The organism is Gemmatimonas sp. (assembly GCF_031426495.1).
Classification (GTDB): Bacteria; Gemmatimonadota; Gemmatimonadetes; order Gemmatimonadales; family Gemmatimonadaceae; genus Gemmatimonas.
In genome coordinates, this window is sequence record NZ_JANPLK010000084.1 from 57,672 (window position 1) to 115,342 (window position 57,671).

Annotated in this window: 55 protein-coding genes (2 of these 55 cut by a window edge); 27 read left to right on the plus strand and 28 right to left on the minus strand. The window is 65.1% G+C overall.

The features are described 5' to 3' along the window. The 3 genes in view from RMP10_RS22285 to RMP10_RS22295 are tightly spaced (at most 60 nt apart) and all read left to right on the plus strand, a layout consistent with a single transcriptional unit that may run on beyond the window. Positions 1-220 carry the final stretch of an SDR family NAD(P)-dependent oxidoreductase gene (locus RMP10_RS22285; RefSeq protein WP_310572274.1) on the plus strand. 1,370 nt of this gene lie to the left of the window's left edge, so only the last 220 of its 1,590 coding nucleotides appear in the window; its start codon lies beyond the left edge, outside the window; its stop codon occupies positions 218-220. A gap of 60 nt (positions 221-280) precedes the next feature. Beyond that, on the plus strand, positions 281-1,447 hold the full coding sequence (locus RMP10_RS22290; protein WP_310572275.1) for a serine hydrolase domain-containing protein: 1,167 nt from the start codon (positions 281-283) through the stop codon (positions 1,445-1,447). Between the two features lie 25 nt (positions 1,448-1,472). Then, positions 1,473-2,057 carry a pyridoxamine 5'-phosphate oxidase family protein gene (locus RMP10_RS22295; protein WP_310572276.1) on the plus strand — a complete coding sequence of 195 codons (585 nt, stop codon included), beginning with the start codon at positions 1,473-1,475 and terminating at the stop codon, positions 2,055-2,057. Here the strand turns inward: RMP10_RS22295 and RMP10_RS22300 are convergent. Further along, on the minus strand, positions 1,990-3,471 hold the full coding sequence (locus RMP10_RS22300) for an ankyrin repeat domain-containing protein (protein WP_310572277.1): 1,482 nt from the start codon (positions 3,469-3,471) through the stop codon (positions 1,990-1,992). The two genes, RMP10_RS22295 and RMP10_RS22300, sit on opposite strands and share 68 nt — an antisense overlap. An 84-nt stretch (positions 3,472-3,555) precedes the next feature. On the opposite strand from RMP10_RS22300, the gene RMP10_RS22305 reads away from it, so the two are divergent. Then, complete coding sequence (locus RMP10_RS22305) at positions 3,556-4,158, plus strand: DUF2911 domain-containing protein (protein WP_309671563.1); 603 nt, start codon at positions 3,556-3,558, stop codon at positions 4,156-4,158. Between the two features lie 6 nt (positions 4,159-4,164). Here RMP10_RS22305 and RMP10_RS22310 read toward each other — a convergent pair whose 3' ends face one another. The 5 genes from RMP10_RS22310 to RMP10_RS22330 all read right to left on the minus strand — a co-directional run bounded on the left by RMP10_RS22310 (position 4,165) and on the right by RMP10_RS22330 (position 10,437). After that, entirely contained in the window at positions 4,165-5,541 is a 1,377-nt protein-coding gene (locus RMP10_RS22310) for a cytochrome c (protein WP_310572278.1), read from the minus strand. A 120-nt stretch (positions 5,542-5,661) separates the two neighbouring features. After that, positions 5,662-6,978: a sialidase family protein gene (locus RMP10_RS22315; RefSeq protein WP_310572279.1), complete on the minus strand. Its 1,317-nt coding sequence runs from the start codon at positions 6,976-6,978 to the stop codon at positions 5,662-5,664. A 36-nt stretch (positions 6,979-7,014) separates the two neighbouring features. Continuing rightward, a complete protein-coding gene (locus RMP10_RS22320; RefSeq protein ID WP_310572280.1) occupies positions 7,015-7,536 on the minus strand; it encodes a TlpA disulfide reductase family protein in 522 nt (173 codons plus the stop codon). Positions 7,537-7,546: 10 nt separating this feature from the next. Continuing rightward, positions 7,547-9,841, minus strand: a complete 2,295-nt coding sequence (locus RMP10_RS22325; protein ID WP_310572281.1) for a TonB-dependent receptor — start codon at positions 9,839-9,841, stop codon at positions 7,547-7,549. A gap of 188 nt (positions 9,842-10,029) precedes the next feature. Further along, positions 10,030-10,437: a hypothetical protein gene (locus RMP10_RS22330; protein ID WP_310572282.1), complete on the minus strand. Its 408-nt coding sequence runs from the start codon at positions 10,435-10,437 to the stop codon at positions 10,030-10,032. Between the two features lie 89 nt (positions 10,438-10,526). Here RMP10_RS22330 and RMP10_RS22335 point away from each other — a divergent pair, with 89 nt between their 5' ends. From RMP10_RS22335 to cysM, 6 genes are all read left to right on the plus strand, one after another. Beyond that, the gene (locus tag RMP10_RS22335; protein ID WP_310572283.1) at positions 10,527-11,258 is read left to right on the plus strand and encodes an AAA family ATPase; all 732 of its coding nucleotides are present in this window, start codon (positions 10,527-10,529) and stop codon (positions 11,256-11,258) included. Between the two features lie 21 nt (positions 11,259-11,279). After that, entirely contained in the window at positions 11,280-12,554 is a 1,275-nt protein-coding gene (gene soxC, locus RMP10_RS22340) for a sulfite dehydrogenase (RefSeq protein WP_310572284.1), read from the plus strand. Further along, positions 12,554-13,195 carry a cytochrome c gene (locus RMP10_RS22345; protein WP_310572285.1) on the plus strand — a complete coding sequence of 214 codons (642 nt, stop codon included), beginning with the start codon at positions 12,554-12,556 and terminating at the stop codon, positions 13,193-13,195. Before soxC ends, RMP10_RS22345 begins: the two co-directional genes overlap by 1 nt. Positions 13,196-13,272: 77 nt before the next feature. Then, positions 13,273-14,502 (plus strand): divalent metal cation transporter, encoded by a 1,230-nt coding sequence (locus RMP10_RS22350; RefSeq protein WP_310572286.1) that lies wholly within the window; start codon positions 13,273-13,275, stop codon positions 14,500-14,502. A gap of 31 nt (positions 14,503-14,533) precedes the next feature. Beyond that, positions 14,534-15,310 carry a DUF481 domain-containing protein gene (locus tag RMP10_RS22355; RefSeq protein WP_310572287.1) on the plus strand — a complete coding sequence of 259 codons (777 nt, stop codon included), beginning with the start codon at positions 14,534-14,536 and terminating at the stop codon, positions 15,308-15,310. Beyond that, positions 15,307-16,212, plus strand: coding sequence for a cysteine synthase CysM (gene cysM / locus RMP10_RS22360; RefSeq protein WP_345785842.1), 906 nt, complete (start codon positions 15,307-15,309; stop codon positions 16,210-16,212). The genes RMP10_RS22355 and cysM overlap by 4 nt, the downstream gene beginning before the upstream one ends. A gap of 1 nt (position 16,213) precedes the next feature. On the opposite strand, the gene RMP10_RS22365 is transcribed toward cysM, so the two are convergent. After that, entirely contained in the window at positions 16,214-17,446 is a 1,233-nt protein-coding gene (locus RMP10_RS22365) for a PQQ-dependent sugar dehydrogenase (RefSeq protein ID WP_310572289.1), read from the minus strand. An 87-nt stretch (positions 17,447-17,533) separates the two neighbouring features. Between RMP10_RS22365 and RMP10_RS22370 the strand changes: the two genes are divergently transcribed. From RMP10_RS22370 to RMP10_RS22390, 5 genes are all read left to right on the plus strand, one after another. After that, positions 17,534-17,893 carry an antibiotic biosynthesis monooxygenase gene (locus RMP10_RS22370; RefSeq protein WP_309671552.1) on the plus strand — a complete coding sequence of 120 codons (360 nt, stop codon included), beginning with the start codon at positions 17,534-17,536 and terminating at the stop codon, positions 17,891-17,893. 11 nt (positions 17,894-17,904) lie between these two features. After that, positions 17,905-18,441 carry a nuclear transport factor 2 family protein gene (locus RMP10_RS22375; RefSeq protein ID WP_310572290.1) on the plus strand — a complete coding sequence of 179 codons (537 nt, stop codon included), beginning with the start codon at positions 17,905-17,907 and terminating at the stop codon, positions 18,439-18,441. Positions 18,442-18,448: 7 nt separating this feature from the next. Continuing rightward, positions 18,449-19,555: an alpha/beta fold hydrolase gene (locus RMP10_RS22380; RefSeq protein ID WP_310572291.1), complete on the plus strand. Its 1,107-nt coding sequence runs from the start codon at positions 18,449-18,451 to the stop codon at positions 19,553-19,555. Further along, positions 19,555-20,541 carry a serine/threonine-protein kinase gene (locus RMP10_RS22385; protein ID WP_310572292.1) on the plus strand — a complete coding sequence of 329 codons (987 nt, stop codon included), beginning with the start codon at positions 19,555-19,557 and terminating at the stop codon, positions 20,539-20,541. The genes RMP10_RS22380 and RMP10_RS22385 overlap by 1 nt, the downstream gene beginning before the upstream one ends. An 82-nt stretch (positions 20,542-20,623) precedes the next feature. Further along, positions 20,624-21,958, plus strand: coding sequence for a hypothetical protein (locus RMP10_RS22390; RefSeq protein WP_310572293.1), 1,335 nt, complete (start codon positions 20,624-20,626; stop codon positions 21,956-21,958). A 10-nt stretch (positions 21,959-21,968) separates the two neighbouring features. Here RMP10_RS22390 and RMP10_RS22395 read toward each other — a convergent pair whose 3' ends face one another. After that, the gene (locus RMP10_RS22395; protein WP_310572294.1) at positions 21,969-22,622 is read right to left on the minus strand and encodes a DUF4159 domain-containing protein; all 654 of its coding nucleotides are present in this window, start codon (positions 22,620-22,622) and stop codon (positions 21,969-21,971) included. Between the two features lie 18 nt (positions 22,623-22,640). Further along, positions 22,641-23,594 carry a protochlorophyllide reductase gene (locus RMP10_RS22400; protein ID WP_310572295.1) on the minus strand — a complete coding sequence of 318 codons (954 nt, stop codon included), beginning with the start codon at positions 23,592-23,594 and terminating at the stop codon, positions 22,641-22,643. 116 nt (positions 23,595-23,710) lie between these two features. Here RMP10_RS22400 and RMP10_RS22405 point away from each other — a divergent pair, with 116 nt between their 5' ends. Continuing rightward, positions 23,711-24,775: a hypothetical protein gene (locus RMP10_RS22405; protein ID WP_310572296.1), complete on the plus strand. Its 1,065-nt coding sequence runs from the start codon at positions 23,711-23,713 to the stop codon at positions 24,773-24,775. A 2-nt stretch (positions 24,776-24,777) separates the two neighbouring features. On the opposite strand, the gene RMP10_RS22410 is transcribed toward RMP10_RS22405, so the two are convergent. Then, the gene (locus tag RMP10_RS22410) at positions 24,778-26,055 is read right to left on the minus strand and encodes an alpha-hydroxy acid oxidase (RefSeq protein WP_310572297.1); all 1,278 of its coding nucleotides are present in this window, start codon (positions 26,053-26,055) and stop codon (positions 24,778-24,780) included. A 114-nt stretch (positions 26,056-26,169) separates the two neighbouring features. On the opposite strand from RMP10_RS22410, the gene RMP10_RS22415 reads away from it, so the two are divergent. From RMP10_RS22415 to RMP10_RS22435, 5 genes are all read left to right on the plus strand, one after another. Beyond that, entirely contained in the window at positions 26,170-28,467 is a 2,298-nt protein-coding gene (locus tag RMP10_RS22415) for a DUF5916 domain-containing protein (RefSeq protein WP_310572298.1), read from the plus strand. Positions 28,468-28,615: 148 nt separating this feature from the next. After that, positions 28,616-29,182 carry an ECF-type sigma factor gene (locus RMP10_RS22420; RefSeq protein WP_310572299.1) on the plus strand — a complete coding sequence of 189 codons (567 nt, stop codon included), beginning with the start codon at positions 28,616-28,618 and terminating at the stop codon, positions 29,180-29,182. Between the two features lie 17 nt (positions 29,183-29,199). Next, complete coding sequence (locus RMP10_RS22425; RefSeq protein WP_310572300.1) at positions 29,200-31,734, plus strand: serine/threonine-protein kinase; 2,535 nt, start codon at positions 29,200-29,202, stop codon at positions 31,732-31,734. Positions 31,735-31,847: 113 nt separating this feature from the next. Continuing rightward, positions 31,848-33,518: an Ig-like domain-containing protein gene (locus tag RMP10_RS22430; protein ID WP_310572301.1), complete on the plus strand. Its 1,671-nt coding sequence runs from the start codon at positions 31,848-31,850 to the stop codon at positions 33,516-33,518. A 78-nt stretch (positions 33,519-33,596) separates the two neighbouring features. Continuing rightward, a complete protein-coding gene (locus RMP10_RS22435; protein ID WP_310572302.1) occupies positions 33,597-34,157 on the plus strand; it encodes a nitroreductase in 561 nt (186 codons plus the stop codon). A gap of 286 nt (positions 34,158-34,443) precedes the next feature. Here the strand turns inward: RMP10_RS22435 and RMP10_RS22440 are convergent, their stop codons facing one another. The 18 genes from RMP10_RS22440 to RMP10_RS22525 all read right to left on the minus strand — a co-directional run bounded on the left by RMP10_RS22440 (position 34,444) and on the right by RMP10_RS22525 (position 52,976). After that, entirely contained in the window at positions 34,444-35,841 is a 1,398-nt protein-coding gene (locus RMP10_RS22440) for an NADH-quinone oxidoreductase subunit N (RefSeq protein WP_310572303.1), read from the minus strand. An 8-nt stretch (positions 35,842-35,849) separates the two neighbouring features. Beyond that, positions 35,850-37,436 carry an NADH-quinone oxidoreductase subunit M gene (locus RMP10_RS22445; protein ID WP_310572304.1) on the minus strand — a complete coding sequence of 529 codons (1,587 nt, stop codon included), beginning with the start codon at positions 37,434-37,436 and terminating at the stop codon, positions 35,850-35,852. Further along, positions 37,429-39,330: an NADH-quinone oxidoreductase subunit L gene (gene nuoL / locus RMP10_RS22450; RefSeq protein ID WP_310572305.1), complete on the minus strand. Its 1,902-nt coding sequence runs from the start codon at positions 39,328-39,330 to the stop codon at positions 37,429-37,431. Before nuoL ends, RMP10_RS22445 begins: the two co-directional genes overlap by 8 nt. A 5-nt stretch (positions 39,331-39,335) precedes the next feature. Beyond that, positions 39,336-39,638 carry an NADH-quinone oxidoreductase subunit NuoK gene (gene nuoK, locus RMP10_RS22455; protein WP_310572306.1) on the minus strand — a complete coding sequence of 101 codons (303 nt, stop codon included), beginning with the start codon at positions 39,636-39,638 and terminating at the stop codon, positions 39,336-39,338. After that, complete coding sequence (locus RMP10_RS22460; RefSeq protein ID WP_309671533.1) at positions 39,631-40,149, minus strand: NADH-quinone oxidoreductase subunit J; 519 nt, start codon at positions 40,147-40,149, stop codon at positions 39,631-39,633. The genes nuoK and RMP10_RS22460 overlap by 8 nt, the downstream gene beginning before the upstream one ends. Beyond that, the gene (locus tag RMP10_RS22465) at positions 40,146-40,802 is read right to left on the minus strand and encodes a 4Fe-4S binding protein (RefSeq protein ID WP_309671532.1); all 657 of its coding nucleotides are present in this window, start codon (positions 40,800-40,802) and stop codon (positions 40,146-40,148) included. Before RMP10_RS22465 ends, RMP10_RS22460 begins: the two co-directional genes overlap by 4 nt. Beyond that, the gene (locus tag RMP10_RS22470; RefSeq protein ID WP_310572307.1) at positions 40,799-41,953 is read right to left on the minus strand and encodes a complex I subunit 1 family protein; all 1,155 of its coding nucleotides are present in this window, start codon (positions 41,951-41,953) and stop codon (positions 40,799-40,801) included. The genes RMP10_RS22465 and RMP10_RS22470 overlap by 4 nt, the downstream gene beginning before the upstream one ends. After that, the gene (locus tag RMP10_RS22475; RefSeq protein WP_310572308.1) at positions 41,950-43,431 is read right to left on the minus strand and encodes a 2Fe-2S iron-sulfur cluster-binding protein; all 1,482 of its coding nucleotides are present in this window, start codon (positions 43,429-43,431) and stop codon (positions 41,950-41,952) included. The genes RMP10_RS22470 and RMP10_RS22475 overlap by 4 nt, the downstream gene beginning before the upstream one ends. Then, the gene (nuoF, locus tag RMP10_RS22480; protein WP_310572309.1) at positions 43,428-44,771 is read right to left on the minus strand and encodes an NADH-quinone oxidoreductase subunit NuoF; all 1,344 of its coding nucleotides are present in this window, start codon (positions 44,769-44,771) and stop codon (positions 43,428-43,430) included. The genes RMP10_RS22475 and nuoF overlap by 4 nt, the downstream gene beginning before the upstream one ends. Next, a complete protein-coding gene (nuoE, locus tag RMP10_RS22485) occupies positions 44,768-45,253 on the minus strand; it encodes an NADH-quinone oxidoreductase subunit NuoE (protein ID WP_310572310.1) in 486 nt (161 codons plus the stop codon). The genes nuoF and nuoE overlap by 4 nt, the downstream gene beginning before the upstream one ends. Then, positions 45,250-46,467: an NADH dehydrogenase (quinone) subunit D gene (nuoD, locus tag RMP10_RS22490; protein ID WP_310572311.1), complete on the minus strand. Its 1,218-nt coding sequence runs from the start codon at positions 46,465-46,467 to the stop codon at positions 45,250-45,252. The genes nuoE and nuoD overlap by 4 nt, the downstream gene beginning before the upstream one ends. Further along, positions 46,457-46,957: an NADH-quinone oxidoreductase subunit C gene (locus RMP10_RS22495; RefSeq protein WP_310572312.1), complete on the minus strand. Its 501-nt coding sequence runs from the start codon at positions 46,955-46,957 to the stop codon at positions 46,457-46,459. The genes nuoD and RMP10_RS22495 overlap by 11 nt, the downstream gene beginning before the upstream one ends. A 2-nt stretch (positions 46,958-46,959) precedes the next feature. Next, positions 46,960-47,511, minus strand: coding sequence for an NADH-quinone oxidoreductase subunit B (locus tag RMP10_RS22500; RefSeq protein WP_309671525.1), 552 nt, complete (start codon positions 47,509-47,511; stop codon positions 46,960-46,962). Between the two features lie 2 nt (positions 47,512-47,513). Further along, positions 47,514-47,867 carry an NADH-quinone oxidoreductase subunit A gene (locus tag RMP10_RS22505; RefSeq protein ID WP_309671524.1) on the minus strand — a complete coding sequence of 118 codons (354 nt, stop codon included), beginning with the start codon at positions 47,865-47,867 and terminating at the stop codon, positions 47,514-47,516. Between the two features lie 79 nt (positions 47,868-47,946). Continuing rightward, positions 47,947-49,833, minus strand: coding sequence for a PAS domain S-box protein (locus RMP10_RS22510; RefSeq protein ID WP_310572313.1), 1,887 nt, complete (start codon positions 49,831-49,833; stop codon positions 47,947-47,949). A gap of 84 nt (positions 49,834-49,917) precedes the next feature. Further along, the gene (locus RMP10_RS22515; RefSeq protein ID WP_310572314.1) at positions 49,918-52,308 is read right to left on the minus strand and encodes a heavy metal translocating P-type ATPase; all 2,391 of its coding nucleotides are present in this window, start codon (positions 52,306-52,308) and stop codon (positions 49,918-49,920) included. A gap of 28 nt (positions 52,309-52,336) precedes the next feature. After that, entirely contained in the window at positions 52,337-52,753 is a 417-nt protein-coding gene (locus RMP10_RS22520; protein ID WP_310572315.1) for a cupredoxin domain-containing protein, read from the minus strand. Positions 52,754-52,766: 13 nt separating this feature from the next. Then, positions 52,767-52,976, minus strand: coding sequence for a cation transporter (locus RMP10_RS22525; RefSeq protein WP_310572316.1), 210 nt, complete (start codon positions 52,974-52,976; stop codon positions 52,767-52,769). Positions 52,977-53,255: 279 nt separating this feature from the next. Between RMP10_RS22525 and RMP10_RS22530 the strand changes: the two genes are divergently transcribed. From RMP10_RS22530 to RMP10_RS22555, 6 genes are all read left to right on the plus strand, one after another. Continuing rightward, on the plus strand, positions 53,256-54,419 hold the full coding sequence (locus RMP10_RS22530; RefSeq protein ID WP_310572317.1) for a VCBS repeat-containing protein: 1,164 nt from the start codon (positions 53,256-53,258) through the stop codon (positions 54,417-54,419). Positions 54,420-54,430: 11 nt separating this feature from the next. Next, on the plus strand, positions 54,431-54,811 hold the full coding sequence (locus RMP10_RS22535) for a DUF1801 domain-containing protein (protein WP_310572318.1): 381 nt from the start codon (positions 54,431-54,433) through the stop codon (positions 54,809-54,811). Next, entirely contained in the window at positions 54,811-55,770 is a 960-nt protein-coding gene (locus tag RMP10_RS22540; protein ID WP_310572319.1) for a sigma-70 family RNA polymerase sigma factor, read from the plus strand. The genes RMP10_RS22535 and RMP10_RS22540 overlap by 1 nt, the downstream gene beginning before the upstream one ends. Before the next feature lie 73 nt (positions 55,771-55,843). Further along, positions 55,844-56,251 carry a VOC family protein gene (locus RMP10_RS22545; protein ID WP_309671515.1) on the plus strand — a complete coding sequence of 136 codons (408 nt, stop codon included), beginning with the start codon at positions 55,844-55,846 and terminating at the stop codon, positions 56,249-56,251. A gap of 116 nt (positions 56,252-56,367) precedes the next feature. Next, complete coding sequence (locus tag RMP10_RS22550) at positions 56,368-57,372, plus strand: SDR family oxidoreductase (RefSeq protein WP_310572320.1); 1,005 nt, start codon at positions 56,368-56,370, stop codon at positions 57,370-57,372. After that, positions 57,369-57,671, plus strand: partial view of a glycosyltransferase family 2 protein gene (locus RMP10_RS22555; protein WP_310572321.1) — the beginning only. Its footprint extends 525 nt past the window's final position; the window shows 303 of its 828 coding nt (coding positions 1-303); the start codon lies at positions 57,369-57,371; its stop codon lies off the right edge, out of view. The genes RMP10_RS22550 and RMP10_RS22555 overlap by 4 nt, the downstream gene beginning before the upstream one ends.

Here is a 57,671-nt window from a genome sequence, read left to right on the forward strand (position 1 = left end):
ACAGGACGGCATCCACATGAACAGCGTGGATACCGGCTGGGTGACCGACGAAGACGTAGCCGAAATCGCCGCGCGAAAAGTGGAGAACCATCGGTTTTATCCGCCGCTCGATATCGTGGATGGCGCGGCGCGGATCGTCGATCCGATCATCGCTGGTGTGTCGAGCGGCGAGCACGTGTGGGGCCAGTTCCTCAAGGACTACGCGCCGACCGACTGGTAGGCGCCGCCGCGCCGCGCGGCGGGAGCGAAACTCGACTCGAGGCTGTCGCGTACATTAGGCATGCGCCTGTCATCCGTCCGTGCACTCGGCACCCGTCTCGCGTTCGCCTATTTCATGATGCTTCCTGCTGCCGGTTGCCGATCATCTCTCGGGGCTCAGGCGATGCCGACGGCGAGCTCGATCGATTCGCTCGCCCGCACGCTGATGCAGCGGGAGCGAGTGCAGGGACTTGCGCTCGCCGTCATCGATGCGGGGGCGGTCACGCACGTGGCGGCGTTTGGACGGCGTTCGGAGGCCGGTGCGCCACTGACCACGGGCACGGTGATGTACGGCGCCTCGTTGACCAAGGCGGCCGTGGCCTACCTCGTGATGCAGCTGGTGGACGAGGGACGTCTCACCCTTGATGCCCCGGTGCGGACACTGTTGCCGAAGCTTCTACCCGAATATCCCGACTACGCGGACCTCGCAACCGACACGCGCTGGGGTGACATCACGCCGCGCATGATCCTGAATCACACCACCGGCTTTGCGAACTTCCGGTGGTTGGAGCCCGACAAGCGCCTGCGCCTTCACCACGCGCCAGGAACGCGATACGGCTACTCCGGCGAGGGCTTTTATATCCTGCAGTTGATTCTTGAAGAGGGGCTCGGACTCGACTTGACGGCAGCGATGCAGCATCGCGTATTCGAGCGGTTCGGCATGACGCACACCAGCATGCAGTGGCGCCCAGACTTCCAGGAGAACCTTGCGGATGGGTTCCGCGCCGATGGGTCCATCGAGCCGCATGATGAACGCAGTCGCGCGAGCGCGGCTGGCTCGATGGATACCAGCATCGAGGATCAGGCGACGCTGTGGGCCGGCATTGTGCGTGGAGATGGACTGTCGGCCGCGTCACGCGCGGAGCTGGTTCGGCCGCAGTTCCCGATCACGTCACGCCATCAGTTCCCGACGCTTGATACCACGGCCGGGAGCGAGCATGCCGCGGCGGCGCTATCGGCGGGAGTCGGCGTCGTGACATTCACCAGCGCGAGCGGTCCGGCCTGGTTCAAGGGTGGGCACAACGATTCCACTGGCAATATGGTGATCTGCCTCGAGCGCCAGCGCCGATGCGTTGTGCTGCTCGCCAATGATGTACGGGCGGAGCGAATTTATCCGGCGCTGGTGCGCGGTATTCTCGGAGAGATTTCGATGCCGTGGTCATGGGAATACGATTGGCTCGCACGATGAGCGCCTGACGGCCACATTGCATGGCGTGAATCACCACCTCGTAATTTCCGTCGCGCTTTCCGTCGTGCTGGCCGCGGCACCCGCCGCGCTGTGGGCACAGGCCGCCCCCGCCGCCCCCACGCCCGCCGCGCTGGAGGCCGCCGCGCGGACGATCGTGCGCAGCGTACCGTACCCGACGTTCATCACGACCGATGCCAAGGGGCATCCGCAGGCGCGCACCGTGCAGCCGATGGCCCCCGATAGCGGCTGGGCGGTGTGGTTCGCGACCAATCCGCGCACCCGCAAGGTCAGGGAAATCGCCCGGCACCCGCACGTCGTGCTGCACTACTTCGATCCCGTCACGCAGAGCTATGTCGCCCTGGCCGGACGGGCGCGTGTCGTGCGCGATCGCCCCACCAAAGACGCCCATTGGAATTCGGCGTGGAGCAGCTTTTACCCCGATCGCGATACCAGCGTCGTGCTCATCGTCGTGCAGGCGGAGCGCCTGGAGATCGTGAGTGCCAAGCTCGGCGTGGAGGGCGACAAGGCCACGTGGCGGCCGCCTACGCTGCGCCTGCGGCCGGCGCGGGCAGTCCCGGCTCGGGCAGTCCCGGCGCGGCCTCCGAAGTAAAGCCGCGACGCTGCAGCACGACGGCTACCCCCGGACTCGCCATGCTTTCAGGGGACTCGTCCCACCGGTTAAACGCCTCCGCGCGTGTGGCACCGGCCTCGAGCAGCATGTTGGTGATCGCGATGTAGTCGGCGTCGGTGCCTTCCCGCGAGTGCATCGAACCGTGCGAGGCCCAGGCGATGGGTGAACTGCCGTATTCACGATCGCGCACGTTCACGGGCGCCCCGTGGTCCAGCAGTAGACGCACGAGCGCCGGTCGACCGTGCCAAGCGGCCCAATGCAGCGCGGTGCCGCCCCATTCGCCCTCGTCGGTTACGGGCCAGCCGAGGCGCAGCATGAGGCCTACGCTGGCTTCGCGGTTGCGGTCTACCGCTGCGTGCAATGCCTGTCGGTCGGCGAGGGCGAGACGAGCGATCAGGTCGGGGTTGGCGCCGAGGAGCGCGCGGACCTCGCCTTCATTGGCCACCGCGCAGGCGCCGAGAAGGCGGTCGTTGTCGTCGAGTCGCGCAGTGTCGGCGCCGCTGGCGGCCAAAAAGTCGGCAACCTCGGTATTGCCCGTGCGTACGGCCAGCGCGTACGGCGTTCGACCGTCAGCACGCGGTGCGTCAATCACCGCACGATGCTCGATGAACAGACGCACGGCGCCAACGGAGCGGCCCACGGCAAGTCGATGCAGCGGCATTTCGCCAACGCCCGGTCGCTGCTCGCCCGTGGCCTGGTCGCGCGACGTGACGAGGCTGGGCACATTGGGGTCGGCACCATGCTCGAGCAGCCACCGCATGCCACGCGTGACGATGTCGATGCGTGCATGCGGTTCGCTGTATGCCGAGAGGAAGTAGAGCGGCGTGTTGCCCCACTCGGCGTGCGCGTCACTGAGGTTTGCCCCGTGGGCCAGTAGCAGGTCGAGGCAGTCGCGGTGATCATGCTCGGCGGCGTGAAACACACTTTCGCCATCGTTGGGATCGGCTCCGCGCTCCAATAGCAGGCGGGCGGCCGGCACATTGTTCGACACGCAGGCGAAGTACAGCGCCGAAATGCGCGCCCTCGGATCGTGTGGCATCTGGACAAACGCATTGGCGCCGGCACCGGCGTCGAGCAATACGCGCACCACGTCGGCGCGCGCGCTGTCAGAGACGCCCAGCATCGTTTTCAGTTGGCCGGTGGCCGCGAAGATGATCGGCTCGATACCATCCGGCTGCGTCGGCGTCGTGGCGGCACCGTGGTCCGCGGCGAGGAAAGCACGCAATGCCTCGACATTGCCGACCGCCGCCGCGGTGTGCGCGCTGAACGTCGCAATCTCGGGGTGCGCGTCGAGCAGCGCTTTCGCGCGCTCATGCTGATCCTCGCGCAGCGCGACGAAGAAGGCCGCCGCCAACGCGGACGGTGATGCCGATGGTGATGCTTCGATGGGCACGGATTTCCTCGAACGGATGCGCGGTGGGCCGAAAATGTATAGAGTTGAGCAGCACGCTGCTCCCTCCTTCCTCCCGGCCCACCCATGAAACTCCTGCTTCCGGCGCTCGCGCTGTCCGCGCTCTTCAGTGCGCCACTCGCGTCTCCGCTCTCCGCGCAAGCCGGTGCCCGTCGCGCCGCCCCCAGCACGCGCGCTATTTCCGAAGTGTCACTCACGCTGGTCGATACCGCGGCGCAACGCGCGGCCGGTAAGGCGGCCGTGATGCGCATCGATTACGGACAGCCGCACCTGCGCGGCCGTCGTATCAACACCGACAGCCTTGTGCCGTTCGGCACGGTGTGGCGTCTCGGTGCGAACGGCGCCACCCTGTTCACGACCGATGTTGATCTGACGATCGGTGGCAAGGATGTGCCGAAGGGACGTTACATCGCACAGCTGCTGCCCGTACGTACGGGCTGGACCTTGATCCTGCAGGCTGAGACTACGGGTGCGGCGTCGGTGAATCCAACGGCGTATGATGCGAAGAAAGACGTCGCGCGCATCGATCTGCGTCAGAGCGCGATCGCAACGCCGCTGGAGAGCCTGTCCATCTGGCTGGTGCCGTCGACCGCACCCGGTGCACAGCGCGGTGAGCTGCGCATCGGGTGGGACACGGTCATGCTGACCACCGAGTGGGTGGTGCGGTAAGCGCGATTACTTCGACGCGGGCTTCAGACGTCGGCTGGGCACGGTGTACATGTAGCCGGTGTACTGCATCTCTTCCCACGTCTGATCGCCCCACTTCACATCTTTGTTGGCGTCAGGATTGTGCTTATTCGTGGCGGAGTTGTCGTACCACGCTGTCGAAACGAGCTTGCCGCCGGCCGGGATGTCGATGGGGTTCTTGAAGAAGTAGTACGTCTGCCAGTTGAAGTCGTAACGCGGCACATCCAGCACAAGCTGCGATGTGCCGTCCGGCTTTTCGAGCGTGTACTTCCATCTCGTACCTCGCAGATGCGTGTGCGGCAGCAGCCCCCAGAGCTTGATCGGTTCCGTGGGCTCGAGGTCGGCCGTGACGGCGATGTCCTTCTGGCCGGCAGGTAGCGTGAAGGCGCCGTTGATGTACGCGCCCATGCGCATCTCCTCGTCCGGCATTCCCGGGGCAAAGCGGAAGCCGACGCTGGTGCGATCCTTCATCTCGTGTCCGTGCGCGGTGTAGTGCATCTGGAACGTGAGCACGGTGCCGGCGCGCACGCGTAGCGCGGTGCCGGCAGGGAGCGTCATGACATTCGTGCCGGGTGCCGTGCTGCCGATGAGCACTCCCAGCTGGCGCGGCGGGCCGTGACGCAAATCCTGGCGCGGCGGATCCTCCGGCGAATCGTACTGCGGCTTCCGCACGAAGAGCGGGCGCGGTGCCGGCGTACCCGCCGGACGCGGCGCCGCGGGAGCTGCGTTCGGATTCGCCGGCACCTTCGCGTACACCAGCACGTGGTGCACGACTTCGCGGGCGCCCGGCATGAACTCGATCGCCGACACCCACTTGTCTTCGGTGAAGTTGGTGGGGATCTCGAAGTACTGGTACTCGACGGTGCCTGACGCCGGCACGGTAAAATCCTCCGGCATCGTGACGATCGCGTCGGGGGTGCCGATTTCCCATCCGGTGGCGTAGATCGGCTTCGCCGGCGCCTTCTTCTCGTCGCCCTTCTTCGCACCGGCGTCGATCCAACGCATCACCGTCGACTTCTCGAGGTCGGACAACCGGCGATCGTTGCTGAACGTGCCGTGTGGTCCTTCGGCGTGCCACGGCGGCATGAAGCCCGACCGCACGGCGTCGCGAATGTCGTCGACATTCGCCTTGGCGCTGTCGTAGTCCACGAGCGAAAACGGACCGAGTCCGCCGGGGCGATGGCAGGTCGTGCAGTTCTTGTACAGGATCGGGGCCACGTCTTTGGTGAACGTAGGGGCCGTGTCCTGCGCGATCAGGGGCTCGCGATAGCGTGCGGTGGCGATGCAGACGAGGGCCACGCCCGCCAGCGCGCTGAAACGGGCGAGACGGCCGCGGGCGCGGCCAACGAGATCACGTGGTGCCATGAGCGGTACTCTCCGGAAGGCAAGCCGATGCTCAGATGACGTGGGCTGTCACCTGTGCTCGGCAGAAGCTACCCGAATTCGCGCTGCGCGACAGCGAGCTCAACCATGACCGGCGTCCGCTCAGCGCACCACCGCTACCGCCACCGTACTCCCCCTCTCAAGCTGACGCACCCACGTGATCACGGCACCGCCCGACGACGCGGCCAGCGACGGATACCACTGCCCCGGTCCGGCGTCGGGGGCGGCCACCGGCGTGAAGCTGACAGCGCCACTCGCGCTTACTGTCGCGCGGGCGAGTCCCAGACGGCGGGTGCCGTCGACCACCTCATCCCACGCCACCAGCGATGTGCCGTTGGGCAGCATCACGATTTGCGGGTGCGACGCCGGTCCGCGCGTGGGCACGCGCGTGCGCGCACTGAACGCCTTGCCGTCGCGTGACACGGCGTAGTAGATCGACAATGCCATCGCGTCCTTCGCCGTGGCGTTCCTGCCCTCGCTGGCCGTGGGCCACACCACATGTGCACGCTTGGTGGCGTCGATGGCGAGCGCGGGTCCGTTGTCGGGGCAGCCATCGAGCTTCCAGTGATCGTCGCTCACCCGCACTGGGGTCGCGAAGGTACGACCACGATTGGTCGACAGGGTAAACGCGATGTCGCGCTCACCACTCGGATATACGTGACGCCATGCCGCGTACACGGCATCGCCCGACACGGCCATCGCCGTCTTGCAGCAATAGCACACGCTGCGGGCAACGGAGAGCGCACGGGTGCTTCCCAACGAGATGAACATGAGCTGCGAAAGCGCCGCGCGCTCGGTGGGATCGCCCTTGGGCATCGCCATCGGCGCCGCGGTCGCACCAGTCGAGCCACTCGCTGCGGCCGTGCTATGCTGATGCGCGGCATCGGCCGCGATGAGGTCGCGATGGTCGAGCCACAGCACCGAAATGCGACCGGTGGCGTCTACGGCCACCGACTGCCAGCCGCGCGAGCCCTCGCGGTCGCTGCCGGGCACGGGCGTACTCGCCGAGAACGTGCGGCCGCCGTCGAGCGACCGCGCACTGAGCAGCTTCCACGTCGTGCCGGCCTTCGCGGTCCACACGATCACAATCTCTGGCGTGGTACCACGACGCGGCACCAGCGCCACCCGCGGCGGCTCTTCTCCGCTTACCCGCGCTTCGCCGGCCACGCGATTCACTTGCACGGGCAGGCCGAAGGTCGTGCCACCATTGGTGCTGGTGGCGACGAAGATGTCCATTGATGAAATCGTCGCGGCCGAAAACGCGACGGCCACGAACACCCCGTGGGCGGCAACCGTGGGGTTGGCGCCGGTGCGTTCGGCAACCGCGAGCGTCGCGATGGGCGACTGCGCCGACAACGCGGTGCTGGAGAGCAGTACCGCACCCATCAGGGTGACGTGAACGGTTCGAAGCGCGCGCATGGCCCGTGGAGCAAGAGGTCGGGTGATGAGCGGCATCTACGACGCCAACGCGCGCCTTACGGCGGCGGCCAGAGTCGTATCGCCACGTCGGAACGCGCCGATCATGCGAAAGCGAATCACACCGGCGCGATCGATCACGAACGTCTCCGGCACGCCGACGGTGAGAAACTTGAGGGAGAACTGATGGTCCGGATCGAGCCAGATCGGGTAGGTCATCCCCTGTTCCGTGGCGAAGTCGCGCACGTCGCCACCCATGCCGGCGGCGTCGATACTCACGCCGATCGTCTTAAGTCCCTGCGCGCCGTACTCGCGATGCAGCGCTTCCAGTTGTGGGATCTCCTCCCGACAGGGAATGCACCACGTGGCCCACACGTTTAGCACCACGACGCTGCCGGAGAGCGAGGCCAGGGCAACCGGCTCGCCCTCCAGCGTCATCGCGGTGAAGGCCGGCGCCGGGGCGCCGAGTGCGGGCGCCCTCGGGGTGGCACTGCGTTCGCACGCCGAGAGCGATACACCGGCCAAGAGCGCAAACAGTCCCGCGCGTACGAAGCTCGTCATGAGGTCAGGATCAGAAAGTGTATTTCAGGCTGCTCGAATACGTGCGCTGCGGGAACGGATGAAACAGGAAGTACTTCCGATTCAGCAGGTTGTCCGCGCCGAGCGACGCCGACACGTGACTGCCGAAACGATAGTTCACGTGCGCGTCGGCCACGAACCAGGCGCTGAATCCCTGATACACGTTGGGGTTCAGGTCGGCATTGTCGAGCGTGGTCCACACGGCGTCACTGTAGCGCCCGCCCAGCGAGATGGCGAGTTTCGGCACGGGGCGATAGGTCGCCACAAAGTTAGCGCGCCACTCGGGAATGTTCGGGAGCTGCTTCCCGATGGCCGCGTTGGCCGGCGCCGTGGCGCTGGCGCGCCCTGAGGTCTTCAGCGTGCGGGCATCCAGGTACGTCGCGCTGCCCGACAGTTCGAGACCCGGGATCAGGACGTCGTGCTCGGACACCACCAGCTCGGCGCCGCGCGCCCGCACGTGATCGACATTGGAGATGAACGAGTAGAACGTCTGTGATCCCGGCACCAGCGGCTGGAACTGCGAGATGATGGCGTCGCGCACATCATCGTGGAATAGCGCGAGCTGCACGCGACTGCGTGCGAACGCGCGCTCGATCCGCACTTCACTGGCCAGCACGTTGTCCGGCTTGAGATTCGGATCGGGTGACGTGAATGTCACGCCGGTGGTCACCAGCTGATACAGCTCGGCCGCCGTCGCAAACCGATACGCCTTGGCGACCGACGCGGTGAGCGTCCAAGCGGGTGACACATTCCACGCCAGCGAGGCCTTGGGCGAGAAGCGCGAGGCATCGACCTCGGGCTGCGTCACACGCGTGCTGCCGTTCACGTTCAAGCCGTCGAAGGCGTGCCATTGCTCGTAGCGTCCACCGACGGTGAGCCGCAGTTGCTGGGTGATGCGCCACTGATCCTGCACCCACAGCGCGGCCGTACGCGTCTTGCCATCACTCTGCGATGCCACGGTGGTGGTCACCGGGTCAGACACCCGCCAATTCGCGGTGTTGTACGTGGGGTTGGAGAGCGTGTACTGATCCACGTGCGCCCCGAACGTCACCGTGTGGGCAGCGAGTGCACCGCCCCTGTGCCAGGCGGCCTTCACGTCGGCGGTGCGCCAACCGGTGCCCGAGAGTACGGCCACGCGACCGGCGTCGCCGAACGTCGGCGCCGCGGACGACGCCGACGTGGAGAAGCGCTGGCGGTCGGTGTCCATGGTGTAGCTCGTGCCCACCACCTCGAAGTCCCAATTCTTTCTGGTGTCGGTGCGCAGCGAAATGCTCTGTGCGTTGTGCTGCTGCAGCAGTCCGTAGTTGCCGCTCGCAAAGCCGGCCAGCCCGGCGTAGCTCGAGGCACCGGCGCGCGTGAGATACGACTCCACGCCCGCGTTGGCATCGTTCTGCCAGAAACCATACGTGTAGGCGGCGCGCACCGTGGGCGTGAGGTCGTATGCGAGTTTGATCTTCGCATTCGTCATCTGCGTGTGCAGCAAGCCCGTCGCGCCCAACACATTGGCGGCGCCGTTGAGTTTGTTGGTGGCCGCGAATCCACCGGTCGTATTCGCCGGAAACGTGGCGCCGGTGACATACGTGAGCGGCTGCCCTTTGCTGTCCTGGTAGTTGCCGCTGAGCGACACGGTCAGCTTGCCGAAGCGGTTTGCCACACGGGCCGACGTCTGCGACGTGCCGTACGTGGTGGTGGTGCCGTACAGATCGAACGGCATCAGCGATTGCGATTGCGAGATGGAGCCCTCGAACTTCTCGGGCAGTCGCGTGGTGATCTCCATGACCGCGCCCATCGAGTTCCCGGGATACGCCGCCGAGAACGGGCCGTACATCATGTCCACGCGTTCGATCTCTTCAGGCGCCACCAGACCCCACCGTGGACCGCCGATGGTGTTGTTGTTGGCGATCAATGCCGACAGTGGCACACCGTCGGCGAACACGAGGCTGCGCGCGCTCGAGCTGACGCCCCACACACGGGTGCCCATCACGGCCTGCGTGTCCCCGTTGTTGCGCTTCCGGATGAACACGCTGGGCAGGTATTTCACCGCGTCCGGGGCGTCCATCAGGTTCACGGTTTCTTCGACGCGCTTGGCGGTCACACTGGCGCTCACCGGCATGGTAAGACGGGTGAGCGCGGGGCGCGTGTCGCGATCGGCCGTCACGCGGAGGCCGCCGAGAGTGGTCACGGTGTCGCGACCGGTGGAATCTTTACCGATGGGCTTGGTGGGCTGCGTCTGCGCACGGGCGGTGCCGGCGACCAGGAGGGCGCCGAGCAGGGTCACGAGCTTCATAAACGTGGTCGGGATAGGAGTACGGGCGCTCTCCCCCCGCTCACACCGGCCCCGCGCAACGCCGGATGGCGCAACGCAGGGGCGGGAGCAGTCAGGAAATACGCGAGAGGGGCGACGCGCACGTGAAATGCTTCACGCGGCGTCGATGTCGGCAGGGACCAGCAGGTGCGGCGAGGCCGGAAAGGGCCCTAGGCGCGCACCGTGGGTGGTGGGCCGTTCGCAAACGGCAGCGCGTGGGCCGGGCGCAGTGGCACGCGCGAGAGCACGACGGCGGCCTGCACGCTCGCCAGGTGCGAGAGGAACGCCTCGATCGTGACATCCACGCGGGCCGCGACTGTCGCCGTCATGGTAGAGCACTGGCCGAGGCAGGTGCAGCACGGGTGTGAGTCGTGCTCGGGCTCGGCGGTCTCTGCGGAAGCGGACGCGACATGATCGCGGTGCGTCATGTGCTCCACCGGAGCCGTCGTGGCGGCGGTCACGGCAGGCATCCCCGAATGCATCGCGCAGGCAAAGAATCCGGCTGGCTCGATCAGCGCAGTCGAGAACCAGACCGCCCAGAGGCTGATCAGGACCCGGTACCAGATGGGATGCCGCATGCGTAATTAACGGTAGTTCACGCTGGCGAACTGGGGAAGAGTGGGTGGATGGCCCCGTTCATTCCATAACGTTGGAGTCGCTCACGACTATGCGTGGTACACCAGGCAGTCCCTTCCTGACGCATCTCGAGCTGCGCGAGGAGCGCATCCAGCCTGGTGTGCATCCGTTCGAGATCCCGCTGCTGCAACACCCTCTGTCGCTCGAGTTTACCACGCCGGTGACGTTCCTGGTTGGTGAGAACGGGTCAGGGAAATCCACGCTGCTGGAGGCGCTGGCATGGAGCGTAGGCTTTGGCGCGCAGGGCGGCAATCGGGATCATCAGTTCGCCGAGGAGGCGGATGGGTACGAGCTGGGTCGAGCCCTTCGCTTAGGCTGGCGGCAGCGCACGACCGAAGGGTTCTTCATGCGCGCCGAAACCTTCTTCAACTTCGCGAGCACACTGGAGTCGTTGGACAGCAACTTTGCGCGCTACGGCGGCGAGTCGTTGCACCGCAAGTCGCATGGGGAAGCGTTTCTGTCGCTGTTCGAACATCGCTTCGACGACGGACTGTTCCTGCTCGACGAACCCGAGGCTGCGTTGTCGCCGCAACGCCAACTGGCGTTTCTGCAGATCCTCCATCAGCTCACCGTCACGCGCGAAGCACAGTTCGTGATCGCGACGCATTCGCCGATGCTACTCGCCTTTCCCGGCGCCACCGTGTTCAGTCTCGACGATGGTTCGATCGAGCAGGTCGATTATCGCGACACCGACCATTTCCGCGTAACGCGGGATTTCCTGGCCGCGCCGGAGCGTTTCTTCCGCTATCTGTTTGAGGACTGAATCGGGCGGTAGTATTGCCCGATGACTGATCTCTCTCGTCGTGATCTGCTGGCTGGCGCCGCTGGATTCCTCGGCGGTGCCGCCCTTGCTGGACTTCCGCTCGCCGTCGAAGGTCAAGGCGGCGCGCCCTCGATCCCGCCGGCGCCGCTCGTGCCACCCCCACCGCGTCCGGTGGCGCCGCTCGACGCCACGAAGATGCCCGGCGCGCCGACAGCAGCGCTGGGGGCGCGATCCGAGTACTTCGCCCCCACACGCATCCCCAACGGCACGCCCGTGGGGAGTTCGCGAACGCCGCTGCAGGATCTCACCGGCACCATGACGCCGAGCGATCTGCACTTCGAGCGACACCACGCCGGGATTCCCACGATCGACCCCGAGCGGCACACGCTCACGATACACGGGCTGGTGGATCGTCCGATGTCGTTCACCGTGGCGGACATCAAGCGCTTCCCGCAGATCACGCGCACCTATTTCATCGAGTGCTCGGGCAACGGCGGTGCTGGCTATCGCGACCCGAAGCCGGACACCACGCCGCAGCCGCTGGCTGGCCTGTTCAGCACGTCGGAGTGGACGGGCGTCCCGCTGGCCACATTGTTTCGCGAAGTCGGCGTGAAGCCCGATGCCACCTGGTTTCTGGCCGAAGGCGGCGACTCCTGCAAGCTGGCGCGCTCGATTCCGATCGCCAAAGCGTGGGATGACGCCATGATCGTGTGGGCGCAGAATGGCGAACCGATGCGTCCGGCGCAGGGCTACCCGATGCGCTTGCTGCTACCGGGTTTCGAAGGGAACAGCAACGTGAAATGGCTCCGGCGGCTCGAACTGGGCACGCAGCCCTGGATGACGCGCTGGGAGACATCGAAGTACACCGATCCGATGCCTGACGGCACGGCGCGCATCTTCACGTTCGAGATCGATGCCAAGTCGGTGATCACGTCACCCTGTTATCCAAACATGATCACCGCGCGCGGCTGGCACAGTGTGAACGGGCTCGCCTGGAGCGGGCGCGGTCGCATCACGCGGGTGGAGGTGAGCATCGACGGCGGCACATCATGGCACGACGCCGACCTGCTGAACACGCCGCAGCCCAAGTCGACGGTGCGCTTTCAGTACATGTGGAACTGGCAAGGCAGCGAGGCAACGCTGTTGAGTCGCGCCACCGACAGTGCCGGCTACGTGCAGCCGACACGCACCGCGATGGTCGCCGAGCGCGGCGAGTACACCGACTATCACTACAATCAGATCATCGGCTGGAAGGTCGATCGGACTGGTGCCGTCACCTTCCACGGGGAGACCTGATGATGCGTATTGCATCAGCACTGGCGACGGTGGCCTGTCTCGCGGCCTGTCGCGCCGGATCGAACGCCTCCAGCGACGCTACCAATGCGTCCTTCGCGTCATACGATGCCGGCGCGGTGCCGGGCGGGCCGGGCGCGAAGGCGTCGTACGGGCTGGGTCACGCCGCCGCCGATTCGGCGATCGCGGCCATGAATCAGGATATCGGCCAGGATGGCGCGGAGCTTCCCGCCGGGAGCGGGACGGTAGCCCGCGGCGTCGTCGTGTACGCGGCACAGTGTTCGCAGTGTCATGGGGCCAAGGGAGAAGGTCTACCAACCTTTCCCAAGTTGGTGGGGCGCGATTCGGCCGGCGCTCCAAAGCCGGAGTTCCAGTTTGCCACCACGAACAAGACCAAGACGATCGGCAACTACTGGCCGCATGCGACCACGCTGTTCGACTACATCAAACGCGCGATGCCCTTTGCCACGCCAGGCTCGATGACCGACGACGACGTGTATGCCGTCACCGCGTACCTGCTGTCGGCGAATGCCATCATTCCCGACACGACCACGCTCGATGCCGCGAGGCTTCGCGCCGTCCGCATGCCGGCGCGCGATCATTTCGTACCGGATAACCGCAAACCGGCTGCCACCGCCAGATAGTGAAACCTCGCGTCACGCGCGCTCCCGCCCACGCCGTTTCTCATCACAAGCGGGGGATCACCGCGCGCTTTGCCGCGATGCGACTGGCCGGGGCCAGTGCGTTGGCCTCGGTGCTGGCGGTGCTGGGGCCGGGCTTGCTGGCGGGGCTCAGCGATGACGATCCGGCGGGCATCACGACGTACTCGATCCTGGGCACGGAGCATGGCTATCGGCTGCTCTGGATCATTCCCGCGTCCACGATCCTGCTGGTGCAGTTCCATCTGGTGGCGGTCCGCATCGGTGCAGCCACGGGGAAAGGCTTCGTGGCGGTGGTGCGGGAGCGCTGGGGCCGTCACTGGGGCTATGCGGCGGTGCTCGGCCTTCTGTTCGCCAACTTCGGCACGATCTGCGCCGAGTACGCCGGCGTGGCCGCCGCCGGTTCGCTGATTGGACTTCCCCCGTGGCTGAGCGCGATCGCGGCCGGGACGCTGATCACGTTGGTGGTCGTGCTCGGATCCTTCGCCCGCGTGGAGAAAGTGCTGCTGGCGATATCGGCCACCCTCGCCCTGTACATCGTAGACGGCATCCTGGCGGGGCCGGTGTGGTCCGAGGTCGCGTACGGATCGGTCGTGCCTCGTATGCCGCTGAATCAAGCGGGATGGATCGCGTTGGCGGCGTCGTTGGGCACCACGCTGGCGCCATGGGGACTGGCGTTCATCCAGTCGTACGCGGTGGACAAGAAGATCACCATGACCTCGCTGCGATGGGAACGGGTGGACGTCGTGGTGGGATCGCTGCTCACCGGCATCGTCGGGCTCGCCATCGCCGTGGCGTGCGCCGCCACGCTACACCAGGCCGGCGTGCACATCGTGGATGCCGGCGACGCGGCGGCGGCCCTGCGTCCGCTGGCTGGATCGTTTGCGACGCTCTTTTTCGGCGTCGGGCTGCTGGGGTCGTCCCTGTTGGCGGCGGCCATCGTGCCGATTGCGACGTCCTACTCGATCGCCGAAGGGGTCGGCGAGCCAGCCTCGCTGGATCTGGACTCCAAGCATTTCCATTGGTTCTATGCCGCCTTCGTCGGGCTCACGGTCGCCGGCGTCAGTGTGGTCGCCATACCGGGTCTTCCGCTCATTCCGCTGATCTACAGCAGTCAGGTGTTGAACGCGGCGATGTTGCCGCTGCACATCGCCGCCTTGCTGCTGTTGGCGGGGAATGCTGACATTATGGGAGACGCGCGTTCGTCATCCGGCGCCCGCCTGCTGGGCTGGATCAGTTTCGCGCTCGTGCTGGCCTGTCTCGCCGGCATGGTGTGGAGTTGGATCAGCTAGCCAGTCTCCATACCACCTTGTCCATCGTCTCATGTCCACATCACATCGTGTCGTCCGCGCGGCAGCCGTCATGGCTGGCCTGTCGTTGTTCGCGATGAGCGCGGCGGCGCAGGAGGCGCCAAAGCGTCCGTACGAGTTCGCTGGTGACTTCTCGCTCGCCGCCAGTCAGGGCAATCAACAGGTTACCACGATCGCGCTTGGTCAGCGATACACCTACACGTTCGCGCACTGGAAGTTCTCGCAGAGCGCCGCCGCGCTGCGCGGCACGGCCAATGGCGTGCGGAACGCCGAACTGTATCAGCTCGCGCTGCGTAGCGACTACGACCTTACCAAGAAGCTCACGGCCTACGTGAGTGCCTCCGGATTGCGCAATACGCCGGCCGGACTCAACAGCCAGGTGCAAGAAGGCGTCGGACTCGGCTATCAGTTCATCGACACCGAACGCGACAAGCTGCAGCTCTCCCTCGGTGTCGGCGCGTTGCAACGCAGCTTTGTGGGTGACGCCGAATCACAGAGTGACTTCGTGGGGAATGCCAGTGGCAACTATCGCCACGCGTTCTCGAAGGCGGCGTACCTCGAACAGACCGCCACGTTCACGCCGAACTTCACCACGAGTGATGCGTGGCTGCTGACCGCCAAGTCGGCCGTTGTCGCGCCGTTGTCGGCGCGCTTCGGCATCAAGGTGGGATATCTCGTGAACTTCAACAACGCGCCGCCGTTGCTGCCGCCGGTACGAGGCGTGGTGCAGACGGTCCGTTTCAAGAAGTTCGATGGCTTGCTCACGACCGGCGTCCAGTTCACGTACTGATGCATCCCACGATCGATCGCACGATCGGCAATACTCCGCTGGTGCGACTGCAGCGCATTCCCGGTGCCCACCTCGCTGCGCGCGGTACCGTCATTCTGGGAAAGCTCGAGGGCAACAATCCGGGCGGTTCGGTGAAGGACCGCCCGGTGCTGTCGATGATCCGTGGCGCCGAGGCGCGCGGCGAGATTCATCCCGGCGACCGGCTCATCGAAGCCACCAGCGGCAACACCGGCATCGCGATGGCCATGATCGCCGCGATGACCGGCTATCGCATGACGCTCATTATGCCCGACAACCTCAGCGCCGAGCGTCGCGCCAGCATGCGGGCCTACGGCGCCGAGTTGATCCTCACGCCGGCCGCGCAGGGCGGCATGGAGTACGCGCGCGACCTCGCCATGACCATGCAGGCGAACGGTGAAGGACGCGTACTCGATCAGTTCGCGAACCCCGATAATCCTCGTGCGCACTACGAGACCACGGGGCCGGAGATCTGGCGCGATACGCAGGGCGGCATCACGCACTTCGTGAGTGCGATGGGCACCACGGGCACGATCATGGGCGTGTCACGGTTTCTACGCGAGCAGCAGGCGGGCGTGACCATCGTTGGCGCGCAGCCGTCCGAAGGCTCGCAGATCGCTGGCATTCGTAAGTGGTCGCCGGCGTATCAGCCGAAGATCTATCAGCCGGCCGAAGTCGATCGCATCGAGCAGGTGTCGCAAGCCGAGGCGGAGGAGATGGCGCGTCGATTGGCTGCGGAGGAGGGGATCTTTTGCGGCCCATCGGCGGCCGGCGCGTGCGTGATCGCCTTGCGCGTGGCCGCCGAAGTAGAGAACGCCACCATCGTGTTCATCGTGTGCGATCGCGGTGACCGGTATTTGAGCACGGGGTTGTTTCCGGGGTAGGCTACGCGCCCGGCGTGACCCGCCAGATCTCGCCACCGTCGGTCGCCACGTATAGCGAACCGTCGGAGCCCATCGTGAGCGCACGGTATCGCGTACCGGGTAGGTCCGCGCTCACGCGACCGGTGGCGAGCCCCGCGCTGTCGATGGTGAGAATATCGAGGCGCTGGCCGGCCATGACGCCCACGGCCAGCGCACCGTTCCAACCGCGCCACGCGGCGCCGGTGAGAAATACCAGCGGGCCCATGCCCTGCGATGAGCCGCTGTTCGACCACGCCGGGCGCAGCGCGTTGGGGAAGCGCATGAGGTCCGTCATGGGCATCGTGCTCGCATTGCCGGCGTAGCCGCAGTAGCCGTCGGCGCAACTCAGTGCGGGCCGGTTCTGTGGATCCCACCCGCCATTGCCACCGGCCAACAGCGGCGTGACTTCGTCGCTGTGATTCGGACCATGCTCGGCGATGAACGGTTGTCCCGTGCCCGGACGGAACGTGATGCCCTGCACGTTGCGATGACCGTAAGTGAAAACGCGCGCGTCGAAGCCGGCCGGGGCGTTGTTGCCCGGCGCCGCGGAACCGCTGGTCGTAATGCGCAACACCTTGCCGCCCAGCACGGTTGGGCTTTGCGGAATGGTGCCATTGTGATTGTCGCCGGTGGTCACGTACAGAAAACCGTCGGGACCGAAGCGCAGCCGTCCGCCGCTGTGCGAGCCGGCGCCGCCATGCGCGTTGCCCGCATTCTTGAACGCGATATCGGTGACGATATCGGTCCGATTGCTCGCACTGCGTTGGTCGGCGCCGAGCACGAGACGCACCACGCGATTCGTGCGCGGTGTCGTCGCGCTCGACGTCATGTACACGTACACCGCGCGATTCGTCGCAAAGGCCGGGTCGAGCGCGATGCCGTGCACGCCACTCTGGCCTTGGCAGAGCAGATCGGCCGCGACCAGCGACGAGCCGGCGGTGCCGAACAATCGTGTCACCGAGCCGTCGGTGTGTCGCACCGAGAGTCCACGGCAGCGCTCGGTGAAAAGCATCGCGCCATCACTGGCGAAGGCGATGTCCCACGGATTGCTCAGACTCGAGAGCACGACCGTGCGCGTGAGCGTGGGCGTGGCACTGCTTGGTTGGTCTGGCAGCGTGGGCTGCTGCTGGGGCTCGCCGGCCGGACGGGAGCAGGCCGATCCGACGACCACAAGAGCGATGGCGGTGGCGATCACGCGAAGCGGAATGGTCAACATCCGCTCTACTACTCCCGGATCGCGCGGAAGGTTGCCGAGCCCGCGGTTTGGTGTTCACCTTCTCTCATTCCACTGGAGGAGAAACGCATGGCGGGATCGGTCAGCTGGGTGCTGGAATTGCAGGTGCAGCCGGGACGCTCGGACGAGCTTCGCACGCTGATGGAAGAGATGGTCTCGAGCACACACGCGCACGAGTCAGGCACACATGGCTACGAGTGGTACATGAGCGCCGACGGCAGCCAGTGCCATCTGTACGAGCGTTACGCCGATTCGGCCGCCGCATTGGTGCACTGTCAGACCTTCGGCGCGCGCTTCGCCGGGCGGTTCATGGCGCTGCTCACGCCCACACGGTGCACCGTGTACGGGTCGCCCGATGCGTCGGTACAGGACGCGCTGTCGGTGCTGCAGCCCACGTATCTGGGGCAGGCCGCCGGATTCCACCGCTGACTCAACGTGCCATGCGAATCGCCCGTACCACGCTCCTGCTCGGTGGGCTCATGACGTTGACCGCCACCGGTGACGCCCATGCGCAGTCGGCGGATGCGCGATCGACCGATGCCCTGGCCGTCCGCGCGGCCCGTGCGGCGCAGAACGCCGCGATCGCCGACGGTGATCTCGACGCGGTTATGTCGTTCTGGACCGAGGATGTCACGGTGCGCCGTGCCCTTGGCGCGCCAGTGGCCGGCCGCGCCGCTGCCCGTGCGGCGTTCGAGCCGACCGCCGGCGCCGCTGCATCCACGTCCGCATCTGCGTCCGCTCCGCGTATCGTGTATCGCCGCATCCCGAACGAGGTCGAGGTGAGCGCCCAGTGGCCGCTCGCCTTCGAAACGGGCGTGTGGGAAGGGCGGGCGGGATCTCGTGATGGCCCCGTCATCATCGGCGGCCGATTTTCCGCGCAGTGGGTGAAGCGCGACGGCCGATGGTTGATCCGCTCCGAGGTGTTCGTGGCACTCACCTGCACAGGGGCTGGCTGTTCGCTCGTGGCGGTGCCATAACTCAGGCATGCAACGACTCGCGATTCCCCTGCTCCTGGCCTTCGCGCCTGCGCTTCTGACGGCGCAGGGTACGCCGCCGCACAAAGCCGAGTATCGCGAGTTCGTGGTGTCGAACTTCACCACGGAGAGTGGCGTCACGTTGCCGCAAGCGCGGATCGTATACGGCACCTACGGGAAACTGAACGCGGCGCGCGACAACGTGGTGCTGCTGCCGTCGCACTACATGGCCAATCATCACGGCTACGAGTGGCTGATCGGCGACGGACTGGCGCTCGACACGACGAAGCTGTTTCTGGTGGCCACGGAGCTGTTCGGCAACGGTGCCTCATCGTCGCCCAGCAACACCCCGGAGCCGTTTCATGGTCCACGGTTTCCCGTGACCACGATTCGCGACAACGTGCTGATCGTGCATCGACTGCTCACCGAGCAGTTGGGTGTCACGCATCTGCGCGCGGTGATCGGATTTTCGATGGGCGCACAGCAAGCGTTTCAATGGGCGGTGAGTTATCCCGCCTTCGCTGATCGCATCGTGGCCACCTCGGGCACGGCGAAAACGTACGGCCACGGGATCATGCGCCTGGAAGGGCAGATCGCCGCGATCACCGCCGACCCGTCGTTCAACAACGGCGATTACGCCGCGCCGCCAAAAGCGGGACTCGAAGCGTTCGGCATGGTGTGGGCGGCGTGGCTGTATTCGCAGGAGTGGTGGCGCAAGGAGCTGTGGCGCGCGAGCGCGCGACCGGGCACGACCTTCGAACAATTTGTGCAGTCCTGGCGCTCGCGATTCTCGGCCGATGCCAACAACTACATCCTGCAGGCACGCACCTGGGAACGGCACGATGTGGGTACGACCCCGGGCTTCAACGGCGACACCGAGAAGGCGCTGCGGTCGATTACGGCGCCGCTGTTGTACATGCCGTCGGAAACCGACTTGTACTTCCCCGTCGCTGATGCGCGCTACGAAGCGCAGTTTATTTCGAAGGTGCAGCTGGTGCCGATTCCCTCGCTCTGGGGACATCCGGCCGGTGCCGGCGCGAATCCCGATGACAAGCGGTTCCTCAACGAGAAGATCGCCGCGTTTCTCGCCGCCGGCGACGTGCGCCGGGTCCGCTAGTGGCGAACAAGTTCCGCGTAGACTCTGAGGAGCTGCGTGCGCGGTTGCGCACGCTCTTCGGTAGCGAACTGCGGATCGATCGTGAGCTCGGACGTGGCGGTATGGCCGCGGTGTTTCTCGCCTTTGATCCAGGGCTGGAGCGGCAGGTCGCGGTCAAGCTGCTGCTACCCGATGTGTCGGTGCACGGCGACGTGGTGGAGCGGTTTCTGCGCGAGGCGCGCACGGTGGCGGCGTTGCAGCATCCCCATATCGTGTCTGTATACGGCGTGCGCAGTCGCGATGACGCGCATGCGATCCTGATGCAGTTTGTGGACGGTACCAGTCTCGATACAGTGGTGGCCGAACGGGGAGCACGGCCGCCGGCACAGGCGGCCCGCTTGTTATCGCAGGTGGCGGCGGGCTTGCAGCATGCGCACGATCGCGGCGTCGTGCATCGCGACGTAAAGCCGGCCAACGTGCTGGTGGATGATCAGGGCAATGCATACGTGTCGGACTTCGGCATCGCCCGTCGCAACGACGCTGCGATTGTGACCAAGACCGGCCTCGTGTTGGGCTCGTGGGATTACATGAGCCCCGAACAACGCGCGGGTGAGCGCGTAACGGCCGCCGCCGATCAGTACGCATTCGGCGTGATGGCGTTCGAGGTGTTCACCGGGCGGTTGCCGTTTCCGGGCACGCCGGCCGAAGTGATTCGCGGCCACATGGAGACGCCCGCGCCGTCGATGCGCGCGGTGGTGCCGGAGCTCACGCCGGCCATCGACGCATTGATCGCCCGCATGCTGGCCAAGGATCCGGCCGACCGCTGGCCATCGCTGGTCGAGGCGCGGCAGCGACTTGATGAACTGGCGGACGGTCGCACATCGGGCGGGTACGCTGTGGTGCCGCCAGCAGCGCGGGCCCTGACGACGCGGGCCGTCGCCATCGGCGTGGTGGTGCTGCTGCTGTCGGCGATCGCGGTGTGGGCGCTGGGGGCGTTCGGCTCGTAGCCGAGCGAGACGCGCCACCCGACGCATGTCAGGGAAACACTGGTTGCGAGGGCATGCACACCATCCCACTGTAACTGGTACTATGAATACCGGATTACGGCGGACTTTCGGTGCCTTCGCGGCGGTTGTCTCGCTGCTCGGTGCCGCGGCGGCGACGCTGGGTGGCACGCCCACGTCGGTGGTGCGGCGTTCGCGCTCGTTCGCTGCTGCCACGCGCGATCCCATCGCCCGGTTGCAGGCGCAGCTCGATGCGGGGCAGGTCACACTCGCCCATGACTCGCTGTTGGGCTACCTGCCCGCGTTGCTGAAAACGCTGAACATCCCCGTCTCGTCGCAGGGCCTCGTATTCTCGCGTACCAGCTTGCAGACCGACAAGATCACGCCGTGGTCGCCGCGCGCGATCTACTTCAATGACGACGTGTACATCGGGTATGTGCAGGAAAGCACATTCCTCGAGATTGCCGCCGTCGATCCGGTGCGCGGCGCGGTGTTCTACACACTCAGTCAGGAGCCGCGCGCCCGTCCCGTGTTTTCCCGCGAGACGACCACGTGCCTGATGTGCCATCAGTCACGCAACGCCACCGGCGGCGTGCCGGGGTTCATGGTGATTTCCACCATCGCCGACCGCTACGGCTATCCCGTGGTGGGGATGCATGACGGCAGCACGACCGACGCCACCCCACTCAAGCAGCGCTTCGCCGGTTGGTACGTGACCGGCTCGGCCGGCGCGCAGGGACATGCCGGCAACGTGTACTCCCCGAAACTGGCGCACGAGATCACCGACAAGCCGGCGTATCGCGCGCAGCTCGACATGAACGCTGAGAGCGCGCGCCCCGATCTTATCGCCAAGTTCGACCCGGCGCCGTATCTGTCGGCACAGAGCGACATCGTGGCACTGATGGTCCTCGTGCATCAGACCGTCGTGCATAATCTCATCACCGCCGTGCATGAAGCCGCTCCTGACGCCGTGTTCGAAGACTCGATGTCGCGGGTCAGCGGACGGGACACCACGTCACGCGCACAGCCCGGAGGTGGGCCCGCCGCGCGATTGCGCCGCGACGTGGAGAAGCTCGTGCGAGCGATGCTGTTCGTCGGCGAAGCACCGTTCAGTGGCACGGTAAAAGGCACCACGACGTACGCGCAGGACTTCCTGAAGACGGGGCCGCGCGACGCGAAGGGGCGGTCGTTGCGGGACTTCGATCTCGAGAAGCGGCTCTTCAAGTATCCGCTCAGCTTCCTGATCTACTCCGACAGCTTCAACGCGCTCCCCGATCTGGCGAAGGGTGAGGTGTATCGGCAGCTGCGTGCAATACTGATGAGCACCGACTCGAGCGCCGAGTTCGCGCAGCTTTCGACCAGCGATCGCGCGGCGATTCTGGAGATTCTCGCGGACACGAAGCCCGACTTCCCGCGCTAGTACACACGCCTTAGTGCGTGAGCCCGTACACCACGTAGTTCGTGGCGAACTTATACGCATCGTTGGAGAAGTTCACGGGGTACCAGCCTTCGCCCGACCACTCCATGTAGTCGCCGATGTCGTTGTTGTAGTTGATGATCACCTGCAGCCGCTTGCTCGGATCGTTGTCCTCGTAGATACCGAGATACTCGGCCTTGGCCAGCGGTGTGGCAGGATGGGTCATCCCGACCAGCGTCTTGATGTGAAAGAACGAATTGAAGATCGGATGCGACACGTCCATCGGCACGATGCGCGCATTCGGCAGCACCGACAGCATCGCCTTCTCGAACACATCCCACTGGCGGTCGAAGTAGAAATCGTCGACGATCAGAAAGCCGCCTTTCTGAATCCAGCGACGCAGCGCTTCGGCTTCCTGCGGCGTTGGAATCCAGTAGCCCGGCTCCGTGAGATACGCGACCGGGTAGTGATTGAGCGCGGGATCGTCGAGCACATGCACGTTGCTGGCTTTCTTGTGCAACCGCAGCGTGGAGAGATAGCCCAAGATCGTCATGAAGTTGCGCTCCATCTGCGGATAGTCCGCACTCCAGGCCATACGGTAGCCCTGGGTGTAGCGCAGTCGCACGAACGTGTAGCGCCCGTCGTACGGCACGTTCGGCTCGATCATGAAGCGTTGACGCTGCGATCAGTCGCTTGGTGGGAGTCCAACCATCTGCTCACTCAAGGTCCAGAGTCGCGCGGCGCGCGCTACGTGCTGTGCTTTGGCGGCCAACGGCTGCGGGAACGCAGCGCGGCCGTTCTGTCTGTTGCCCCAACTCCAATGCACCCCGCTCTGCGCGAACGCGTCGTCGGCCACAACCTGCGCGACGCGCTCACCCGAGAGCTCCTGCGTCACGTAGCCTTTGGTGATGTGCTTCTGGAACCAGGGAAAGATGCGCTGAAACGCCGGTGGTGTGTCGCGAAACAGGGCCGTATCGGCTACGCACCCCGGGTAGAGTGTGTTGAACACGATGCCCGTGCGCTCATGATACCGTCGATGCAGCTCGCGACTGATGATCATGTTGCACAGCTTGCTGTCCTTGTACGCCTTGCCCGGCTTGAACGGCTTGCCATCGATCATCGCCACCGGCACGCGGAACCCCTGCTCGAGCCCCTCGAGTTCGCCGAGATCCGCCGGCGCCGGAATCGGGACTTTTCCGCCAAACTCCTCCGCGTTCGCCGTGACCGTGCCCAGCGTGATCAACCGCGGTGAGGCGGCCTGCTGCAGCTTGTCCATCAGCAGGCGGCTCAGGAGAAAGTGCCCCAGGTGATTCGTCGCGACGCTCAGCTCATATCCTTCAAGCGACCGTGCCGGTTCCGAAAGACGCGGCTTGTAGACGGCGGCGTTGTTCACCAACGCATCAAGATCGCGTCCCGATGCCAGGAACTCGGCCACGAACGTGCGCACACTGTCCTGCACGCCAAGATCGAGGTGGCTCAGGGTAAACAGCGCTGGATTCAGGCCGAGCGAGCCGGCGACTCGTGAGGCCTTCGCGAGATCGCGGCACGCCATGACCACGTGCCAGCCGCGGTCGATCAGCGACTTGGTGGCATAGAGCCCGACACCCGAGGAGGCACCGGTGACGATAGCAGTTGGCACGAGAGGTACGCGGGAGGGAGAAGTCGCGCGATACGGACGTTGGTCCCCGCATCACCGGTTACATCGATCACCGAGGGAATCTGTTCCGATTCTAGTGTCGTGGCTACACTATCCGCATGTCATTTCGCTGCCTTCGCCGTACCCGCGTGCGGGCGACCATGGCGCTTGGTCTGACCTGCCTGACGGCATACGCCGTACGCGCTCACGCCACGCCGCAGGCCACCGCGCACTTCGGGCCGGGCGCACGGGTGTTGTTGGACGCGCACAACGCGTATCCCGAGCGGGGCCAGTGGAGTACGCGGATCGATGACGCGCTGGCCACCGGCCTGCCGATCGCGATCGAGCAAGACCTGCATTGGCGCGTGGCAGGCGGGAGCGCGCCGCACACCGTCGTGGCGCACGACGACGACGCGCTCGAGGGTGCCCCCACGCTCGACGCGCATTTCTTCGCCCGCATCCGACCCATCATGGAGCGCGCGCTGGCGGAGAACCGCCGCGACACGTGGCCGCTGATCACGCTCAATCTCGATTTCAAGGACAACACACCGGCGCATCTCGACGCCGTGTGGGCGCTGCTGGGCACGTACGAATCATGGCTGACGACGGCCCCGCGCACCGCCACGCCGGCACACGCTGAAGCGCTCGTTTCCGGGCCGCTGCTGGTGCTCGTGGGCTCAGACTCCGCGCAGCGACGGCGCTTTCACGATGACGTGCCCGTAGGGGCTACCTTGCGCGCCTTTGGCGCGATGCGCCCGGTGCCAGTGCCCGGAGCCACCAAAGCGTTGCGGGCGCGGCGCGCCATGCGCATGACGAGTGCAGCGCACATCAACGCCCACGCCGACAACTTCGCGCGCTGGGTGAACTTTCCGTGGAGCGTGATCGAGGCGGGCGGGCAGAAAACCGCCGGCGCGTGGGTGCCGGCCGATTCAGTACGGCTGCACGCGTTCGTGCAGCGCGCGCACGCGCAGGGATTTTGGATTCGCTTCTACACGCTCGACGGTTTTTCCGCCGCCGAGGATCGCGGCTTCACGACGTCGTATAACTTCGGGTCACGGGCGGCGGCCACGGTGCGGTGGCGCGCGTCCATCGCGAGCGGCGTCGACTTCGTGGCGACTGATCAGTACGCAGCGTTCACCGACCTCCGTCGCTCGCCATCGCGCACGCCCGACGGCGAAAGGTGACGCTATGCCGGCGTGATGTGCTTGAGCGTAATGTCGGCGAGTGATCGGGTGCCGCTCTGCTTCATCGCGACTTCGAATTCCTTGCGAAGCAGACCGAGTACGGCTTCCACGCCTTCCTGCCCGAAGGCGCCAAGGCCCCAGATGTAGGGACGGCCGATGCCGATGGACGTGGCGCCGAGTGCCATGGCCTTGAACACATCGGTGCCGCGGCGGAATCCGCCGTCGCAGATCACGGGGATGCGACGTTCGGTGCCGAGCAGGACCTCCGGCAGCGACGTGATGGTGGCGCGATGTGAGTTCTCGGCGCGACCGCCGTGATTCGACACGAACAATCCGTCTACGCCGTGCTTCACGGCGAGATCGGCATCTTCGGCGGTCACGATGCCCTTGATCAGCACCTTCATGCTGGTCGACTGCTTGAGGCGGTCGATGAACTCCCAGGTTGGCGTACCCACTTCCGGGATCGGCGTCGCCTTCTGGTAGCCCACGAGATTCGGCTTGCGTCGGTTGTCGCGATCGTCCACCCGTCCGCTCACGCCGGGGAGCGGTGCGCCGCCCAGATGGCACTTGGTGCAGGTCCGCGTGTCCTTGCGCGCCTCGCGGATCATCGTTTCGCGGTTACTACCCCCCAACAGGTCGACCGTGAAGGCGATCGCCGGTGCGCCCGCCTTCTCCACGCGCTTCACCATCTGCTTGGTAACCGCCCAGTCGGATTGGTGATACAGCTGAAACCAGACCGGTCCACCGCGGGCCTCGATCACGTCCTCGATAGACGTGGTGGCCACCGTGGAGAGCACCATGAGGTGATCTTTCGTCTTGGCCGCGCGAGCCGTGGCGATCTCGCCGAGCGGATGAAAGGCCTTCTGGCTGCCCAGCGGATTCACGACGATCGGCGTGGGGTACTTGGTGCCGAACCAGGAGACGCTGGTGTCGAGCCGGCTCACGTCAATGAGTCGGCGGGGGCGCATCGCCCAGCGATCGAAGCCCTGGCGATTGGCCTGAATGGTGGCGTCGTCGTCGGTGCCGGTCGCCAGATAGCCCCAATGCGCCACCGGAATGTTCTGCTTGGCGACGGGCTCGAAGTCGAAGACATCGAGTGCTTCGTCGGCGGTGCGGATCTGTTGCGCCAGCTGGAGGACCGTGTCGTCCAGGCGCGTTCGCGGTCCGTCGCCGGCCTGCAGTAGCCGGGAGAACACCGATTCGTCGAGACCGGCGGCAGCCAACAGCGGACTGCCCGCCAGAAACGTAAGGAAATGACGGCGAGAGGGGTCGATGGACATGCCCCAAATGGCACTCATCGCTCGCCGTTGTCCAGCGTCATAGATTGCCCGCATTCCCCCCACCCACCCGCAGCTCCCCCTCCTTTGCCTTTCCTTTCCGCGCTCCAGCGCCGCGTGATTCGTGAGTTCGTGAGGGTCATCGCCTCGGCCGTCGCCCTCTCACCCCTTGCCCCATTGGCTCACGCGCAGGTCACCACGCCGGTGCGTCTCGACGCCGCCGTGGCCGATTCGTTCGCCAAGGCGGCCCGCGCCCGACCACGGCCGTCTTTTAGCACGTTGCGGGTGACCACGGCGCCCACCATCGACGGCAAGCTCGATGAAGCCATGTGGTCGCAGGGTACGCCGATCCGCGACTTCGTGCAGCGCGAACTCAATGAGGGCGTCCCCGCCTCCGAACGCACGGAAGTGCGTCTGGCCACCGACGGCGTGAATCTCTACATCGGCGCGCGCATGTACGACCGCGAGCCGCAGCTGATCGTGCCCGGTGAAAAGATCCGCGACGTACAGCTGGCGAACAGCGATCACATCGCGTTCGTGTTCGACACGTATCACGATCACCAGAACGGTTTTGTGTTTGCCACCACACCGGCCGGCGTGGAGTACGACGGGCAGGTGATTCGCGAAGGCGAAGGCGGCGGGGCGCAGGTCGCGGGGCAGAATCGGATGCAGGCCGGCGGCATGGGCGGCTTCAACGTGAACTGGGACGCCAGCTGGACGGTCGCCACCACCGTCGACTCGCTCGGCTGGACGGCGGAGTTCCGAATCCCGTTCTCGACGCTGCGCTATCAGTCGGGTGCTGCCGAGCAGACGTGGGGCATGAATGTGTCGCGCAACATCCGTCGCAAGAACGAAGAGTTGTACTGGGCCTTCATTCCGCGGCAGTTCAACCTCTATCGCCTCTCCATCGCCGGGAATCTCGCCAACCTCACACTGCCGGTGCGTCGCATTCGTACGGTCACGCCGTATGTGCTAGCGTCGTCGCAGGAGCGCTGGACCAGCGGCGTCAAGCAGGACGCCAAGCGCCCCATGGAGTTCGGCGGTGAAATCAAGTACGGTGTGACGCCCGCGCTCACGCTCGACCTCACGGTCAACACCGACTTCGCGCAAGTCGAGGTGGACGACCAGCGGGTGAATCTCACGCGCTTCCCGATCTTCTTCCCGGAGAAGCGTCCGTTCTTCCTCGAGAATGCCGGCGTTTTTTCGGCGGGCACCCCGCAGGCCGTCGATCTGTTCTTCACGCGCCGCATCGGTATTTCTCCAGATGGTACGCCGCAATCCATCCTTGGCGGTGGTCGCCTGTCGGGACGCATTGGCGGCACGACGGTGGGCTTGCTGCAGATGGTGACCGACGCCCCCGATGCGCAGAACGCGGGACAGTCCTTCACGGTGGGACGCGCCACGCGCGAACTGTCGGCGCGCTCGCGGATCGGGGCGATGGTGGTACAACGCATGGCCACCGACGACGGCGGCGATGTGAACCGCACGTTCGCGGTCGACAGCCGCATCGGGCTCGGCCAGCGGTGGACGAGTGATCTCTGGGCCGCACGCACCACGACACGTGATCTGACTGGCGATGCCAACGCGTTCAGTGGACGCCTTGCGTACCAGACCAACGTGTGGAACCACAACGCGCGCATCGCGCAGATCGGCGAAGACTTCAACCCGGAAGTGGGTTTCATGAGCCGCCCAGGCGGCTACCGTGCCTACGACCTGTCGCTGATGCGCCTGGTGCGCAAGCCGGAGTGGGCCTGGTTCCGTCAGTGGAATCCGCACGTGAGCTACCGGAGCGCATACGGCATCAACGATGGCTTCTATCAGTCGGGCTATTGGCACATCGATCTCACCGAGATCGAGCTGGCGAACAGTACGAAGTTCGGCCCGGAGTACAACATTTCGCATGAGGGGCTGCAGGCGCCGTTCACGATTGCGACCGGTGTGGTGATCCCGGCTGGTCAGTATGATTGGGGCACGCTTGGCTGGGACTACACGACCGATCCGAGCGAGAATATTTCTGCCACCGGCCGCTTCGACGTCGGACAGTTCTGGACGGGCCGTCGCAGCGGCGGTAGTGGCACGATCACGCTGCGTCGTGGCGCGACGTTCTCCGGCTCGTTTACCGCCGACTATAACGACGTACGCCTGCCGCAGGGAAATTTCATTCGGTCGCTTCAAGCGGTCCGCCTGAACTATTTCTTCTCCCCGCGCATCTTTGTCCAGACACTCACGCAGTACAACAATCAGCAAGCGATCTTCTCGTCCAACGTACGCTTCGGCTGGCTGAACACCGCAGGTACGGGGCTCTTCATCGTGCTGAACGATGGTCGCGCTGCAAACAGCTTCTTCGACCTCGGCGCACCGCAGCAGCGCTCGCTGTTCATGAAGTTCACGCGTCAGTTCGGGACGGGCGGCTGATCAGCGGCCGCTGTGACGAAGTGCGAAAGGGCCAGCGCGACGGTGCGCTGACCCTTTCCCGTATGCGGCATCTCCCACGCCGTCTAGTCACCGCCGCGACGCGCGTGTCAATTTATCAGAATTTCCCTCCTCCCCCAGACTCTCCCGCATGCCACCGGCTGAACCCGACGTCACGCTGCTCCTGGAAGAGGCACGGCTCGGCGGTGCCGGCGCGGCGGATCGGCTCGCCCGTGCGGTGTACGACACCATGCACCGCATCGCCGTGAGTGCGTTGCGGAAGGAGCGCGACAGCCACACAATGCAGCCGACCGAACTGGTGGACGAGGCCTTCGTGCGGCTCGTGAATTATCGAGACACCTCGTGGGAGAGCCGCTCGCACTTCTACGGTGTCGCGGCGAATGTCACCCGCCGTATTCTGGTCGATCATGCACGCCGCCGCGCCCGCGTGAAGCGCGACCATGGCGTGCAGGTCACGCTGGACAACGCGTTGAGCGACGAGGGGGGCAGTTCGCTTGACTTGATTGCTCTCGATCAGGCGCTGGCGGAACTCGAGGCACTCGCACCGCGACAGGGGCGTGTGGTGGAGCTTCGATTCTTCGCCGGCCTCGACATCGACGCCACGGCGGAAGTGCTGGGCACGTCCCGCGCCACCGTAAAGCGCGACTGGGCCTTCGCGCGCGCCTTCCTGCTGCAGGCGCTCTCCACTTCTCACTGAGGGGCCGCGGTCACGTCATGGCGAACGTCCCACTCACCCCGGAGCGCCTGGCGCGCATGCAAGAGTGCTTCGAGCGCGCACTGGAGCTCGAGGACAGCGCGCTCGCGGCATACCTGCGCGACCTGCAATCCGAAGACGCCGACCTGGCGATCCGCCTGCGTGGGCTGCTCGACGCGCACGCGCAGACGGGCAGCGGCTTCGAGAGTCCGGTGTCGCTGGAGTTCCCGGACGACGCAGGCGTAGACCCGTGGATTGGACGAACGGTCGGCGTGTACGAGATCACGCGCCGTATCGGTGTGGGCGGTATGGGTGCCGTGTACGAGGCGGCGCGCAACGACGATCAGTATCGCAAACGCGTAGCCATCAAGTTGCTGCGGGCGCAAACGGTGAGTGAGTCGGCCGTGCGCCGCTTCCGGCGTGAACGACAGATTCTCGCGACACTCGAACATCCGCACATCGCCGCGCTGCTCGATGGCGGCGTGACGGGTGATGGCCATCCGTTCTTCGCCATGGAGTACGTGGAAGGCGAGCCACTCACCACGTATTGCGATGCACGCGCCCTGTCGATCACGGCGCGGCTTGAACTGTTCCGGCAGGTGTGTTCGGCGGTGCAGTTCGCACACCAGAGTCTCGTCGTACATCGTGATCTCAAGCCCGCGAACATCCTCGTCAATGCCGACGGACAGGTCAAACTGCTCGATTTCGGCATCGCGTCGCTCTTGCCTTCGGCGCTCGATGGCGCCGAAGCGGAGACGCTCACGCGCGCCGGCACTCGCGCTCTCACTCCGGGCTATGCGTCGCCCGAACAGCTGCTCGGCCTCCCCATCGGCACGCGCTCTGACGTCTACTCGCTGGGCGTGGTGCTGTACGAAGTGCTCTGCGGCAGGCGGCCATTCCAGTCACGAAGCGGCGACGCGGTTCCAGCGCGACCCAGCGGAGCAATCACCGCCGAGCGGCTCCCGCAGCTCTCCGAGCGGTCCAGTGACCGCGCGCGGATGCGCGTCGCGGGTGATCTCGATGCAATCGTGCTGAAAGCGCTGCGCACCGAGCCCGAACGTCGGTACGGATCGGCTGAAGAACTGTCGGCCGACATCAACAATCATCTCACCGGTCGCGCGGTCTCCGCACGCCCGGACAGCGTGGGCTACCGCGTCGGCAAGTTCGTTCGCCGGCGTCGTGCCGAATCGGTGGCGCTGGCGCTCACACTGGCCTCCATCGTGGGTGGCAGCGTGGTTGCCCTCCGGCAGGAGCGCGCGGCCAATCGCGAGCGCGTGCGCGCCGAGGCCGAAGGTAAGCGCGCCGCCGAAGTCACGGCATTTCTCACCACGATGCTTGGCGCGGCGAACCCCGGCGCATTTGGACGTGACGTGAAAGTGCGTGAGGTGCTCGACTCGGCCTCGATCTCGGCCAACGCCCTCGCGCGTCAGCCGGCGCTGGAGTCGGAGATCCGCATGATCATTGGCGGTACCTATCTCGCGCTCGGCGAGTTTCCACTGGCGGAGGCGCAGTACCGACTCGCCGTGAACGCGCAGCAGCGGTTGGGGAGCGCCGGAGGACGCGGTGCCGCGCGTGCGCTCTCGCAGCTCAGCATGGCCAAGGAGTTTCAGGGACAGTTCCCCGCGGCCGACTCGCTGTTGCGCGCTGCCGATACCCTGTTTGCCCATCACGGCTTCGTCGATGACGAGCAGCGCATCAGTCATCTTGATGCCCGTGCGCGCATTCTGAGCATTATCGGTGATACCAAAGGGGCCGAGCCGATTTTTCTCGAGGCACTCGCATTGCAGCGTCGTCAGGTGCCGGCCAATGACTCATCGATCGCGGCGTCGTATACCAACCTCGCGGTGGTGCAGAGTGACCTTGGCAACAACCGGTCGGCGGAGACGCTGATGGTGGCGGCGGTGGCAGCGGCGCGTCGTGCGTATGGCAACTCGCATCCGCATGTGGCCGCCATCCTGTCGCCGCTGGCGAGCGTCCAGGAGCGGGCGGGGCTACCGGCGCGCGCCGAGTCGACGTACCGAGAAACCATTGCGATGCGGAAGGCACTGCTTGGCAACGACCATCCCGATCTGGCGTGGACGATGCATAACTTCGCCGACTTTCTGATGACGAAGGAGCGGTACGCCGAGAGCGTGGCGTGGTCACGTCAGGTGCTCGCGATGCGGGGGAAGTCGATGAAGGACGAGCATCCGCTCATTCCTGCGTCGATGAGTGTGTTGGGCCGTTCGCTCGACGGCCTCGACTCGCTCGACGCTGGCGAGCGGTGGCTGCGCGAGAGTTTAGCCATCAGAAAGTCCGTGTATCCGCCGGGGCATTTCCTGATCGCCTCGAGCGAGGGACAGGTTGGTGCGCATCTGGCGCTGCGTGGCCGCTACGCGAGCGCCGAATCGATGCTGTTGAGGAGTGAGAATCAGCTCGTGGCGGCGCGTGGCGATGGCGCGCCGATCGTGGTGGATGCGCGTACGCGCCTGGTGAAGCTGTACCAGCGCTGGGGAAAGCCTGATTCGGTGCGGGTGTGGCAGGAGCGGATGGCGAGGTCGGCCAAGGGCTCCTGACCAGCCGGGACCGTGGTGGTGGAGGTGCGGTTGGGACGGGAATGAGCCGGTATACCGGGAACTGACGCTCACCTGAGTAGCCAGTCTGCTCACCACGTTCCCGGATCCCTGCCATGTCTCGACTTCACTCTGTTCGCTTCGTTGTCGGTGCCCTCGCGCTCGTGGGCGCTATTGCCTGCGGTGGCGGCGATTCGCCCAGCGGACCCAAAACGCCGACGCCGACGCCCACGCCGACGCCGACCGTGCAGTCGGTGGTCGTGTCTCCCGCCACGGCCACGCTCGTCGCCGCGGGCGCGACCACCGCACTCACCTCGGACGTCCGACTGTCGAATGGCACGTCGGGGTCGCAGACGGTGACGTGGACCTCCTCCACCCCAACCGTGGCGACGGTGTCGACGGCTGGCGTCGTGACGGCGGTGGCGTCAGGGACGACGACGGTCACGGCGGCGGTCGGTGCTGTGACCGGTACCGCGACGATTACCGTCGCCATTCCGTTCGTACAGTCCATCACGGTCACACCGGCCACGAGCACGCTCGCGTCGTTCGGTGCGACCACGGCCGTCGCGGCGGCCGTGATGATGTCCAACGGCGTCGCCGGCACCCAAACGCCTTCGTGGACGTCGTCCAATCCCGCGGTGGCGACGGTAACTGCGGGCACGGTGACGGCGGTGTCGAACGGCACGGCCACGATCACGGCCACGGTTGGTACGGTTACCGGTACGGCATCGGTCACGGTCGCGCAGGTCGTGGCGTCGGTGCGACTGCTGCCGACGGACACGGTGATGAAAACGGCCGGTCCACTCCGTGCCAGTGCGCTCGACGCGCGCGGGAATGTGATCGCCAATGCGCCGATCGTATGGACGGCGGTCAATCCCGGGCTTGCCACCGTGAGCCAGACCGGCGCCGTGACCCCACTCAACCCCGGCGTGGCGCGCATGCGTGTGAGTTCGGGCGCGTTTCAGGCCACATCCATCGTGCGCAGCATCGCGAACATCGTGCGCTTGAGCGACATGACGCCGCTGTTCGAGTACACCGCGTCGGCCGGACAGCGTCGTGCCTATTCCGAGATCAGCCAGAGCAATGCGGACGCGCGCGCCATCCTGATAGGGCAAGTCTGGAGCTACCTCGAAACGGTCCTCCCGTTGAGCGGCTCGGCGTCGACCGACATGTTCTTCAGCACGTGGCCGGAGATCTGGCTCGAGGCGTCGCCATTCTGCAACGGCACCCTGTTCGCCAATCAGGACATCTATCAGGGTTGTGCGTCACCGACGTGGACCCATTGGGTGGTCCCCACCACATCAGACTACATCCACGTCACGCGCTGGCTGTCGCGGCAGTTCCTGTTGTCGTCGATGACACGTGTCGCGGAGTTTCCGTGGTTCCTCGGCGGCTATACGCTGTGGCTGGCCGGCGGATCGTTCCAAGGGGCGGCGATCGCTGGCAGCCCGCTGCGAGCTCTTATTCAGGACTTCCGCAACGGCGACACGCAGGGGTTGCTCGTGCCGATCGACACCCTTGTGCGCACCGCCAACGCACGCTTCTTCGAGAACCTGCCGCAGCGTACGCCGGTGGCGGTTCGGCAGGCGCAGAGCAGCCTGTTCCTGGCGTATCTCAACCGTGACTACCCACTCGTCATTCCCGGGATTCTGGCGCGCATTCGCGCCACGCCGGGCAACGCATTTACGAATGACATGCTGATCGCCGAGATCCAGAACCTGACGGGCCGCACGCTGGCGCAGCTCGAGCCCGCTTATCTCCTCTACGCCAGAAGCCTGCAGCCGTAGCGAAAGTGTCGGTGACGGCGGATCTTTCCGGTTCGCCGTCACCGACACTTTTTTCGTTGCCCATTTTCGTTGCCCATTATGAACGTTTTCGACGCCATCGCCGCCCGCCGCTCCGTTCGCAAGTTCACCGACCGCACGCCCACCCAGGCGGAGCTGGAGCAGTTGCTGCAGGCGGCCGTCCTGGCGCCGAACCACCGCCTCACGAATCCGTGGCGCTTCTACGTGCTCGGCCCTGAGGCACGCGCGGCGTACGGTCTGGCGCTGGGCAACCGCAAGGCCAAGAAGGCGACCGACGAGGCTCATGCCGAGACGATCCGTCGCAACACGAGCGATGAACACCGCGCGCAGCCGTGCATGCTGCTGGTGGCGATGGTGCAGAACGAAAACGCCGAAATTCGCGAAGAAGACTACGCGTCGACGATGATGGCCACGCAGAACATCTGTCTGGCCGCGACCGCGATCGGACTCGGCACGCACATCCGTTCTGGCGCGATCATGGATGACCCGGCCGCACGTGCGGCGGGTGGTGTACCCGAAGGCGAGCGTATCATTGCCGTCCTGACGGTTGGGGAGCCGCTGGAAACGCCCGACGCCAAGGCGCGTCGTGCGGTAACGGACGTGACGCAGTGGCGCGACTGATTCGTGCGGCACTGCGCGTGTGATGGATGGCAGGCAAGGTCAGCGCGAGGGTGCGCTGACCTTTTGCTTTGAGAGATCGTGAACCGCGCAACCGCGGATCACGCGGATAGAGCGCTGATGCTCGCAGTCGCCGCCGTCGCCAGTGGATGCGACTGCTGTTCAATTCTTGAAATGAACAGCGCATGACGCGCGCGATCCTCGACACTCGCCACGGCGCATTCGCGCCACTTTCGCGAAATCCGCGGTCAGGCTGTTCGGTGAACGCAAGAAAGGCCAACGCAGACCACTACATCCGACCCAGCGCCCACCCCGGAAGCACGGCGAGTACGAGCGTGCCCACGAGGCACAGCGCACCCGCGGCGCGCGCCATACCGCCCGCGCGCTGCTCACTCGGCGCCGCTTCGCCCGCCGTCATGAACAACACCTGAATCACGCGCAGGTAGAAGTAGATGCCGAGGTAGCTGCCCACGAGGCCGAGCACGGCGTACGTGGTGTAACCGGCGGCCACGACGTTCTTGAAGATCAGGAACTTGGCGGCGAAGCCCGGGAAGGGTGGCAGGCCGGCCAGCGACAGCATCGCGATGGCGATCATTGCCGCCGCGAACGGGTTGCGATGATACAGCCCCTTGAGCGCGTCGAGCGAGTCGCGCTGCTCGTCGTCCGTGTTCTGCGGCATGACGGCGAACGCCAGTAGATTCACCACCGAATACGCCAACACATAGAACAGCACCGCCTGCATGCGCCCTTCAGCATCGCCCAGGAACCCGTAGAACAGGTAGCCCGCGTGCGCGATGGAGGAATACGCGATCATGCGACGGAAACTCTGCTGCTTGATGGCGGCCAGGTTGCCCCACACGATTGAGACGAGCGGCAGCACCAGCAGCAAGTCGACCAGCGGTCCCGAGACATTCGCGCCGGCGAACAGACGCACGGCGGCGAGCAGCACGGCGCCCTTGGTCAGCGTGGCCATGTAGGCCGTAACCGGAATGCTGGCGCCTTCATAGGTGTCGGGCGCCCACGCATGGAACGGCACCACGGCGGCCTTGAGGAACAGCGACAGCAGCAGGAGCACGACGGCCGTGCGCGTCATGATATCGCTCGAGGCCAGTGCCGCGCCGAATACATCGACGCTCATGGAGCCGGTCGCGCCGTACAGTAGCGACACGCCCATCAGGAAGGTGGCCGACGCGGCGCCGCTCAGCACGAGGTACTTGAACGCCGATTCGGCGCTCTGTGGTCGACGGAAGGCCAGCAGCACGAGCGCGTACACCGGCATCGCCAGTAGCTCGAGCCCCAGGAACATCACCAGGAAGCTGTCGGCCGACGGCAGCAGACACAGACCGTAAAGCGACGACAGCAGCAGGATCGAGAACTCGCCGTCAGTGAACTCGGTGCGCGACATGAGCAGCACCGGCACGGCGAGCGCCAGCAACGCGCCCTTGGCCATCAGAATGGCCGGCGTGACGGAGAACTGACCATCAAACGGTGCAGCGGCGTACGGCAAGTTCGACAACCAGAACGCCGCGGCCGACGACGCAATCACGGCACCCAGCGCCACCCACAACGCCGACCGCGATCCACGTCCAAGCACGGCCATGATGATCACGAGTACGATGCCGCCGAGCAGGAAATGCTCGGGGAGCATCGCCAGCAGCGCGTCTTGCGCATTCACTGACGAAGTCATTGCGGCATTCACGGGGTCACCCCCGCTGACCCAGCAGGCGTCCGCGACGTCGTCACCAACGACTGGTACGACTTGGCCGCCAGTTCAGTCTTCTGCAACGCGCCATCCGGGAAGAGGCCAAGCGCGAACACGGCGATCGTGAGCAAGCCGAGGATGCTCTTCTCACGCAGCGACAGGTCGAGCAACGGATGTTCCGGCGAATGGTGCGGCGCCTTCACGGCGCCGAACAGGAAGGTGAGGGCGAAGCGCAGCATGTACATCGCGCCCAGCACCACGCCGGTGACCGCCACCGACGCGAGCACCAGCGGGAGATTGTTGCCGTCCAGATGCGCCGGCCAGGCCGCCGTGAAGGCGCCCATGAGCGCGAGGAATTCACCGGTGAAGCCGCTGGTGGTGGGCAATCCCACCGACGCCAGCGTGAAGATCATGAAGAACACCGAGTACACCGGCAGCAGGCGGGCCAAGCCGCCGTACGCCGCGAGTTCGCGCGTGTGGCAGCGATCGTAGATCATGCCGACCAGCAGGAACAGGCCGGCCGCCACCAGTCCGTGGCTCACCATCTGAATGATCGCGCCCTGAATGCCCACCAGCTCGAGACTGAGCAGCCCCAGCATCACGTAGCCCAGGTGACTGATCGACGAGTACGCGATGATCTTCTTGATGTCGGTCTGCACGAGCGCGAGGCAGGCGCCGTACACGATGCTGATCACGGCCAGCGTCGTCAGCAGCGGCGTGAAGGCGCGGGCGGCGTCGGGAAACAGCGGGAAGCCGAGCTTCATGAAACCGTAGGTGCCCATCTTGAGCAGCACACCGGCCAGAATAACCGAGCCCGCCGTGGGCGCTTCCACGTGCGCGTCGGGGAGCCACGTGTGCAGCGGCACCATCGGCACCTTGATCGCGAACGATAGCGCGAAGGCGCCCAGCAGGATCGTTTGCACCGACAGCGGCAGCTGCGTCTGATACAAGTCAGCGAACGCGAACGACAGCACGCCGCTGGTTTGCTGCATGGACTGCACGAGATAGATCACCGCGGCCAGCATGAGAATGCTGCCGAACGCGGTATACAGTACGAACTTGAGCGTGGCATACACACGCCGCGCGCCGCCCCACATGCCGATGATCAGGAACATCGGGATCAGCATCGCTTCCCAGAACAGATAGAACAGGAAGAGATCCTGGGCCACGAAGGCGCCCATCATGGCGAACTGCAGCAGCAGCACCATGACGTGAAAGAGCGGCACATCCTTCTTGATCGACGTCCACGCGCCCAGCACCACGATCGGCCCCAGGAACGCCGTGAGCAGCACGAGCAGGATGTTGAAGCCATCGAGCCCGATCAGGTACGATACGCCCCACTGCGCGATCCACGGGAGCTGGGTGGCGAACTGCAGCCCGGCCGCGGTGGCGTCGAACTGCAGATACAGCACCGTCATCAGCGCGAACTGTACGGTCATCACGCCGGCGGCAATCAGGCGCGACAATCCATCGTTCGCACGCGCCGCCAGCAACACCAGCGACACGCCGACAATTGGCAGCCACAACACAAGGTTCAGCAGCATCGGTCCCATCGTGAACTCAGACGTGAACTCAGACATGACGCCAGCTCCAAAGCAGGGCGCCCACGATGCCGACCATCACCAACAACGCGTAGAGGTGGAGGCTGCCGGTCTGTACTCGGCTCAGCAATCCGGCCGAACGCTGCGCCAGTGCCGCCAAGCCGTGCAGTGAGCCGTCAAGCAGCAGCTTGTCGCTGCCACGCAGCAACACCACCTCGGAGAACCACGCCAGCGGTTTCACGATCACGCGATCGTACAGTTCATCGACGAAATACTTGCCCGACAGCAGCCGATGGATCGGAAGCAGGGCCTGCTTCACGCCTTCCGGGCGTGACGCCGGACCGCCGAACATAAACGCCGCGAGCCCGAGTCCGGCGAAGGCCAGCACGATCGAGACGTACAGCAGCGTGTGCTCGTAGTGCTCGAGACTTTCCACGATCGGCGGCAGGGGAATCTGCGCCTCGAGGAAGTGCGGAATGGCGATATAGCCGCCTCCCGCGGACAACAGCGCCAGCAGCATCAGCACGCCGGTCATCGAGATCGGCGATTCATGCACATGGTGCTCCACCTCGTGGCTCATGCGCGAGGCGCCCATGAACGTGAGCCACAACAGGCGGAACATGTAGAACGCCGTCATCAGCGCCGTCAGGGCGGCCATACCCCACAGCCACGGCGCGCCACCCTTCGCACTGGCGAAGGCGTACCAGAGGATTTCGTCCTTCGAGAAGAAGCCTGCCAACCCCGGAATGCCGGCAATCGCCGCCGTCGCGATGGCGAAGGTCCAGTAGGTGAGCGGGATCTTGTGGCGCAGACCGCCCATCTTGCGGATGTCCTGTTCGCCGCCGAGCGCGTGAATCACGCTGCCGGCGCCGAGGAACAGGCAGGCCTTGAAGAACGCGTGCGTGACCACGTGGAAGATGGCCACGCCGTAGGCGCCGACACCGAGCGCCAGAAACATGAAGCCCAGCTGCGACACGGTGGAATACGCGAGCACCTTCTTGATGTCGGTCTGCACCAGCGCCACCGTGGCGGCGAAGAAGGCCGTGAGCACGCCGACCACCGCGATCACCTGCGAGGCTTCGGGCGCCATCATATAAATGCCCGACATGCGCGCCGTGAGGTACACACCGGCCGTGACCATGGTGGCCGCGTGGATCAGCGCCGACACCGGCGTCGGTCCGGCCATGGCGTCGGGCAGCCACACGTACAGCGGGATCTGCGCCGACTTGCCGGTAGCGCCGACGAACAGCAGCAGGCCTACCAAGCTGGCCGGCACGAGCAAGGCCGCGCCGGTACCGTTTACGAACGCGCTGTTGATCGTGTCCATGTCGAGCGTGCCGAACGCGCGATACAGCAGGAACATGCCCAGCAGAAAGCCGGCATCACCGATGCGGTTGGTGATGAACGCCTTACGGCCGGCCTTCGCGTTGGTGAGGTCGTCGAACCAGAAGCCGATGAGGAGATACGACGCCAGTCCCACGCCTTCCCAGCCCACGAACAGCACGAGCATGGAACGACCGAGCACCAGCAGCAGCATAAAGAACAGGAAGAGATTCAGGTACGCGAAAAAGCGCCCGAAGCTCTTGTCGTTATGCATGTAGCCGGTGGAATAGATGTGGATCACCGACCCGACACCCGTGACTACCAGCGTCATGATCGCGCTGAGGCGATCGAAGTAGAACGCGATCTCGAACGACGACGACCCGATCAGCGCCCAGCGATAGAGCGGCTCCACCATCGGCGCGTACCCGCCCGCCTGCAGGTCGAGAAACGCCTTGACCGTGAGCGCGAACGACGCGATCGGAAAGGCCGACCCGATGATACCGGCGGCGCGCTCGTTGGCACGATGGCCACCGAGCGCGGTGGCGAAGAATCCATTGAACAGAAAGCCGACGAGCGGCAGCAGGGCGATGAGCGCCAGCGTATGAGGCATGCGGCTCAACCCTTGAGATCCGAGTAACGATCGATGTCCATCGAGCGCTTGAAGCGCACGAGCAGCAGGACGATCGGAATAGCCAGCGCGATTTCCGCGGTGGCAACCACGAACACCAGGAACACCAGCACCGCGCCCGCAGCGTCGCCGCGCTGTTGCGAGAAGGTGACCAGGCTGAGGTTCACGCCGTTCAGCATGAGCTCCATGCACATCAGCATGACCAGCGCATTCCGGCGTACGATCACGCCCAGCAGGCCCAGCGAGAAGAGCGCCCCCGAAAGTAGGAGCAACAGCTGCACCCTATCCATTGGCCCGTCCCTGCGTCGATCCCTGCGCACGACGGCTCACCTTGATCACGGCCAGCGCGGCCACGATCACGGCCACCAGAAACACCGACGTGAGCTCGAACTCCAGCCAGTACTGCGAGAGGAATGCCGTCGAGAACTGCGTCAGGCTGAACGGCGGTGCACCAGGTGCCGTGAGGACATCGGCCGAACTGCGGTACACGCTGATGCCCAGCACACCGACCAGCGCCGCACACGCCATCACACCAGGGACGAGCCATCGGGAGTATCGCGCATTGCCCGGCGCCTCGCGCACCTCGAGCAGCATGATCACGTACACCATGAACACCATCACCGCGCCCACATAGATCAGCACCTGGAAGGCGGCGATGAAGTGCACGCCCAGCAGTCCATAGATGCCGCCCAGCATGACCATCGTCGTGATCAGTGCCAGCGCCACGCGCATGGGCTCACGAATCACGAGCATCAGCACGGCCGAGATGAGCGCGATCACGCCCATCAGGCCCAGAATCAATGTGTCGATGACTCGCGCCCTCGCAGAATGCTGTCGCTGACCTTCAAGGCGACCGGCTTCGGTGGATACGGCTTGAGTACGTCCTGCTTCGGATTCCAGGTCAGCATCTCTTCCATCGTGAGCCACATGTTGTAGCGATCGCCCGACACGAGGTTGGGGATGTCCTGCTCCATGCGGATGGCATCTTCCGGACAGGCTTCGACGCAGAGGCCGCAGAACACGCAGCGCGAGTAGTCGATCTCGAAGCGGATCGGCGACTTGGGGTGTGCCGGATCGTTGATGTCGAAGGCGGACTCGATCTCGATCACCTTCGCGGGGCACACGGTCGCACACATGTTGCACGCGATACACTGCGGCGACCCATCGGGACGCTGCGTGAGGATATGCTTGCCGCGGTTGGCCGGCGCAAAATCGGCGCGCTTCTCTTCGGGATAGTACGTGGTGATGGCCCCACGACGGCCGGTGATCCATTTACCCATGTTGCGCAGGAAGATCCCGGTCGTAATGGCCAACCCGCGTAGCACTTCCGGCAGGTATGCCTTCTCCCACCACGTCATGGTGGGCTCGTTCCAATACTGCTTCCGCTCGTACTTCACGGTGCGCACAACAGGCGTAGCCGGAGGCTTCACGTCGGGCTTGATCGGCGTGGTCACTGGCCACCCCCCATCAGCCACATGGCCACGGCGGTTACCACCAGATTCGCCAGCGATAGTGGCAGCAGCATCTTCCACGCGAACGACAGCATCTGGTCGTACCGGAAACGGGGCAGTGACCAGCGGATCTGGATCTGGATCACGCACATCAGGAAGACCTTGGCCAGGAAGCCGAGCATCTGCAGCGGCACCACGAATCCATGGCTCAACGCGATCGTATGGCCGCCGGGAAACAGGAAGCCGGCGTCGCTCATGAAGGGCAGGTTGTAGCCACCGAGAAACAGCGTGACGAACAGCGCACCGACGATCGCGATCTGAATGAACTCGGCGAACATGAAGAGGCCCATCTTCATGGCGCTGTATTCGGTGTAGTAGCCGGCCACCAGTTCCGACTCCGCCTCCGGCAGGTCGAACGGAATACGCTTGTTCTCGGCGATCGCCGCCGTGAGAAACAGGAACGCCGCGAAGGGCTGCATGAACACGCCCCACTTAGGCAGCACGCCCAGCATCACGCCCGACTGCTGACGTACGATGGATCCCAGATCGACCGTGCCGTACACCAGGATCAGCCCCATGATGGTGAGGGCCATGACCAGCTCGTACGAAATCATCTGCGAGCCGGCCCGCAGTCCGCCCAGGAGTGAGAATTTGTTCTCCGAGCTCCAGCCGGCCAGCATCGTGCCGATGATCGTGAGTCCGCTGAAGGCGAAGACGATCAGGATGCCCGCGTCGAGCTGCGCGATCTGCAGCGGGTACGTGCGGCCACCGAACCACGAGCCCAGCGACGGAAATAGCTGGGCAGGATCGAGCGTGCCGCCGAACGGGATCACGGCAAACACCAGCAGCACCGGCGCGAACACGATGAACGGCGCCAGAAAATACCCCAGCGCGTCGTGCGTCTTCGGCTTGAAATTCTCCTTCAGGAGCATCTTCAAGCCGTCGGCCATACCGTGAAAGAGTCCCAGCCACACCAACTTGATATTGGTGAACGGGATCTTGATGTAGGCGCGATTGGCGCCGATCCGGTCCGACATCACGGCAGCCTGCTTGCGCTCCACCCACGTGAGCAGCCCGCCGAAGCTGAGCAGTACCACAATGGCATACGTGATGAACACCAGCGACACGACCAGATCGGGCATGAATACGTTCATACCGGCGTTCCCGCGGCAAGCGCGGTAAATAGCGCTTCGGCGTGCACGATGCTGGGCTTCACCGGGAAGCACGCTTCGAACGGCGTGACGACGCCTTTAAAGTTCGTGTAGTGGCCGTTGCGTTCGGTCTGCACGCTGATGGGAATGAACACATCGGCGGTGGAGTTGGCGGCATGCGCGTACGAATCGAGGCGGATCACTTTCGCCCCACTCGGCACCAGCGCGCTGTCGAACCCTTCGCCCCACACCAGCACCACATCGGTGTCGGCCGGCAGCGCATCACTTACACGCTCGGGGAGCGCTGGATACAGCGCCAGCGCCGCCTTGCGGTTGGGATTCTTGTCGGGCTTGATAAGCAGATGATCTTCGATCACTTCGCCGGGAAGCGGCAGGTGATCGGCCTTCACGAAGCCCGGCACCGTGGTGCCGAACGCGGCATGGAACGCCGCCAACTCCTCGTTGGAACCCCAGCTCGACACGATCGCCACCGGCTTCTTTGCCGCCGCCATCAACTTCGCGGCCGCCGCAATCGCCGCCGAGAGATCCACCGGCGCCCCCCGCTGCAGCGACTGCTCGGCGCGCGGCCGTTCGAACAGCTGCGCGAGGTCACGGGCCTTGTTGCACACCCACAGGCCGTTCACCTCGGGATTCTCGTGCGGCGTGATGCGATCGATCGTCGTATTCAGGCGCGGGTCGAGCGCGTTCAGCTTCCACTCGTGCTTGCGGTGCCACACATCGATGCTGCAGCCGCGCTCGCAGCCGGGGCATACCGACTTCGTGGCCTGCAGGTACCACACGCGCGCATGCGTCATCAGCTCGGTGGAGAGCAGCGCCCCCACCGGGCAGAGGTCGATCACGTTGTCGGAGTAGACGTCGAGGTTGAAATCGGCGTCTTCGGCCGGCCGGATCAGCGCATGGTCGCCGCGGTTCACGGCGCCCAGCGCCTTCGAGCCCGACACTTCGTTCGTGAAGCGGACACAGAGCGTGCACATGATGCACCGCTCGTTGTCCAGCATGATCCGGTCGGACAGCGGGAAGAACTTGGTGGCGTGCGTTTTCGGATCGCGCGACTTCGACGCGGCGCCGTTCAATTCGTAGTGATAGTCCTGCAGCAGGCACTCACCCGACTTGTTGCAGACGCCACAATCAACCGGGTGGTTGAGCGTGATGAACTGCATCGTGTCCTGGTTGAGCGTCTTGATCTTCTCCGACTTGGTCAGGACCCGCATGCCCGCCGTCACTGGCATGTTGCAGGCGATATCGAACCACGGGTCGCCCGAGTCCTGCTCGATCTCCACCATGCAGATGCGGCAGTTGCCCGGCACCGACAGCTGCGGATGCCAGCAGAAGTGCGGGATCTCCACACCATTGGCGCGCGCAGCCTGGATGACGGTCTGCCCGTCGACGGCCTGCATCGGCACGCCATCAATGGCGAAGTCGAGCATCTTCTTGGCGGCCGGCATCACGGCATCACTCACGAGGCAGCTCCGACGAGCGCATTCGCGAACGGAGACGTCGCGAACGGAGACGTCGCGAACGGGTCGTCGACGGTCAGGTTGCCGTCGTACATGGAGCGTCCGTTCGTGATGTAGTACTCGAACTCTTCACGGTAGTGATCGAGGATAGCCGAACAGGCGTACCCCGCCGAATCACCGAGACTGCAGATGGTGGTACCGTCGTTCGCCTCGGAGATCTTGTACAGCTGGTCGATGTCCTCGGGGCGTCCACCGCCGGCCACGATACGATTCAGAATGCGCTCCATCCAGCCCATTCCCTGACGGCACGGTGTGCACTGACCGCACGACTCATGGTGGTAGAAGCGCTGAATGACCGCCGCCAAGCGCACCATGCAGGTGCCTTCGGCGATGGCGATCATGCCGCCCGAGCCGACCTGCGAACCCGCCGCTACCGCCGAGTTGTGGTCGAGGGTGACGCCTTCGATTTCGCTGGCGCTGAGCAGCTTGGTGGAGACGCCGCCGGGGATGATGCACTTGAGCGCCTTCCCGTTCTGCATGCCACCGCAGTCTTCGTAGATGAACTTCGTCCACGAGTAGCCGTACTCGACCTCGTACACGCCCGGCTTGGCGATATGGCCGGAAATCGAGATCATCTGTGTGCCTGGGCTCTTGGGCGTGCCCACCTTCCTGAATTCCGTAGCCCCAAGGCGGAGGATCACCGGCACGTTCGCCAGTGTTTCCACGTTGTTCACGACGGTGGGCTTCTGGTACAGCCCCTTCACCGTGAGACGGGGCGGCCGATTGCGCGGCCAGCCCTTCTTGCCTTCGAGCGACGCCAGCATGGCCGACGCCTCGCCGCACACATACGAGCCGGCGCCGCGATACAGCACCACGTCGAGCGAGTAGCCGGTGCCGAGAATGTTCTCGCCAAGTAGCCCTGCGGCGTACGCCTCTTCGATGGCCTCGGCCATGCGACGATGCGCCAGATCGAACTCGCCGCGGATGTAGATGAACGCGTGACGCCCTTCCAGCGCGTACGAGCCGATGATCAGCCCTTCGAGCGCCATGTGCGGCACGCACTCCATGAGCCAGCGGTCCTTGAAGGTGCCCGGCTCGCCTTCGTCGGCATTCATGCAGACGTAGTGCGGCTCACCGTCACCCAACTTGACCACGCCCCACTTGCGACCGGCCGGAAACGCCGCGCCGCCGTGCCCGAGCAGGCCCGCGGCCGCGACTTCCTTGGTCACGTCGGTCGGTGTCATGCGCAGCGCCTTCTCCAACGCCTGGTAGCCGAGGCGCGTGCGATACTCGACGAGCGTGTGCGACGTCTCGGTCACGGGGAAGTTCATGAAGAATTTCACAGCGTCCCCTTCAACTCAGTGAGGAGTGCGTCCACCGAGGCCGGCGTCAGGTTCTCGAAGTAGGCGTCGCCCACCATCATCATCGGCGCCGTGCCACAGGAGGCCAAGCATTCCACCGTCGTCAGCGTGAACTGTCCATCGGCGGTGGTTTCGCCGGGCTTGATGCCGAGGCGCCCGCAGAGATGCTTCACCAGTCCTTCGGCACCACGCAATGAGCAGCTCACATTGTGGCAGACCTGGATGTGATGCTTGCCCAGCGGCACGCGCGTGAACTGCGTGTAGAAAGCCACGACTTCATCGATCTGTGTGCGCGGGACGCCCAGGTATGCGGTGAGGTCGCTGATATCTTCGTCGGCGATGTAGCCGCGCTCTTCCTGAATGCGACGCAGCGCGGGAATCGAGAGCGAACCGTCGAAGCCAGCCGGATAGCGGCCCTTCCACTGTTCGAACTCGGGAATCAAGCGTTGGACGAGACCGGTCATCGATCGCACTCCCCACCGATCATGTTCACGGAGCCGAACGTGGTGACGATGTCGGCGAGCTGATAGCCATCGAGCATGCGGTGGACACCACCCATGTGCACGAAACTGGGCGACCGCACGTGCACTTTGTGCGGCGTGCCGCCACCGGTGCTCACGAGGAAGAATCCGAGCTCGCCGTTGGGCGCTTCGTGCGCCAGGTAGATCTCGCCGGGCGGCACCGACGGGCCTTCCATCACGAGCTTGAAGTGGTTGATCAACGATTCGATCTCGTTGTACACCAGCGCCTTCTCGGGAAACACGCAGCGGCGATCGTCGACATTGATCGGACCGTCGGGCATCATGTCCATCAGCTGGCGGATCATGTACACCGACTCGTCCATCTCGCGCATGCGCACGTAATACCGATCGTAGTTGTCGCCGTTGATACCCACCGGCACATCGAAATCGAGCTCGGCGTACGCCAGATACGGCGTATCCTTGCGCAAGTCGCGGGGCACGCCGGTGGAACGCAGAATGACACCGGTAAAACCCCAATGCAGCGCGTCGGCGGTGCTGATCGTTCCCACGTTGCGCAACCGATCGATGAAGATGCGATTGCGATCGACCAAGCCGTGTACGCGCGCGATGTACGTTTCGTACTCGGCCAGAATCTCGCGCAGGCGGGTGAACCAACCGTCAGGCACGTCGTTGGCGAGCCCGCCAATGCGGCCATACGAGTACGTCACGCGCGCGCCGGTAAGCGCGGCGAGATGCTCGTACATGAAGTCGCGCACCGTGACGAGGTACAGGAACGCCGTCATCGCACCGAGTTCCATGAGACTCGCCGCCACGCACGTGAGGTGGTCGGTGATGCGTGAGTACTCGGAAAGCAGCGTGCGCAGATACTTGGTGCGCGGCGTGATCTCGATGCCCATCATCTGCTCCACGGCATCACAGTACGCGAAGTCGTTGATCAGAGCCGAGCAGTAGTTCAGACGGTCGACGTACGGAATGAGATTGTGCCAGGTGTGATCCTCGCACTCCTTCTCGAAGCCGCGATGCAGGTAGCCGCAGTGCACGTCGGTGCGCAGCACCTTCTCGCCATCGAGCTCGGCGATGATCTGCACCGTGCCGTGGGTGGCGGGGTGCGACGGGCCGATGTTGACGATGACGGTGTCGTCGCGCTCGTGCGTGGTGAACGCGGAGCGGACCGGATTCGGGATGCTAGCGGACAAGGGTACCCTGCGGCGGACGGTAGGGGACCAGCGGCTGCTCCAGCTGCTTGGGGTAGTCCTTACGCAGCGGATGTCCCGAAAAGCCTTCGTACAGCAGAATGGGGCGCAGATCGTCGTTGCCGCGGAACACGATGCCGTACATATCGTGGCATTCGCGCTCCATGTAGCCGGCCGATCCGAACAACGACTTGAGCGTGTCCACGGTGGGATCGCTCGCACTCACGCGCGTTTTCAGCCGCACGCGCACCTTGTGCGTGGTCGAGTAGAAATGGTGCACGACTTCGAAACGCAGAGCGTCGTCGGGCCAGTCGATGGCGGTGACGTCGAGAAAGAGGTCGAACGCGAACTGCGACTTCAGGCGCTCAGCCACCGGGAGCAGCGCCGCCGGGTCGAGCTGCAGCACCAGCACCCCATGCTGCACGCCGTGCGACTCGATACCGGAACTCGGTGCGAACTGCTGCTCAACGAGATCGAGAAACGGGGTGGTCACGATCAGAACGACTCGTTCACAATGAGATGCTTCCCGTTGGCGATCTTTTCCTGCAGCTGCATGATGCCGTCGATCACCATCTCGGGGCGCGGCGGACATCCCGGCACGTAGACATCCACCGGAATGATGCGATCGATGCCTGGGAGTGACGCATAGTTCTGATAGAACCCGCCCGAGGTTGCGCACACGCCGAACGCCATGACCCACTTCGGCTCGCACATCTGTTCGTACACCTTGAGCAGAATCGGCGCCTGCTTCTGCGTGACGGTGCCGACCACCATGAGCAGGTCGGCCTGACGGGGCGAGAAACGGGGCAGGGCGGCGCCGAAGCGGTCGGTGTCGTAGGCTGACGCGCTGACGGCCATGAACTCCATGGCGCAGCAGGCGGTCACGAACGGGTAGGGGAAGAGCGAGAACTTGCGTGCCCAACCCACCAGTTCGTCCTTGCGGGTCGTGAGATACTCGAACGACGCGGACTTGGTGTGCGTGGTCGCCGGCGTGGATGCGGCCGGAAAGCCGAAAGCGTCCACGATGGGAAGCGGTTTGCCGTACATGATTACTCCGTCACCGCTTCCAGAATGCGCGCCTTGTAGACGTACAGCAGGCTGATGACCAGCAGAAAGATGAACAGCGCCAGCGTGAACATCAGGAACCCCGAGAGCGGCTTGGCGCCCAGTGCCCAGACGAACAGGAACATCGTCTCGAGGTCGAACAGAATAAAAATGATGGCCACCGCGTAGTACTTGATGGGCACCGCCTTCACATTCACGAAATCCACTGGCGTCGCACCGCATTCGAAGGGCTCGAACTTGGTGCTCGTCATCGCCGGCTTGGGACCGAGCCACGCGTTCAGCGTGAGCACGAGTCCCAGAAATCCGACGATCGCCAGCAGATAGAGGATGAAGGTCACATAGGGGCTCATCATTCTGAAACTAGCGCCTGAGCCCACCTCGCGCCTAGTTCTGCGATCGATGGCCCAGTCGGAGCGCCTACGGGGTGCCCAGGATCGCCGTGCGCACCGTCGTCAACAACGAATCCGCCGAGAACGGCTTGGCGAGGAAGTGCGTGGCGCCCTCGCGCAGCGCGGCGTGTCGACGTTCCGTCGTGGCCAGTCCGCTCATCGCCACGATTCGCACGGTTGCATCGATCGCCCGAATTGCCCGGATCGCCGCGATCCCGTCCATTACCGGCATCATGAGGTCAGTCAGGACCAGCGCGATGTCAGAGCGGTGTGCAGTGAATTGCACCACCCCCTCCGAGCCATTGCTGGCGGCGAGCACGCGGTAGCCGGCGCGACGGAGCGTGGTTTGCAGAAGACGACGGATCGAGTCCTCGTCGTCGATGACCAGAATGCACTCGTCGGCACCCTGCGGCATGGTCGCCGCGGGATCGGGCGCCAATGCCGCCGGCGTCGTCGTCGAAGCGGGAAGCGACACCCTGAACGTCGTGCCGATACCCGGCGTGCTCTCGACCTGAAAGAATCCGCCGTGGCTGCGTACGATCGCGTGCGAGGTGGAGAGCCCGAGTCCAGACCCCTCGCCGATGCCTTTGGTGGTGAAGAACGGGTCGAAGATCTTGTCGAGGTGCTCGGGTGCTATGCCGTGACCCGTGTCGCGCACCTCGATCTGCAGGTACGGGCCGGCGGACAGTTCAGGCTCGGAAATATCGGCGGCGTGCAGCTCCACGTTGCGCGCCGAGATCGTGATCGTGCCACCCTCCGGCATCGCGTCTTTCGCATTCAGCAGCAGGTTGAGCAACACCTGCTGAATCTGCGTCGAGTCGCCGACGAACGTCCACAGGTGTTCCGGCAGTGACGTGTGGAGCTCTACGTTGGCTGTGAGGCGATCGCTCACCAGCCGCAACACATCGCGCAACACGGCCGGCAGGCTGAGAACCACGCGCAGCCCTTCGACCCCCCGCGCATACGACAACACCTGCCGGACCATGTCGGCGCCCCGGCGCGCGCTCGCCTCAATCGTGTCGAGCACCTCACGCTGTGCGTCGAAGCCCGCCTCCGCCTTGAGCACCTCGATCGACAGCATGATCGGGGCAAGTACGTTGTTCAGGTCGTGCGCAATCCCGCCCGCCAGCGTGCCGATGCCTTCCATGCGCTGCGCGCGCGCCACACGCGCCTCGAGCTGCCGGCGTTCAGCCTCATGACGCTTCTTCTCCGTGATATCACGCACTACGCCGATCACCTGGCGCGTATCGACCTGCGGGTGCACGCTCCACGACAACCAGCGATACGACCCGTCCTTGCACCGGTACCGGTTCTCGATGTCCCGCATCGACTGTCCCGGAAAAATCTTCTTCCGGTCGGCAAAAACTTTGTCCCGGTCGTCGGGGTGCACAAACTCGATCAACGGACGACTGGTGAGCTCCTCGGCGGTCCATCCCAGGCATCGTGTCCAGGCGGGATTCACGTGGGTGAACCAGCCGTCGTAGTTGGCGATGCTGAGCATGTCGAGCGACAGGTCGAAGAACCGATCGCGCTCGTCCAGGGCGCGTTGGCGCGCAGTGACATCCTCGGTCATGCGCACGATGTACGCCGGGGCGCCGTCGTCCCCGCGAATCACGGAGAGGTGGACGTCACCCCAGATCTCGCGACCGTCGGCGTGGACGAAACGCGTCGTGACCATGTCGCTGCTCCGCACGCCCGACAGCAGCTCGTGCAAGGCGCGGGCATCGAGCGTCTGGTCGTCGGCGTGCATCACCGACGTCAGCGCGCGGCCGCAGAGGGCGGTTTCGTCGAAGCCGAGCAGACGGCAAAATGCGCCGTTCGTTTGGACGATCTGACCGTCGGCATCGGTGATGACCATGCCGATAGCGACGTCACGGAAGGTCTGCCTCAGCGCGTCGGAACTTGAAACGGTCACGGGTCCGGTATGGTCGGGCTGGGATCTGCGTGGTTGCTCGTCATCGCAACGCTGTGAAGTGTAGACGCTTGTACCGTGCGAAGGCTACTGGATCGTCGCGGCGAACCGTCGCAACCGCAAACTGTTCGAGACCACACTCACCGAGCTGAAGGCCATCGCGGCACTGGCCAGAATGGGGCTGAGCAGCAGTCCGAAGGCGGGATATAATACACCCGCTGCCACCGGAATACCGATCACGTTGTAGACGAAGGCCCAGAACAGGTTCTGTTTCATCGTGCGCATGGTCCGTCGCGAGAGCGCGATGGCCTGGGCCGCCGTCCGCAGATCGCCGCGCATCAGTACAATATCCCCCGCCTCGATGGCGACGTCGGTACCGGTGCCGATCGCCATGCCGACATCGGCTTGCGCCAGGGCCGGGGCGTCGTTGATGCCGTCGCCGATCATCGCCACTACACGTCCCAAGGCCTGCAGGCGGGTGATCTCCGCGACTTTGCCGGCCGGGAGCACCCCCGCGACCACGCGATCGATGCCAGCCAGGCGCGCTACCGCGTCGGCGGTACGCTGATTGTCGCCCGTGAGCATCACGACCTCGAGACCCATGGCGTGCAATTGCGTGATCGCGGCCCGTGAACTCTCCTTGATGGGATCGGCGACGGCGATCACGCCGGCGAGTACGCCATCGATCGCCACGAACATCGGCGTCTTGCCGTCATTGGCCAAGCGATCCACATCGGCCTGCGCCGATGCCGTATCCACCGAATAGTCGGCCATGAGCGCCGCGTTCCCGACGGCGATCGCGACGTCGCGGCCCGTCGTCGCGTCGCCATCACGCACGACGCCGATCGCGCCGCGGCCGGTCTGCGATTCGAAGCTGTGGGGTTCAGTCACCGTGAGCCCCAGCCCCCGCGCATGGCGCACGATCGCATCGGCCAACGGATGTTCGCTGCGTGACTCGATCGACGCGACCAGCCGCAGCAGGTCGTGCTCGCGACCCACGAACGCGCCGTCGATGGCGAGGACCACGTCGGTGACCGCGGGCTTCCCCTCGGTGACCGTGCCGGTCTTGTCGAGCACCACCGTGTTGAGATCGCCGGCGCGCTGCAGGGCTTCGCCCCCCTTGATGAGCACACCCAGCTCGGCTCCCTTCCCGGTCGCCACCATGACGGCGGTCGGCACGGCCAGGCCCATTGCACAGGGGCAGGCGATGATCAGCACGGCCACCGACGCGGCAAAGGCGCGCACCGCCGGTGCGCTATCCGCCGCGACGAACCACACCATGAACGTGAGCACCGCCAGCGACAGAACGACCGGCACAAAGATGCCCGAGATGTGATCGGCCAGCCGTTGAATCGGCGCCCGCGAGCCCTGCGCATCGCGCATCAGCTTCACGATCTGCGCCAGTACGCTATCGCCACCCAGCGTGGTGGCGCGGAATCGAAAGGCGCCGGTGGCGTTGATGGTGCCGCCGATCACGCGGTCGCTAACCCCCTTCGTGACCGGCATCGATTCCCCGGTCAGCATGCTCTCATCGACGGCGCTGCTACCGGCGAGCAGCTCGCCGTCAACAGGAATGCGCTCGCCGGGGCGCACGATCACGGTATCGCCGGCCATCACCGACTCGACCGGCAAGTCGAGCTCCTGCTCGTCGCGCAGCACGCGCGCGGTTTTCGGCTGCAGGTGTACCAACGCCCGCAACGCCGACGAAGTGCGCTGCTTGGCGCGCGCCTCGAACATATTGCCGGTGAGAATCAGCGCGATGATGAGCACCACGGCTTCGTAGTACACATCGGGTGCCACCCCCCGACGCACGAAGAATTCGGGGGCGACGGTTGCCACCACGGAGTACAGAAACGCGGCGCCGGTACCGACCGCCACGAGGGTGTTCATGTCGGCGGCGTGATGGCGAAAGGCGGACCACGCACCGGTGTAGAAGTGCCGTCCGGCCCAGGTCATCACGCCCAGCGTGAGCGCCAGCAGCAGCCAGGTGGTGACGCGCGGATCGATGGCGTACATCCACGGCGCCACACGGCGGAGCGCGGGGTCAAGCACCGTCATCGACCAGCGCATGAAGGGATCGCCGACGGCGGACGCGCCGCCGTGCGCGTGCATGGTGGCCGCCAGCTGGCTCATGAGCGGCATGGAGATGATCATGGCCATCGCCCCGGCGATGCCACTCACGATCGCCTTGCGGCGCAGGGTGAGGTACTCCGTGGTGGTCGCGCGATCGCGCGCTTCCTGCTCTTCAAATGCCGACTGATCCGGCGGGGCCAGCGCGGCCCCGTACCCCGTGTCGACAATGGCCGCCACGAGGGCGTCAGGCGACGTGGCGGTCGGATCGAAGGTCACGGTCGCATTGTGCATCATGAGATTGACCGTCGCGTCGCTGACGCCCGGCTGTTTCTGCAGCGTGCGCTGCACTCGTGACTGGCACGCGGCGCACGTCATACCGCTGACCGGAATGCGAATGGTGTCCATTAAACCTCCTGGTGGCCCGTGGGCGCCGTTAGGCGACGGCGATCACGGAACCGCGCAGCATGCTCATGCCGCACATGAATGCGTAGGTCCCAGCCTTGGGTGGTGTGATCTCGATCGTCGTCTGTTGCCCGGTCGGGAGAAATCTGCGGATCCCGAAGTCGGGGAAGACGACCTCGTCGGAACAGCTCCCGGTATCCCGTCGGTCAAAGATCAGGCGGACAGGCTGTCCCGCCGGGACCTGCACCGACTGCGGGCTGTAGCCGCCGTCGACCGTGATCGTGATGCTCGGCGGTCCCGCAGCCGCCGTGGCCCCGGACGTGGCGGTGGACGCCACGGCCGAGGCGGTGACCGACGCGGTCACCGGCGACGACGCGAAGAAGTACCAGTTGACCCAGGCGATGGTGGCGGTGCCACCCAACACGACGATCCACTCGATACCGGTCATGGCGGTCTCCGGCTTAGGTCGCGGAAACGACGTGGTAGCCTTCTTCTTCAACCGCCTTGGCAATGTCCGTCGGCGTCGTCGCGGTCGGGTCGTACGCCACCGACGCGGTCCCGATGGCCACCTGGTCGACGGTGACGCCGGGAACGCCCTTCAGGGCGCGGGTGACACCGGCCACGCAATGGCCGCAGGTCATGCCGGAGATCTGCATCGTGAGCTTGTCCATCGGGTCGCTCCAATTGAAACGGGGAGAGAGGCAGGTGCCCTTGTGTTCTAAATATCGATACCCCCCACCCCTATGTCAACTGGGTTTGGAGGCGCTGCAGGCGGCTTTGGGCGATCCAGCGGAACCGATCGCGCAGAGAGGCAGCGAGCGCAGAGCACGCAGAGGGCGCCACTTGTGATCGTCTCTGCGTACTCTGCGCTCTCTGCCTCTCTGCGTGAACAGGCACCGGCATGAGGCGTCGACGCTGGCGAGCGATTGCAACGTGCAGCAGGTTGGGGCATGCACCTCTCTCGATCTGTTGCCGCGCTGCTCGCGCTGTCGTTGCCGATTCACGCCGCGAATGCCCAGCTCGCGCTGCCGCAGTTCGATCGCGTGCTCCTGCTCGAGACCACCGCCGAAACGTCGGCCAACGCCAGCATCGGGGACGTGAACGGCGACGGCACGCCGGATATCGTGCTGGCGAAGGGGCGGCATTGGCCGCTGGTGGACCGGGTGCTTCTGGGCAACGGCAAGGGCGGCTTCGCGCCGGCTCGCGACCTCGGCATCGCGTCCGACCGGTCGTACGCGGCGCGGTTGGTGGATATCGACCGGGACGGCGATCTCGACGTCGTGCTCAGCAACGATCGTCCCGACCCGAGCCTCGTGTATCTGAACGATGGGACGGGGCACTTCACGGTGGGGTCCTCGTTCGGAAAGGCCGAGTGGCCGACGCGCAACGCCAGTGTCGCCGACGTCAATGGCGACAGCTTGCCCGACATCATTGTGGCCAACCGCTACGGCAAGAATCCCGGCGGCAACTACCTGTGTCTCAATCGCGGGGCGGGCCGGTTCGACGACCAGTGCCTCCGCTTTTCACGGGAGTCGGCGACTACGATCACGCCCGCCGACGTGAATCGGGACGGGCTCGTCGACCTCATCGTGCCGCACCGCGACGGCGGGCAGAGCATGGTGTATCTGCAGCACGCACGCAGTGGACCCGAGCCCGGGTTCACCGGTGTGCCGTTCGGTCCCGCCGACGCCGCGATCCGCGCGTCGGAGTCGGGTGACTTCACTGGCGACGGCCTCGTGGATCTCGTCGCCATCGACGAAGCGAATGGTCTCTCGCTCTACGCCGGTACACGCGACGGTGTCTTTGCCGCCGGTGTGTCGCTTGGCCGGGAGCAAACGGCGCCGTACGCGCTGGCGGTGGGTGATCTCAACGCCGATGGCCTGACCGATATCGTGGTGGGCTACGTCGAGGCAGAGTCGGTGGCGTACATCCGCACCGGCACCACCTTCGCGCGGGTACGGTTCGGCGACGGCCGGGGCACCGTGTACGGCTTTGCGATCGGAGATGTGGACGGGGACGGACACGTGGACATCGCCGCCGGGCGCTCGGAGGCACCGAATGTGCTGTACTTCGGCGCGCGCCGTGCGCTGAAGCCCGCTCCTCGCCGACGATAGGTACCGCCGCCATGCCCAATGAGGTGGACGTACTGCTTGCCACGCTCGACCATCCGCAGCTCGATGCCATGCACGAGTTGCGGCGTATCATCCTGCAGGCCGACCCGCGAATCGGCGAATCGGTGAAGTGGAACGCTCCCAGCTTTCACACCGCTGAGCACTTTGCCACGTTCCACCTGCGCGCCAAGACCGGTTTTCAGCTCGTGCTGCACTTGGGGGCCAAAGGACGACCCGACGCGACGGTGCGCGCGACCGTTCCCGACCCGCACAGGCTGCTGCAGTGGAAGAGCGCCGACCGTGCCATCATCGCCCTGCGTGATCTGGCCGATGTCGACGCCAAGCGTGACGCGCTGTCGCAGATTCTGCGGCATTGGATCGAGGAGGTCAACTGATGTCGCCGAACGCTGTCGCGGCGATCGACCTCGAGGCGCATCGGGCCGCACTGACCGGTCACTGCTACCGCATGCTGGGTTCGGTCGTGGATGCCGAAGACGCGGTGCAGGAGACCATGCTGCGGGCCTGGCGCGCACTCGAGAAATTCGACGGTCGCTCGGCGTTGGGCACGTGGCTGCATCGCATCGCCACCAACGTGTGTCTCGATGCGCTCGGCGATCGCACGCCGCGCGTGCTGGCGTTCGACGACATGCCGCGTTCCGCGACCACCGACGAACTCACGACGCGTCCCCGCGCGCACTGGCTCGAGCCCATCCCAGATGTGCGCGCGATCCCGAGTACCGACGATCCGCACGAGCGCGCCGTGATGCGCGAGCATCTGCGACTGGCCTTCGTGTCGGCGTTGCAGGCGCTGCCGCCTCGTCAGCGCGCGGCCCTGATTCTCACGCAGGTGCTCAACTGGTCGGCGGCGGAAGTGGCCGACTGCCTCGACCTCAGCACCGCCGCGGTGAACAGCGCGCTGCAGCGCGCCCGCGCCACGCTCGACGCGCGCCGCTCGAATGCGCCCGCCGGTACGCCGCTGGCGTTGAACGCGCAGCAGCAGCGCACACTCGAGCGTTTCGTGGCCGCCTTCGAGGCGTATGACGTGCCGGCCCTCACCGCACTGCTGCGAGACGATGTGGTCATGTGCATGCCGCCCTTCGCGTTCTGGCTCCAGGGACCGTTGGACGTGGCCGCCTGGCTCACGGGCCGCGGCGCCGGGTGCAAACCGTCGCGGCTCGTGGCCACGCAGGCCAGCGGTGCGCCGGCGTTTGCGCAGTACCGGCAGAATGGGGCCGAGCCTTGGTCGCTGATCGTGCTCGACTTCGTCGGTGATCGCATCGGCACGATGCACTACTTCCTTGATACCGAGACGCTATTTCCACACTTCGGACTACCGATGCGGCTCGACCGATGATTTTCGGGTGGATGGCGGGTCGAAGAGATATATGCCGATCGTCTACGCCATCTCCCGCACACCCAATCCTCCCATGAGCACCGCCCGAAAAATCTTCCTCAACATCTCGGTGAAAGACCTGGACGCCACAAAGGCGTTCTTCACCGCGCTCGGCTTCACCTTCAACCCACAGTTCACCGACCAGAACGCGGCGTGTATGATCGTGAGCGACGAGGCCTACGTGATGCTGCTCACCGTGCCGTTCTTCGGGGGATTCACGACGAAGGCACTCTGCGATACCCGCACGCACACCGAGGCGCTGTTCGCGCTGAGTTGTGAGAGTCGCGATGACGTGAACGCGATGGTGCAGAAAGCGGTGGCGGCCGGCGGACGGGAAGCGATGCCGGTACAGGATCACGGGTTCATGTACGCCTGGAGCTTCTACGACCTGGACGAGCACCACTGGGAGGTGTTCTGGATGGACCCCACCACGATCCAGTAGCGCCAAAGCCACCCGAGAGGGGAGACCAAGGCAGCGGCGCGGGTGCCATTGTCGGCGGGTGTCCGCCATTTTTCGTGACGCCCGTCGCCTGCCCGCTCCCTCTTCCGTCGTCTCGCATGCCTGTCGCCCCACAACGGATCGTCGTCACAGGCGGTGCCGGTTTTCTCGGCTCGCACCTGTGCGAACTGCTGCTGTCGCAGGGGCACGAGGTGCTGTGTGTCGACAACTTCTTCACGAGTTCGCGGCGCGGGGTCGAGCATCTGCTCGACTACAAGCGCTTTGAACTGCTGCGGCACGACGTCACGATGCCGCTGAATGTGGAAGCCGACGAGATCTACAACCTGGCCTGCCCGGCGTCGCCCGTACACTACCAGCACGATCCGGTGCAGACCACCAAGACCAGTGTGATCGGCGCGATCAACATGCTGGAACTGGCGAAACGCCTCCGGGCCAAGGTGTTGCAGGCGTCTACGTCGGAGGTGTATGGTGACCCGATCGTACACCCGCAGTCGGAGTCATACTGGGGCAACGTGAATCCGATCGGTCCGCGTTCCTGCTACGACGAAGGCAAGCGATGCGCCGAAACGTTGTTCTTCGACTACTACCATCAGGATCAGGTGCGCATCAAGGTCGTGCGCATCTTCAACACCTACGGTCCGCGCATGCACCCCAGCGACGGGCGCGTGGTGTCGAACTTCATCATGCAGGCGCTGCGCGGCGACGACATCACGTTGTTCGGTGACGGCGAACAGACGCGTTCCTTCTGTTACGTGAGCGATCTCATCGACGGACTGCATCGCATGATGCAGACACCCGATTCGGTCGTCGGGCCGATCAACCTCGGCAACCCCGAAGAGTGCACCGTGCGCGTGCTCGCCGAAACGATCATCGGTCTCACCGGTTCGCGCTCGCAGCTTGTGCGCCGCCCGCTGCCGCCCGACGATCCGCGCCAGCGTCAGCCGGATATCACGAAGGCGCGCGAGGTGCTAGGCTGGGCGCCGAGCGTCTCGATGCAGCTTGGTCTGGCGAGCACGATTGCCTACTTCGACACGCTGCTCGCGAGTGGAGAAGTGCCGGAGCTCATCGGCGGGGCGGGGCTGGCGAACGCCGCGGAGCCGTGAGCGCGCCCGTGAGCGCCTTTGCGATCCAGGAGTACGGTGACGCGCGCGTGGCGGCGGTGATTCCCGCGCGCAACGAGGCGCACACCATTGCCGAAGTCGTGCGCGAAACCGCGCGCTACGTGCACGACGTGCTGGTGCTCGATGGCGGGTCGCGCGATGGCACGGCGGAACAGGCCCGTGCCGCGGGGGCCCGCGTGATCACCGACCGCGGGCGGGGTAAAGGCGCCGCCGTGCGACAGAGTCTCGGCGAGACCACGGCCGACATCGTCGTGTTCCTCGACGCCGACGGTTCGCACGAT

Bases quoted from the DNA above. Each gene is read 5' to 3' on its own strand.
- RMP10_RS22440 (WP_310572303.1), bottom strand. From the start codon at position 35,841: ATGACTTCGTCAGTGAATGCGCAAGACGCGCTGCTGGCGATGCTCCCC.
- RMP10_RS22325 (WP_310572281.1), bottom strand. From the start codon at position 9,841: ATGAAGCTCGTGACCCTGCTCGGCGCCCTCCTGGTCGCCGGCACCGCC.
- RMP10_RS22405 (WP_310572296.1), top strand. From the start codon at position 23,711: ATGTCATTTCGCTGCCTTCGCCGTACCCGCGTGCGGGCGACCATGGCG.
- RMP10_RS22435 (WP_310572302.1), top strand. From the start codon at position 33,597: ATGAACGTTTTCGACGCCATCGCCGCCCGCCGCTCCGTTCGCAAGTTC.
- RMP10_RS22290 (WP_310572275.1), top strand. From the start codon at position 281: ATGCGCCTGTCATCCGTCCGTGCACTCGGCACCCGTCTCGCGTTCGCC.
- RMP10_RS22545 (WP_309671515.1), top strand. From the start codon at position 55,844: ATGAGCACCGCCCGAAAAATCTTCCTCAACATCTCGGTGAAAGACCTG.
- RMP10_RS22375 (WP_310572290.1), top strand. From the start codon at position 17,905: ATGCGAATCGCCCGTACCACGCTCCTGCTCGGTGGGCTCATGACGTTG.
- RMP10_RS22320 (WP_310572280.1), bottom strand. From the start codon at position 7,536: ATGACGAGCTTCGTACGCGCGGGACTGTTTGCGCTCTTGGCCGGTGTA.
- RMP10_RS22420 (WP_310572299.1), top strand. From the start codon at position 28,616: ATGCCACCGGCTGAACCCGACGTCACGCTGCTCCTGGAAGAGGCACGG.
- nuoE (WP_310572310.1), bottom strand. From the start codon at position 45,253: ATGACCGGTCTCGTCCAACGCTTGATTCCCGAGTTCGAACAGTGGAAG.
- RMP10_RS22345 (WP_310572285.1), top strand. From the start codon at position 12,554: ATGATGCGTATTGCATCAGCACTGGCGACGGTGGCCTGTCTCGCGGCC.
- RMP10_RS22355 (WP_310572287.1), top strand. From the start codon at position 14,534: ATGTCCACATCACATCGTGTCGTCCGCGCGGCAGCCGTCATGGCTGGC.
- RMP10_RS22380 (WP_310572291.1), top strand. From the start codon at position 18,449: ATGCAACGACTCGCGATTCCCCTGCTCCTGGCCTTCGCGCCTGCGCTT.
- RMP10_RS22470 (WP_310572307.1), bottom strand. From the start codon at position 41,953: ATGAACGTATTCATGCCCGATCTGGTCGTGTCGCTGGTGTTCATCACG.
- RMP10_RS22445 (WP_310572304.1), bottom strand. From the start codon at position 37,436: ATGTCTGAGTTCACGTCTGAGTTCACGATGGGACCGATGCTGCTGAAC.
- RMP10_RS22535 (WP_310572318.1), top strand. From the start codon at position 54,431: ATGCCCAATGAGGTGGACGTACTGCTTGCCACGCTCGACCATCCGCAG.
- RMP10_RS22550 (WP_310572320.1), top strand. From the start codon at position 56,368: ATGCCTGTCGCCCCACAACGGATCGTCGTCACAGGCGGTGCCGGTTTT.
- RMP10_RS22525 (WP_310572316.1), bottom strand. From the start codon at position 52,976: ATGGACAAGCTCACGATGCAGATCTCCGGCATGACCTGCGGCCATTGC.
- RMP10_RS22370 (WP_309671552.1), top strand. From the start codon at position 17,534: ATGGCGGGATCGGTCAGCTGGGTGCTGGAATTGCAGGTGCAGCCGGGA.
- RMP10_RS22310 (WP_310572278.1), bottom strand. From the start codon at position 5,541: ATGGCACCACGTGATCTCGTTGGCCGCGCCCGCGGCCGTCTCGCCCGT.
- RMP10_RS22335 (WP_310572283.1), top strand. From the start codon at position 10,527: ATGCGTGGTACACCAGGCAGTCCCTTCCTGACGCATCTCGAGCTGCGC.
- RMP10_RS22365 (WP_310572289.1), bottom strand. From the start codon at position 17,446: ATGTTGACCATTCCGCTTCGCGTGATCGCCACCGCCATCGCTCTTGTG.
- RMP10_RS22430 (WP_310572301.1), top strand. From the start codon at position 31,848: ATGTCTCGACTTCACTCTGTTCGCTTCGTTGTCGGTGCCCTCGCGCTC.
- RMP10_RS22540 (WP_310572319.1), top strand. From the start codon at position 54,811: ATGTCGCCGAACGCTGTCGCGGCGATCGACCTCGAGGCGCATCGGGCC.
- RMP10_RS22425 (WP_310572300.1), top strand. From the start codon at position 29,200: ATGGCGAACGTCCCACTCACCCCGGAGCGCCTGGCGCGCATGCAAGAG.
- RMP10_RS22330 (WP_310572282.1), bottom strand. From the start codon at position 10,437: ATGCGGCATCCCATCTGGTACCGGGTCCTGATCAGCCTCTGGGCGGTC.
- RMP10_RS22390 (WP_310572293.1), top strand. From the start codon at position 20,624: ATGAATACCGGATTACGGCGGACTTTCGGTGCCTTCGCGGCGGTTGTC.
- RMP10_RS22315 (WP_310572279.1), bottom strand. From the start codon at position 6,978: ATGCGCGCGCTTCGAACCGTTCACGTCACCCTGATGGGTGCGGTACTG.
- nuoK (WP_310572306.1), bottom strand. From the start codon at position 39,638: ATGGATAGGGTGCAGCTGTTGCTCCTACTTTCGGGGGCGCTCTTCTCG.
- RMP10_RS22530 (WP_310572317.1), top strand. From the start codon at position 53,256: ATGCACCTCTCTCGATCTGTTGCCGCGCTGCTCGCGCTGTCGTTGCCG.
- RMP10_RS22410 (WP_310572297.1), bottom strand. From the start codon at position 26,055: ATGTCCATCGACCCCTCTCGCCGTCATTTCCTTACGTTTCTGGCGGGC.
- RMP10_RS22500 (WP_309671525.1), bottom strand. From the start codon at position 47,511: ATGTACGGCAAACCGCTTCCCATCGTGGACGCTTTCGGCTTTCCGGCC.
- RMP10_RS22515 (WP_310572314.1), bottom strand. From the start codon at position 52,308: ATGGACACCATTCGCATTCCGGTCAGCGGTATGACGTGCGCCGCGTGC.
- soxC (WP_310572284.1), top strand. From the start codon at position 11,280: ATGACTGATCTCTCTCGTCGTGATCTGCTGGCTGGCGCCGCTGGATTC.
- nuoL (WP_310572305.1), bottom strand. From the start codon at position 39,330: ATGCCTCATACGCTGGCGCTCATCGCCCTGCTGCCGCTCGTCGGCTTT.
- RMP10_RS22305 (WP_309671563.1), top strand. From the start codon at position 3,556: ATGAAACTCCTGCTTCCGGCGCTCGCGCTGTCCGCGCTCTTCAGTGCG.
- RMP10_RS22350 (WP_310572286.1), top strand. From the start codon at position 13,273: ATGCGACTGGCCGGGGCCAGTGCGTTGGCCTCGGTGCTGGCGGTGCTG.
- RMP10_RS22520 (WP_310572315.1), bottom strand. From the start codon at position 52,753: ATGACCGGTATCGAGTGGATCGTCGTGTTGGGTGGCACCGCCACCATC.
- RMP10_RS22395 (WP_310572294.1), bottom strand. From the start codon at position 22,622: ATGATCGAGCCGAACGTGCCGTACGACGGGCGCTACACGTTCGTGCGA.